The 55,949-nt window shown below is 67.6% G+C and carries 54 protein-coding genes (2 of these 54 cut by a window edge); 27 read left to right on the forward strand and 27 right to left on the reverse strand.

Annotated features, from left to right (window positions below):
• The 9 genes from bioB to aceK all read right to left on the reverse strand — a co-directional run.
• On the reverse strand, positions 1-250 hold the start of the coding sequence (bioB, locus tag DIE13_RS14130) for a biotin synthase BioB (RefSeq protein WP_124827778.1). Its footprint begins 770 nt before the window's first position; 250 of the gene's 1,020 nt are visible here — the first part of the coding sequence; its start codon is at positions 248-250; its stop codon lies beyond the left edge, outside the window.
• Positions 251-286: 36 nt separating this feature from the next.
• Positions 287-1,006, reverse strand: a complete 720-nt coding sequence (gene bioD, locus DIE13_RS14135) for a dethiobiotin synthase (RefSeq protein ID WP_124827779.1) — start codon at positions 1,004-1,006, stop codon at positions 287-289.
• Positions 1,003-2,214 (reverse strand): 8-amino-7-oxononanoate synthase, encoded by a 1,212-nt coding sequence (bioF, locus tag DIE13_RS14140; protein WP_124827780.1) that lies wholly within the window; start codon positions 2,212-2,214, stop codon positions 1,003-1,005. Before bioF ends, bioD begins: the two co-directional genes overlap by 4 nt.
• Positions 2,211-3,557: an adenosylmethionine--8-amino-7-oxononanoate transaminase gene (gene bioA / locus DIE13_RS14145; protein WP_124827781.1), complete on the reverse strand. Its 1,347-nt coding sequence runs from the start codon at positions 3,555-3,557 to the stop codon at positions 2,211-2,213. Before bioA ends, bioF begins: the two co-directional genes overlap by 4 nt.
• A 535-nt stretch (positions 3,558-4,092) precedes the next feature.
• A complete protein-coding gene (locus DIE13_RS14155) occupies positions 4,093-5,364 on the reverse strand; it encodes a dienelactone hydrolase family protein (protein WP_124827783.1) in 1,272 nt (423 codons plus the stop codon).
• A gap of 107 nt (positions 5,365-5,471) precedes the next feature.
• The gene (locus DIE13_RS14160; protein WP_124827784.1) at positions 5,472-5,909 is read right to left on the reverse strand and encodes a YchJ family protein; all 438 of its coding nucleotides are present in this window, start codon (positions 5,907-5,909) and stop codon (positions 5,472-5,474) included.
• 39 nt (positions 5,910-5,948) lie between these two features.
• A complete protein-coding gene (locus DIE13_RS14165; RefSeq protein WP_124827785.1) occupies positions 5,949-6,626 on the reverse strand; it encodes an SDR family oxidoreductase in 678 nt (225 codons plus the stop codon).
• A gap of 123 nt (positions 6,627-6,749) precedes the next feature.
• Entirely contained in the window at positions 6,750-7,517 is a 768-nt protein-coding gene (gene can / locus DIE13_RS14170) for a carbonate dehydratase (protein WP_124827786.1), read from the reverse strand.
• A 57-nt stretch (positions 7,518-7,574) separates the two neighbouring features.
• Positions 7,575-9,392 carry a bifunctional isocitrate dehydrogenase kinase/phosphatase gene (gene aceK / locus DIE13_RS14175; RefSeq protein WP_124827787.1) on the reverse strand — a complete coding sequence of 606 codons (1,818 nt, stop codon included), beginning with the start codon at positions 9,390-9,392 and terminating at the stop codon, positions 7,575-7,577.
• 315 nt (positions 9,393-9,707) lie between these two features.
• On the opposite strand from aceK, the gene DIE13_RS14185 reads away from it, so the two are divergent.
• Entirely contained in the window at positions 9,708-10,787 is a 1,080-nt protein-coding gene (locus DIE13_RS14185; protein ID WP_124827788.1) for an MBL fold metallo-hydrolase, read from the forward strand.
• Positions 10,788-10,802: 15 nt separating this feature from the next.
• On the opposite strand, the gene DIE13_RS14190 is transcribed toward DIE13_RS14185, so the two are convergent.
• The 6 genes from DIE13_RS14190 to argS all read right to left on the reverse strand — a co-directional run bounded on the left by DIE13_RS14190 (position 10,803) and on the right by argS (position 18,924).
• A complete protein-coding gene (locus tag DIE13_RS14190; protein ID WP_124827789.1) occupies positions 10,803-12,431 on the reverse strand; it encodes an ABC-F family ATP-binding cassette domain-containing protein in 1,629 nt (542 codons plus the stop codon).
• Between the two features lie 190 nt (positions 12,432-12,621).
• Positions 12,622-14,217 (reverse strand): ABC transporter substrate-binding protein, encoded by a 1,596-nt coding sequence (locus tag DIE13_RS14195; RefSeq protein WP_124827790.1) that lies wholly within the window; start codon positions 14,215-14,217, stop codon positions 12,622-12,624.
• Positions 14,218-14,654: 437 nt separating this feature from the next.
• Positions 14,655-15,428 (reverse strand): SDR family oxidoreductase, encoded by a 774-nt coding sequence (locus tag DIE13_RS14200; protein WP_124827791.1) that lies wholly within the window; start codon positions 15,426-15,428, stop codon positions 14,655-14,657.
• A gap of 19 nt (positions 15,429-15,447) precedes the next feature.
• A complete protein-coding gene (locus tag DIE13_RS14205; RefSeq protein ID WP_098550452.1) occupies positions 15,448-16,089 on the reverse strand; it encodes a thiol:disulfide interchange protein DsbA/DsbL in 642 nt (213 codons plus the stop codon).
• Between the two features lie 69 nt (positions 16,090-16,158).
• Complete coding sequence (locus DIE13_RS14210) at positions 16,159-17,046, reverse strand: SPOR domain-containing protein (protein ID WP_124827792.1); 888 nt, start codon at positions 17,044-17,046, stop codon at positions 16,159-16,161.
• A gap of 96 nt (positions 17,047-17,142) precedes the next feature.
• Positions 17,143-18,924: an arginine--tRNA ligase gene (gene argS / locus DIE13_RS14215; protein WP_124827793.1), complete on the reverse strand. Its 1,782-nt coding sequence runs from the start codon at positions 18,922-18,924 to the stop codon at positions 17,143-17,145.
• A gap of 201 nt (positions 18,925-19,125) precedes the next feature.
• Between argS and DIE13_RS14220 the strand changes: the two genes are divergently transcribed.
• A complete protein-coding gene (locus DIE13_RS14220; RefSeq protein ID WP_124827794.1) occupies positions 19,126-19,449 on the forward strand; it encodes a DUF1840 domain-containing protein in 324 nt (107 codons plus the stop codon).
• 105 nt (positions 19,450-19,554) lie between these two features.
• Here DIE13_RS14220 and metH read toward each other — a convergent pair whose 3' ends face one another.
• From metH to DIE13_RS14250, 5 genes are all read right to left on the reverse strand, one after another.
• Positions 19,555-22,272 carry a methionine synthase gene (metH, locus tag DIE13_RS14225; protein ID WP_175750972.1) on the reverse strand — a complete coding sequence of 906 codons (2,718 nt, stop codon included), beginning with the start codon at positions 22,270-22,272 and terminating at the stop codon, positions 19,555-19,557.
• A 46-nt stretch (positions 22,273-22,318) separates the two neighbouring features.
• Positions 22,319-23,386 (reverse strand): homocysteine S-methyltransferase family protein, encoded by a 1,068-nt coding sequence (locus tag DIE13_RS14230; protein WP_124827795.1) that lies wholly within the window; start codon positions 23,384-23,386, stop codon positions 22,319-22,321.
• A 290-nt stretch (positions 23,387-23,676) separates the two neighbouring features.
• Positions 23,677-23,934, reverse strand: coding sequence for a DUF3567 domain-containing protein (locus DIE13_RS14235; protein ID WP_009693455.1), 258 nt, complete (start codon positions 23,932-23,934; stop codon positions 23,677-23,679).
• Positions 23,935-24,177: 243 nt separating this feature from the next.
• Positions 24,178-25,443 (reverse strand): DUF3108 domain-containing protein, encoded by a 1,266-nt coding sequence (locus DIE13_RS14245; protein ID WP_124827797.1) that lies wholly within the window; start codon positions 25,441-25,443, stop codon positions 24,178-24,180.
• A gap of 140 nt (positions 25,444-25,583) precedes the next feature.
• The gene (locus DIE13_RS14250; protein WP_175770233.1) at positions 25,584-26,468 is read right to left on the reverse strand and encodes an IclR family transcriptional regulator; all 885 of its coding nucleotides are present in this window, start codon (positions 26,466-26,468) and stop codon (positions 25,584-25,586) included.
• A 126-nt stretch (positions 26,469-26,594) separates the two neighbouring features.
• Here DIE13_RS14250 and DIE13_RS14255 point away from each other — a divergent pair, with 126 nt between their 5' ends.
• The 6 genes from DIE13_RS14255 (at position 26,595) to rfaE2 (ending at position 32,646) form a co-directional block, all read left to right on the forward strand.
• Entirely contained in the window at positions 26,595-27,587 is a 993-nt protein-coding gene (locus tag DIE13_RS14255) for a fumarylacetoacetate hydrolase family protein (protein WP_124827799.1), read from the forward strand.
• A 127-nt stretch (positions 27,588-27,714) separates the two neighbouring features.
• Positions 27,715-28,542: an enoyl-CoA hydratase/isomerase family protein gene (locus DIE13_RS14260; protein ID WP_124827800.1), complete on the forward strand. Its 828-nt coding sequence runs from the start codon at positions 27,715-27,717 to the stop codon at positions 28,540-28,542.
• Positions 28,543-28,634: 92 nt separating this feature from the next.
• Positions 28,635-29,390, forward strand: a complete 756-nt coding sequence (locus DIE13_RS14265; protein ID WP_124827801.1) for a PhaM family polyhydroxyalkanoate granule multifunctional regulatory protein — start codon at positions 28,635-28,637, stop codon at positions 29,388-29,390.
• 24 nt (positions 29,391-29,414) lie between these two features.
• Positions 29,415-30,641 (forward strand): patatin-like phospholipase family protein, encoded by a 1,227-nt coding sequence (locus tag DIE13_RS14270; RefSeq protein WP_124827802.1) that lies wholly within the window; start codon positions 29,415-29,417, stop codon positions 30,639-30,641.
• A gap of 485 nt (positions 30,642-31,126) precedes the next feature.
• Positions 31,127-32,005, forward strand: coding sequence for a diiron oxygenase (locus DIE13_RS14280; RefSeq protein ID WP_124827803.1), 879 nt, complete (start codon positions 31,127-31,129; stop codon positions 32,003-32,005).
• Between the two features lie 155 nt (positions 32,006-32,160).
• Complete coding sequence (gene rfaE2, locus DIE13_RS14285; protein WP_096507457.1) at positions 32,161-32,646, forward strand: D-glycero-beta-D-manno-heptose 1-phosphate adenylyltransferase; 486 nt, start codon at positions 32,161-32,163, stop codon at positions 32,644-32,646.
• Between the two features lie 16 nt (positions 32,647-32,662).
• On the opposite strand, the gene DIE13_RS14290 is transcribed toward rfaE2, so the two are convergent.
• The 3 genes from DIE13_RS14290 to DIE13_RS14300 all read right to left on the reverse strand — a co-directional run bounded on the left by DIE13_RS14290 (position 32,663) and on the right by DIE13_RS14300 (position 34,858).
• Positions 32,663-32,905 carry a hypothetical protein gene (locus tag DIE13_RS14290; protein ID WP_124827804.1) on the reverse strand — a complete coding sequence of 81 codons (243 nt, stop codon included), beginning with the start codon at positions 32,903-32,905 and terminating at the stop codon, positions 32,663-32,665.
• 247 nt (positions 32,906-33,152) lie between these two features.
• The gene (locus DIE13_RS14295) at positions 33,153-33,941 is read right to left on the reverse strand and encodes a type III pantothenate kinase (RefSeq protein WP_124827805.1); all 789 of its coding nucleotides are present in this window, start codon (positions 33,939-33,941) and stop codon (positions 33,153-33,155) included.
• Positions 33,938-34,858 (reverse strand): biotin--[acetyl-CoA-carboxylase] ligase, encoded by a 921-nt coding sequence (locus DIE13_RS14300; RefSeq protein WP_124827806.1) that lies wholly within the window; start codon positions 34,856-34,858, stop codon positions 33,938-33,940. The genes DIE13_RS14295 and DIE13_RS14300 overlap by 4 nt, the downstream gene beginning before the upstream one ends.
• 491 nt (positions 34,859-35,349) lie before the next feature.
• On the opposite strand from DIE13_RS14300, the gene DIE13_RS14305 reads away from it, so the two are divergent.
• The 3 genes from DIE13_RS14305 (at position 35,350) to DIE13_RS32895 (ending at position 36,983) form a co-directional block, all read left to right on the forward strand.
• On the forward strand, positions 35,350-35,904 hold the full coding sequence (locus DIE13_RS14305; RefSeq protein ID WP_124827807.1) for a hypothetical protein: 555 nt from the start codon (positions 35,350-35,352) through the stop codon (positions 35,902-35,904).
• On the forward strand, positions 35,894-36,568 hold the full coding sequence (locus DIE13_RS14310; RefSeq protein ID WP_124827808.1) for a M35 family metallo-endopeptidase: 675 nt from the start codon (positions 35,894-35,896) through the stop codon (positions 36,566-36,568). Before DIE13_RS14305 ends, DIE13_RS14310 begins: the two co-directional genes overlap by 11 nt.
• A gap of 82 nt (positions 36,569-36,650) precedes the next feature.
• On the forward strand, positions 36,651-36,983 hold the full coding sequence (locus tag DIE13_RS32895) for an OmpA family protein (RefSeq protein ID WP_175750976.1): 333 nt from the start codon (positions 36,651-36,653) through the stop codon (positions 36,981-36,983).
• A gap of 59 nt (positions 36,984-37,042) precedes the next feature.
• Here DIE13_RS32895 and DIE13_RS14320 read toward each other — a convergent pair whose 3' ends face one another.
• Both DIE13_RS14320 and DIE13_RS14325 read right to left on the reverse strand, forming a co-directional pair.
• A complete protein-coding gene (locus DIE13_RS14320) occupies positions 37,043-37,888 on the reverse strand; it encodes a tetratricopeptide repeat protein (protein WP_124827810.1) in 846 nt (281 codons plus the stop codon).
• Positions 37,889-37,902: 14 nt separating this feature from the next.
• Positions 37,903-39,972 (reverse strand): bifunctional 2',3'-cyclic-nucleotide 2'-phosphodiesterase/3'-nucleotidase, encoded by a 2,070-nt coding sequence (locus DIE13_RS14325; RefSeq protein WP_124827811.1) that lies wholly within the window; start codon positions 39,970-39,972, stop codon positions 37,903-37,905.
• Positions 39,973-40,214: 242 nt separating this feature from the next.
• Here DIE13_RS14325 and DIE13_RS14330 point away from each other — a divergent pair, with 242 nt between their 5' ends.
• The 10 genes from DIE13_RS14330 (at position 40,215) to DIE13_RS14375 (ending at position 49,269) form a co-directional block, all read left to right on the forward strand.
• The gene (locus DIE13_RS14330) at positions 40,215-41,339 is read left to right on the forward strand and encodes an ABC transporter permease (protein ID WP_124827812.1); all 1,125 of its coding nucleotides are present in this window, start codon (positions 40,215-40,217) and stop codon (positions 41,337-41,339) included.
• Positions 41,336-42,265, forward strand: a complete 930-nt coding sequence (locus DIE13_RS14335; RefSeq protein WP_124827813.1) for an ABC transporter ATP-binding protein — start codon at positions 41,336-41,338, stop codon at positions 42,263-42,265. Before DIE13_RS14330 ends, DIE13_RS14335 begins: the two co-directional genes overlap by 4 nt.
• 24 nt (positions 42,266-42,289) lie before the next feature.
• Positions 42,290-43,219, forward strand: coding sequence for an MlaD family protein (locus tag DIE13_RS14340; RefSeq protein WP_124827814.1), 930 nt, complete (start codon positions 42,290-42,292; stop codon positions 43,217-43,219).
• A gap of 38 nt (positions 43,220-43,257) precedes the next feature.
• Entirely contained in the window at positions 43,258-43,881 is a 624-nt protein-coding gene (locus DIE13_RS14345) for an ABC-type transport auxiliary lipoprotein family protein (protein WP_124827815.1), read from the forward strand.
• A gap of 19 nt (positions 43,882-43,900) precedes the next feature.
• Positions 43,901-45,052, forward strand: a complete 1,152-nt coding sequence (locus DIE13_RS14350; protein WP_124827816.1) for a VanZ family protein — start codon at positions 43,901-43,903, stop codon at positions 45,050-45,052.
• A gap of 147 nt (positions 45,053-45,199) precedes the next feature.
• Positions 45,200-45,517 carry a (2Fe-2S) ferredoxin domain-containing protein gene (locus DIE13_RS14355; RefSeq protein ID WP_006485233.1) on the forward strand — a complete coding sequence of 106 codons (318 nt, stop codon included), beginning with the start codon at positions 45,200-45,202 and terminating at the stop codon, positions 45,515-45,517.
• A 13-nt stretch (positions 45,518-45,530) separates the two neighbouring features.
• Entirely contained in the window at positions 45,531-46,175 is a 645-nt protein-coding gene (locus DIE13_RS14360) for an alpha/beta hydrolase (RefSeq protein ID WP_124827817.1), read from the forward strand.
• 500 nt (positions 46,176-46,675) lie between these two features.
• Positions 46,676-47,986 (forward strand): D-alanyl-D-alanine carboxypeptidase family protein, encoded by a 1,311-nt coding sequence (locus DIE13_RS14365; RefSeq protein ID WP_124827818.1) that lies wholly within the window; start codon positions 46,676-46,678, stop codon positions 47,984-47,986.
• A 48-nt stretch (positions 47,987-48,034) separates the two neighbouring features.
• The gene (locus DIE13_RS14370; RefSeq protein WP_124827819.1) at positions 48,035-48,961 is read left to right on the forward strand and encodes a D-amino acid aminotransferase; all 927 of its coding nucleotides are present in this window, start codon (positions 48,035-48,037) and stop codon (positions 48,959-48,961) included.
• Positions 48,961-49,269, forward strand: coding sequence for a YbeD family protein (locus DIE13_RS14375; protein WP_011353335.1), 309 nt, complete (start codon positions 48,961-48,963; stop codon positions 49,267-49,269). The genes DIE13_RS14370 and DIE13_RS14375 overlap by 1 nt, the downstream gene beginning before the upstream one ends.
• Here DIE13_RS14375 and DIE13_RS14380 read toward each other — a convergent pair.
• Positions 49,253-50,239, reverse strand: coding sequence for a transcriptional regulator GcvA (locus DIE13_RS14380; protein WP_124827820.1), 987 nt, complete (start codon positions 50,237-50,239; stop codon positions 49,253-49,255). The genes DIE13_RS14375 and DIE13_RS14380 overlap by 17 nt on opposite strands.
• A 102-nt stretch (positions 50,240-50,341) precedes the next feature.
• On the opposite strand from DIE13_RS14380, the gene DIE13_RS14385 reads away from it, so the two are divergent.
• From DIE13_RS14385 to DIE13_RS14410, 6 genes are all read left to right on the forward strand, one after another.
• A complete protein-coding gene (locus tag DIE13_RS14385; RefSeq protein WP_124827821.1) occupies positions 50,342-50,668 on the forward strand; it encodes a DUF2917 domain-containing protein in 327 nt (108 codons plus the stop codon).
• Positions 50,669-50,751: 83 nt separating this feature from the next.
• Positions 50,752-51,507 carry a lipoyl(octanoyl) transferase LipB gene (lipB, locus tag DIE13_RS14390; RefSeq protein ID WP_124827822.1) on the forward strand — a complete coding sequence of 252 codons (756 nt, stop codon included), beginning with the start codon at positions 50,752-50,754 and terminating at the stop codon, positions 51,505-51,507.
• The gene (gene lipA / locus DIE13_RS14395) at positions 51,500-52,492 is read left to right on the forward strand and encodes a lipoyl synthase (RefSeq protein ID WP_124827823.1); all 993 of its coding nucleotides are present in this window, start codon (positions 51,500-51,502) and stop codon (positions 52,490-52,492) included. Before lipB ends, lipA begins: the two co-directional genes overlap by 8 nt.
• Positions 52,493-52,746: 254 nt before the next feature.
• Positions 52,747-53,763 carry a taurine ABC transporter substrate-binding protein gene (gene tauA / locus DIE13_RS14400; RefSeq protein ID WP_124827824.1) on the forward strand — a complete coding sequence of 339 codons (1,017 nt, stop codon included), beginning with the start codon at positions 52,747-52,749 and terminating at the stop codon, positions 53,761-53,763.
• Between the two features lie 48 nt (positions 53,764-53,811).
• A complete protein-coding gene (locus DIE13_RS14405) occupies positions 53,812-54,609 on the forward strand; it encodes a taurine ABC transporter ATP-binding protein (RefSeq protein ID WP_124827825.1) in 798 nt (265 codons plus the stop codon).
• A complete protein-coding gene (locus DIE13_RS14410) occupies positions 54,609-55,574 on the forward strand; it encodes an ABC transporter permease (RefSeq protein ID WP_124827826.1) in 966 nt (321 codons plus the stop codon). Before DIE13_RS14405 ends, DIE13_RS14410 begins: the two co-directional genes overlap by 1 nt.
• 128 nt (positions 55,575-55,702) lie before the next feature.
• On the opposite strand, the gene DIE13_RS14415 is transcribed toward DIE13_RS14410, so the two are convergent.
• A protein-coding gene (locus DIE13_RS14415) for a YadA family autotransporter adhesin (protein WP_124827827.1) crosses the window boundary here: on the reverse strand, positions 55,703-55,949 show its end. It continues 1,547 nt past the right edge of the window; 247 of the gene's 1,794 nt are visible here — the last part of the coding sequence; its start codon lies off the right edge, out of view; it ends in the stop codon at positions 55,703-55,705.

Below are 55,949 nucleotides of genomic sequence, written 5' to 3' on the forward strand. Positions count from 1 at the left end.
CGTGATGCGAAGACTGCGAGCAGTAGCCGCAGTCTTCCTCGCAGCCGCCCGTCTTGATCGACAGCAGGGTCGACAGCTGCACCGCGTTCGCGTCGAAGTGCTCGCGGTGCACCTGCTGCGCGCGGAACATCAGGTCGTTGAACGGCAGCTCGAACAGCGCGACGACGTCGGCGACGCGCCAGCGCTGCGGCGTCGGTGCGGCCACGGGGATCGCGTCGGGTTGCACGGCGGCGGTCTGGGCTTGGGTCATGGTGGTTTTCCTGTCGTGGATTCGGGGATGGGGGCGTCAATGTTGCGCGGTGCGCAGCGTATCGACGAGCGCGGCGATGTCGAGCATCGCCGCGGCGGATTCGGGGGCGGCCGGGCGCATGTGCGCGATGCGGCCCAGCAGCGGCGCGCGATGCTCGCGCGCGAGCCAGTCGCGGATCGTCGCGACGTTCTCGTCGGCATACGTCATGGCCGGATCGACGTGGTTCGCGACCCAGCCCGCAAGCGTGAGGCCGCGCTGGCGAATCGCGTCGGCGGTCAGCAGTGCGTGGCTGATGCAGCCTAGCCGCATGCCGACGACGAGCACGACGGGCAGGCCGAGCGCGACCGCGAGATCGGCCGTGTCCTGCGTGTCGTTGAGCGGCACGCGGAAGCCGCCGACGCCTTCGACGACGACGACGTCCGCACGCGTCAGCGCTTCGCGGTGGCTCGCGACGATCGTGTCGATGTCGAGCGTCACGCCTTCCTGCGCGGCGACGATGTGCGGGGCCGCGGGTGCCTTCAGCAGGAACGGCGTGCGCAGCTCGGGCGGCAGCACGACGTTCGCGGCCGCATCGAGCTGGTCCGCGTCTTCGTTGCGCCACACGCCGTCGCGCTCATACGCGCCGGCCGCGACGGGTTTCAGCGCGGCCGCGCGCAGCCCGTGGCGCGCGAAGCCGTGCAACATCGCGGCCGATACGAAGGTCTTGCCGATCTCGGTGTCGGTGCCGGTGACGAAAAGGGACAGGGGCGCGTTCATGCTGCCTGCTCGCTGGCTTCGGTGAGCGCGGCTTCGAGCCGCGCGAGATCGTCGAACGAATGCGCGGCCGACAGCGAGATGCGTAGCCGCGACGTGCCGGCCGGCACCGTCGGCGGCCGGATCGCGGGCACCCACAGGCCGTGCGCGTCGAGCGAGCGCATCGCGGCGAGCGTCGCGTCGTTGCTGCCGATCACGAGCGGCTGCACGGCGGTGTGCGAATCGACCGGCTGCCAGCGCGTCTTGTGCAGCAGCGCGCGCGTGCGCTCGATCAGCGCGGCCAGGTGCGTGCGCCGTGCGTCGCCTTCGTCGCTGCCGATCACCTTCAGGCTTGCCGATACGGCATGCGCGACGGCCGGCGGCGCGGCCGTCGTGAAGATGTAGCTGCGCGCGCGCTGGATCATCCATTCGATCACCGTCTCGTGCGCGACGACGAACGCCCCCGCGACGCCGGCGGCCTTGCCGAGCGTGCCAACGTACACGAGGTTCGGCGAGCGCAGTGCGGCGGCCGCGAGCGCGCCGCGCCCCTGCGGGCCGAGCACGCCGAAGCCGTGCGCGTCGTCGACGACGAGCCATGCGCCATGGCGCTCCGCCAGCGCGACGAGTTCGGCGAGCGGCGCGATGTCGCCGTCCATGCTGAACACGGTATCGCTGACGATCAGTTTCGTTTCCGCATCGGACGCTTCGAGCAGCGCGGCGAGCGCGGCCGTGTCCGCATGCGGGTAGACCTGCACGTTCGCACGCGACAGCCGGATCCCGTCGATCAGCGATGCGTGATTCAGCGCGTCGGAGAAGATCGTCGCGTGCTTCGCCGTCAGCGCGGTCATCGCGGCGAGGTTCGCCATGTAGCCGGTGCTGAAGTACAGCGCGCGCGGCGCATCGGAGAAGCCGCCCGCGAAGCCGGCGAGTTCGTCCTCGAGCGTCGCGTGCGCGCGCGAGTGCCCGCCGAGCAGATGCGAGCCGCCGCTGCCGGAGCCGTAGCGCTGCGCGCCTTCGGCGAACGCGGCGACGAGCGCCGGGTGCGCGGCGAGGCCGAGGTAGTCGTTGCTCGCGAAGCCGACGATGTCGCGGCCGTCGACGCGCATGTGCGCGTCGCATGCGGTGTCGGCGGTGCGGCGCACGCGGCGCAGCCCTTGCGCGTCGAGTTCGGCGAGGCCGCGCTGCAGCGTGTCGAGCAGCGGCGTGGTCGTTTCAGGCACCGATCGATTCATCGCACCCCCTCCGCGAGCGTCGCGTCGAGCGTGTCGCGCGTGCGTTGCGCAAGCCACGCGATGTCGTCGTCGCTCATCACATACGGCGGCATCAGGTACACGGTCGTGCCGATCGGGCGCAGCAGCAGTTCGCGTTCGAGCGCCCGTTCGAAGAAGCGCCGCGAGAAGCCGCGTGCCGCATCGCCGTCGAGCGCGACGTCGAATGCGAACAGCGTGCCGCGTTCGCGCAGGTGGCGCACCTGCGGGTGCGCGTCGAGCGGCGCGAGTGCCGCGCGCATCGCCGCCGACTTGCGCGTGTTGGCCGAGAGCACGTCGTCGCGCGCGAACAGGTCGAGCGTCGCGACCGCCGCGCGGCACGCGAGCGGGTTGCCGGTGTACGAATGCGAGTGCAGGAAGCCGCGCGTCGTGTCGTCGTCGTAGAACGCCGCGAACACGTCGTCGCGCGTGAGCACGAGCGACAGCGGCAGGTAACCGCCGCTGATGCCTTTCGATAGGCACAGGAAATCGGGCCAGACGCCGGCCTGCTCGCATGCGAAGAAGGTGCCGGAGCGGCCGCAGCCGACCGCGATCTCGTCGGCGATCAGGTGCACGCCGAATTCGTCGCACAGCGCGCGCAGTCCGCGCACGTACGACGGATCGTGCATCGCCATGCCGGCCGCGCACTGTACGAGCGGCTCGACGATCAGCGCGGCGATCCGGTCGGCGCGTTCCGCGAACAGGCGCCGCACGTCGTCGAGCGCGCGGCCCGCGACGTCGGCGGCCGTCTCGCCCGGCAGCGCGCCGCGCGCGTCGGGCGACGCGACCACGTGCGCATTGCGGATCAGCGGATCGTACGCATCCTTGAACAGCGCGACGTCGGTCACGCCGAGCGCGCCAATGGTCTCGCCGTGATAGCTGTTCGCGACGCACACGAATTCGCGCTTGTCCGCGCGGCCGCGGTTGCGCCACGCGTGGAAGCTCATCTTCAGCGCGATCTCGACGGCCGACGCGCCGTCCGACGCGAAGAACGCATGCCCGAGCGTGCGCGCGCTGAGCGCGTGCAGGCGCTCGGCGAGCTCGATCGCCGGCTCGTGCGTGCAGCCCGCGAGCATCGCGTGCTCGAGCGTGTCGAGCTGGTCCTTCAGCGCTGCGTTGATGTCCGGGTTCGCATGGCCGAACAGGTTCACCCACCACGAACTGATCGCGTCGAAGTAGCGGCGCCCGTCGCGGTCGTATAGCCATACGCCCGCGCCGCGCGCGACGGGGATGAGCGGCAGGCGCTCGTGGTGCTTCATCTGGGTGCAGGGATGCCAGACCGCGCGCAGGCTGCGCGCGACCCAGTCGTCGGTGGCTGGCGTACTCAAGGCAACTCCGGGGGTAAAACGGCGGCGGGTATCGAACGCGATACCGCGCGGCGACAGACGAAAACGCGCTGAGATTAGCGTGTTCCGCCGCCCGTTGCACTACTGGTTACAAACGCCGCAAAGCCTTGCCGGACGGGAGTTCGGCGCAGATCGGGGCCGCTCGGAACGGTACGCGCCAGATGCCCCGAAATGACCGCAGATGACGACGTTCGAGTGACACCCCCCGACAGAAAAAAATCGTGGGGCAGGCGGGCGCCCGGTCGTGAAAAAAAAGGGCGGGAAGTGAAAAAGGGCGCGAAGCCGGGCGGCATGCGTGCTGCGATGGACGCATGGTGTGCTGAATCGGGCGCCTCAGCCGTTCGGGAAAGGCGATGAGGCCGGCCCGCGCAAGTCGCCGCAGGAGGGGCGTGGGCGGTTCACGTGACACCGGGCGCGCGCGAACGTCGTCGCGGGTTGGACGCGAGCGTTCGCGAAACGGGGAAGGGGCGGCGGACGCTGAAAAGACGCGCACTGGCGGCGCGTCGCGCGTCCCGTATCAGCGCGAAGCCAGCGCGCGCGTATCGGCGTCGTGCTGTGGGTTGCCGGCGCCGTTGTCGGCCGTCTGCGTCGCGTTCCACACGACGCGCTCGTTGACCGCATACAGCCGGCATGCGCCCGCACCCTGCTTCGTGCAGTTGTCGAGCGCGAGCGCCATCGGGTCGTCGCCGCCTTCGGCCCACGACCAGGCGCCTTCGGCCGACACCGCGAACGCGCGGCTCGGATGCTGGCTCAGGAAGTGACGATAGCCTTCGCGGCCGGCCTCGTCGAGGAACGGCACCGCGTCGACGGCATCGATCGACGCGTAGCCGGTCGCATTCGGCTCGTGCGGGTTGGCGACCGCGTAGCGCACCGACGTCGGCAGGTTCAGCTCGGCGAGGAACGCATGCACGGCCGGCCACCACACGGGCACGCCGTCGCGATCGACGATCAGCCGGTGCGCATCGTCCTTGTAGCGGCCGTAATCGATGAATTGCGCCTGCGTGCCGTGCGACACGTACGCGTCGTGCATCTGCGCGACGAGCGCCGGCGTCCACACCGAATCGTTGTCGCCGTACAGCCACAGCGAACGCACGGCCGTATGCGCGCCGTACTGGTCGAACGCGTCGACGAGATTGCGCTGCCAGCCGTCGCAGAGATCCTGGCGCAGCCCGCCGGAGAAGTTGATGATGCCGCGCACGCCGGGCGCCGCTTCGGTGCCGTACGCGACCGACACGAGGCCGCCGTGCGACGTGCCCGCGACGACGATGCGCGACGGGTCGATGTACGACTGGCGAGACATGTAGCGGATCGTCGCGGCGACGTCGGCGGCCTGTGCGAGGCCGTTCTTCTCGACGTTGCAGCCTTCCTGCTGGTACGTGCCGCCCGAACCGGCGAAGCCCTGGCGGTTCGGCGCGATGACCGCATAGCCGCGGCGCACGAATTCGCGCGCGAACGCGACCGGACGGCTGCGCGGCTGCAGATGCAGATCGCCGGTGTTCTTGCCGTGGTTGAAGACGACGAGCGGGAACGGGCCGGGGCCGTTCGGCTTGAACAGCGTGGCCTCGAGCATCACGGAGCCCGACGCATCGGCCGGAATGCTGATGATCTGCTCGTTGAGGTTCGCGGCGACCTGCGGGAGACCCGAATCGCCGTAGTCGAAACGCTCGGCATGGGCGAGCGATCCGTTTGCCGCGGATGTGTCGCCATTTGCGTTCGGCAGCGTACCGGCCTGAGCGGCCGACAGCGCGCAGGCCGCCATCCATCCCACCAATACCTTGCTGAACGCCATTCGTAAGCCCTGCCATGCAACATGACCAATTCGAAGGTCATCGTAGCCCGACAAATTCGGGTTGTGCAATGCGGGAATTACCCGGCGTCTGACATGGCAACTATTTGTCAGCGTTCACTTACTTCACCGTCGACATAGCGCCAGAAACCGTGCTCGTCGCGCTCGAAACGGCTGGTTTCGTGAAGCCGGTATGCACGCCCGCCGATCTTGTAGCGGGCCACGAATTCGACCTCCGCGTGCCGTTCGTCGAGCGGCGCATGACGCTTGACGGCGAGACCGAGCCAGCGCGGGGCGTCGGGCGCATCGGGGTCGGCATCGAGATCGGCCGGGCAGGTGCGCGCGGCCCAGGTCGCGCGCAGGTAGTCGGTTGCGCCGAGCACGTACGCGCTGTACCGCGAACGCATCAATTCGAGCGCGGTGGGTGCGGCTTCGCCGCCGTCGATGAAGCGGCCGCAGCAGGCCGCATAACGCGGGGCCGGCGCTTTGCCGGCGGCAGCGGGGGACGCGCCGCCGCACGGGCACGCGTCAGGTCGGTTCGAAGTCATGCGAATCGTGAATTAACGACGCAGGGTTGTGAGTCCGGCTTACCAGCTCAGCTCGACGCCGTCGTACTGGAAGAATCGGCCGTTGGCCTGCGAGATGTCCGCGCCGGCTTCGGCGATCACGCGGCGCATGCCGGTGACGCTCGTTTCCGGATCGATCGCGGCCTGCGAGCCGCCCATGTCGGTGCGCACCCAGCCGGGATGCAGCGAGATGCACGCGGCGTGGCGCGTCTGCAGCGACGCGATGCGCAGCACGTCGTTCAGCGCGGCCTTGCTCGCGCGATACAGCCAGCCGGTCGTGCCGGTCGCCTCGGCGATGCTGCCCATCCGGCTCGACATGACCGCCAGCACGCCGCGCGCGTCCTCGACGAGCGGCAGCAGGATCGGCAGCAACTGCATCGGCCCGCGCACGTTCGTATGCATGACCGCGTCGAAATCCTCGGAGGCGATCGTTTCGACGCCTTCGGTGCGCGGCCCGTAGACGCCGGACACGACCACCGCCGCGTCGAGCCGTTCGCCGTCGAGCTTCCAGCCGAGCGCTGCGATCTGCTCGGGCTGAGCGATGTCGAGCGCATGCGCGTGCGCGCCGAGCTCGCGCAGCGCGGCGAGCGACGCGTCGTCGCGCGCGGTGGCGATCACGTTCCAGCCGTCGCGCCGGTATTGCCGGACGAATTCGCGCCCCAAGCCGCGCGATGCGCCGACGATCAGTACGGTTTTCATGTTCGCCGCTCCTTTTCGTTGCACCGCCGAGGCGGCGGTGCCGGTGTCAGATCAGTTCGTGCCCGCGGGGATCGCCGCGCCCGGGCATGCGGCCTTGACTGCCGGAAGCGGCGTCCGCGCCGCTTACTTCGCGTCGCCACACGGCTTCAGCGTATCGGCGACCGCCTGTGCGACGCCGTCGAGCCGTGCCGCGTCCGCGGCAACCATGTCGTTGTCGGGTGCATGCTGGCCGCGCGCGGTGAGCGCCGCGACGCAGCGCCGGTAGGTCGTATCGAGCGCTTCGAAGCTCGATACGGCCATCCCGAGGTTGCGCATGCGCCCGTCGTGCACGCCGTACACGAGCCCGTGCACGGTGAGCGACTGGCCGCGCGCCCACGCGTCGTTGACGATCGTCGTGCGGCACACGTTGACGACCTGTTCGATCGAGTTCAGCTCGATCAGGCGGCGATAGCGCGCTTCGCCGACCGGCCATTCGTCGAGCAGCGCCGCGTGACGCTCGCGCACGTCCTGCACGTGGTGCAGCCAGTTGTCGGCGAGGCCGACGCGCCGGTTGTGCAGCGCCGCGTTCACGCCCGAGCAGCCGTAGTGGCCGACGACCATGATGTGCTTCACGCGCAGGATGTCGACCGCGAACTGGATCACCGACAGGCAGTTCAGGTCGCTGTGCACGACGACGTTCGCAATGTTACGGTGAACGAACACTTCGCCCGGCGGCAGGCCGATGATCTGGTTCGCGGGCACGCGCGAATCCGAGCAGCCGATCCACAGATATTCCGGCGCTTGCTGGTCGGCCAGGCGCGCGAAGAAATCCGGATCCTCGGCGAGCTGGCGTTTGACCCAGGCGTCGTTGTTGTCGAACAGGTGTGAAAGCGGATTGTCTTGGGTATTCATCGGAGTGGATTCCGTTGGCGGAAATCGGGTCGATAACGGGTTCGAGGTGCTCGGGCGTCAGGCGGCGCGCTGCGCGTCGCCTTCCCCGTCATGGGCATCCGTCGCGTCGAAGCGTGCGGGATAGCGCACGCGAAAGCGCATCGACACGTCGTACGGGTAAAAGTCGGGCAGCTCGCCCTGCAGCAGCTTGTCCTTGCTTGCCTGCCACAGCGCGGGTTCGAAAAAGTCCGCGTGATGCTTCATGAACACCGAGCGCACGCGCGGGTCGCCCAGCAGGAACGGTCCGTAGGTTTCCGGAAAGATGTCGTGCGGGCCGACGGTATACCACGGTTCGCCGGACAGCTCGTCTTCTTCATTGCGCGGCGGCGGCACGCGCCGCACGTTGCAGTCGGTCAGGTATTCGATTTCGTCGTAGTCGTAGAACACGACGCGGCCGTGGCGCGTGACGCCGAAATTCTTGTACAGCATGTCGCCGGGGAAGATGTTGGCCTTCATCAATTCCTTCACCGCGTTGCCGTACTCCTTCACGCCGTGCTCGATGTCCGCATCGGTGCCGTTCTGCAGGAACAGGTTCAGCGGCGTCATCCGGCGTTCGATGTACAGGTGCCTGATCACGAGGTTGCCGTCCTCGTATTCGAGCAGCGACGGCACTTCCTTCTCCAGTTCGCGCACGAGCGCATGGTCGAGCCGCGCGATCGGCAGGGCGACGCTCGAATATTCGAGCGTGTCGGCCATCCGCCCGAGGCGGTCGTGGCGCTTCACGAGCTGGTACTTCTCCATGATCTGCGCGCGCGTCGTTTCCTTCGGGGGCGGGAAGTGATCCTTGATGATCTTGAACACGTACGGGAACGACGGCAGCGTGAACACGAGCATCACGAGGCCCTTGATCCCGGGCGCGATGATGAAGCGGTCGCTCGAGTGCGACAGATGGTGCAGCAGGTCGCGGTAGAACAGGTTCTTGCCCTGCTTCTGCAGCCCGACCGACGTGTAGATCTCGGCCTTCGGCTTGCCCGGCATGATCGTGCAGAGGAAATCCACATACGCGGACGGCACGCCCATGTCGACGAGGAAATACGAGTGCGAGAAGCTGAAGATGATCTGCAGCTGGTCGCGGCGCAGCAGCACGGTGTCGAGCGCGAGCACGCCCGGCCGCACGTGACGGATCGGCACCGCGAACGGCAGCACGCGATCGGCATTGATGATGCGGCCGACGATGTACGCGCTCTTGTTGCGGAAGAACAGCGACGACAGCACGTGGATCTGGAAATTCGGCGCTTCTTCGAACTGGCCGAATTCGTCGGTGATCGCCTGCATCACGCAGCCGATGTCGCGCGCGAGATCCTCGAACGGCGGCTCCAGCTGGAAGTTCGTGACGATGCGCTCGAGCGTGGCCGCGAGCCCGTCGGTGGCCGGGTAGTACGCGCGATAGGTCGGCTTCGCGGCCGGCTCGTCGTTCTCGAGATATTCGGTCGAGATCGCGGGCCGCACGAAGATGAAATCGTTGCTGAAATACGAGCGATGCAGGATCTTGCAGCACACCGAATTGAAGAACGTTTCCGCGCATTCGGGCTGCCGGTGCGACGTGAGCAGGCCGATGTAGTGCAGCTTGATCTGCTGCCACACCTCGTCGTCGATGTCTTCCGCGTCGTATTCGTCCTGCAGCACCTCGACGCATTCCTTCACGCGATCGTCGTACGACGTGATCCGCTCGCGCGCTAGCCGCTGCAGTCCGTGCCAGTCGGTGCGCTCGTATAGGGTCTTCGCTTCGACGGCAGCCTCCCGGAAGATCCGGTAGTGGCGGTCGAAGTATTCGAGCATCGTCTGGGCGACGTCGAAACCGATCTGCGACGACAGCAGCTTGGGGAAGTGATTCATTGCGTGCAGGCTCGTTCAAGAGGGGCTGTAAGCAGTCGCCATTTTAGCGCCCAAGTCGGCGATTCAATGACTTTCGCGGTGCGGTATCGAGCGTCGTCAATGTGCAGGTTATTCGCCGTTGAGTGCCGTTCGGTGCATCTTCGCGTAAAGATACGGGTACGGAACCGATTCTGGCACGAACTTTTTTTGCCCGGCGAGCGCGTGCCGGGCACGCGTTTCGCGCGACGGCGATAGAATCGACGCGATGCCCGCGGCGGCGCTTTCGCATCCGCATCGGCAACCGTACTGCAACGATAACGACGAGACGCCCCACCGATGAATGCCCTGGAACACCAACTCGACTATCCCTTCGCCGACACGCTGCCTGCCGCGGGCGACACGTTCGAGGTCGCGCCCGGCGTGCGCTGGCTGCGCATGCCGCTGCCGTTCTCGCTCGACCACATCAATCTCTGGCTGCTGCGCGACGAGATCGACGGGCAGGCCGGCTGGACCGTCGTCGACTGCGGGATCTCGTCGGACGCGATCCGCACGCACTGGGAACAGATCTTCGACCGGCATCTCGACGGGCTGCCGGTGCTGCGCGTGCTGGTCACGCACTGCCACCCCGATCACTTCGGTCTCGCGAACTGGCTGTGCGAGGGCGGCGACAAGGGCCGCTGGAATGTGCGGCTGTGGATGACGCTCGGCGAATACATGTTCGGCTGCCTGATGGCGGCCGGCAACGGCTCGAACGCGGGCGGCGCGGCCGCGGCCGATCACTTCGCGCGTCACGGGCTGACCGATTCCGCCGCGCTCGACAAGCTGCGCAGCCGCCGCAGCTACTACTCGGATCTCGTGCCGGCCGTGCCGCCGCGCTACCGGCGCCTGCGCGAAGGCGATACGGTGAAGATCGGCGCACGCACGTGGTGCGTCGTCACCGGCTACGGCCATTCGCCCGAGCATTGCGCACTCCACAGCGAAGCGGACGGCGTGCTGATCTCCGGCGACATGGTGCTGCCGCGCATCTCGACGAACGTGTCCGTGTTCGATCTCGAACCGGAGGCGAACCCGCTCGCGCTGTATCTGGAGTCGCTCGGCCGCTACGAGACGATGGCGCCCGACACGCTCGTGCTGCCGTCGCACGGCAAGCCGTTCCGCGGCGTGCGCACGCGCATCGCGCAACTGCGCGCCCACCACGACGCGCGGCTCGACGAAGTGCGGGCCGCGTGCGCGGAGAAGCCGGCGAGCGCGGCCGACATCGTGCCGATCATGTTCCGCCGCCGCGAGCTCGACATCCACCAGATGACGTTCGCGCTCGGCGAAGCGCTCGCCCACCTGAACCTGCTGTGGCTTACGGGCGAACTCGTGCGCGAGCAGGGCGACGACGGCGTGCTGCGTTTTCGCACCGCGCGCTGAGCGCGCGGCGTCACGTCACGCGACGGGTTCGTAACGCCACCCGTCGCGCTGCCATTGCATCGTGTGCGTCGGCTCGAGCGCCGCGAGAAACGCGGCGTCGTGCGACGCGGCCACGATTGCGCCGGGAAAGCCTGCCAGTGCGGCTTCGATCGCGCGCACCGATTCGAGATCGAGGTGATTGGTCGGCTCGTCTAGCAGCAGCATCTGCGCCGGCGTACCGCGCCACAACGCACACGCGAGCGCGGCCTTCAGCCGTTCGCCGCCGCTCAGGCGCTGCGCCGGCTGAGTCGCGCGGGCGCCGTCGAGCTGCAGCAGCGCGAGCCGGCTGCGCAGGTCGCCTTCGGCGAGCGACGTATCGAGGCGTCCCAACTGCTCGACGATCGAGCGCTCGGGATCGAGCAGCGCGAGTCGCTGGTCGAGATACGCGGCGCTCACGTGCGTCGTGCAGGTGCCCGAACGCGGCGCGAGTTCGCCGGCGAGCATCCGCAGCAGCGTCGATTTTCCGCAGCCGTTCGGGCCCGTCAGCGCGATGCGAACCGGGCCGCTGGCCGACCACGTGATCGCGTCTGCGCACCACGGCAATTGCGCTCGATCGAGCGTGAACAGCCGACGGCGTGCGCTGACCTCGGTGCCAGGCAACGACACGAGCACCGGCGCATCGGCTTCGACGCGCGCGGCGGCCTCCTGTACGCGTTCGTCGAGCGTCGCCTTGAAGTCGTTCTGATGACGCCGGACCTGACCCATGATGTTGCGCGCCGCACCCTTGCGGCTCTGACGTGCGCCCGATGACAGGTTGGCCGTCTTCGCATCGCGCAGCGAACCGGCCGCGTGGCGCTGGATCGTGTCGTGCTCCCGTTCTAGCCGGCGCCTCACGCGTCCGCGCTCCGTACGGGCATGCTCGAGCGCGGCCTGCGCGGCACCCTGTTCCGCGTCGCGCTGCGCACGATACAGCGCGTAGTTGCCGCCATACGCGCGCGCGCCGTGCGGCGTCAGCTCGACGATGCGCCGCACGTGCGCGAGCAGCGCGCGGTCATGGCTGACGATGACGACGCCGCCGCGCCAGCCGTCGAGCGCTGCGCGCAGCCACGCACGGCCCGGTGCGTCGAGATGGTTGGTCGGTTCGTCGAGCACCAGCAGCCCGGCGTCCGACAGCAGCGCACCGATCAGCGCGACGCGCGCGCGCTGGCCGCCGCTCAGCGTCCGAGCGCGCGTATCGGCACGCACGTCCGGCAGGCCGGCTGCGTCGAGCGCCGCGCGCAGCCGCTCGGCCAGATCCCAGCGCGCGCCGATCAGGTCGAAGTCGGGCGCGTCCGCGTGGCCGTCCGCGACGCGGGCGAGGGCGGCGAGCGGTGCATCGAGCGCGGCGATTTCGGCGACGGTTCGCGTGTCGTTCGGCGCGTCGTCGTGCTGCTGCGCGACGCAGGCGACCAGCGTGTGCCGTTCGATCGTGCCCGCGTGCGGTGTGCGCCGGCCCGCGATCAATTGCGCGAGCAGGCTCTTGCCGACGCCGTTGCGCCCGACGATGCCCGTCGGCGTGCGGTCGATGGCGAGGTCGAGCGAATCGAACAGCGTGAAGCCGTCGTCGAAGCGGAAGGAAACGTGATGAAACGCGACGAGCGCGCCAGCCGGCGTGGCAGCAGCCATAAGCACCTCCGAAAATGCATGAAACCCTTCGCGCGGCGTGCTTGGCACGGCGGCGAAAACATTTTTGGGAAGGCTTAGTTGTTCACTTTGACTGGCGTCCGGTATGAGGAATGAGCGCGCAGTGTAGCAAGCGCGGCGCGCGAGCCGCAAGCGAACGGCGATGCCGCCGTCGCTTGCGCGCCACGCGTGGTTACTGCACGGAGACCGTCGTGAAGTTCTGGCGGCCGAACGGGCTGACGTGATAGCCGCTCACGTTCGAGCGCGTGAGCGCCGCCGCCGTCGGGTAGCCGAGCGGAATCCACAGGGCCTGGTCGTGGATGATCTTTTGCGCCGTTTCGTACAGCTTCGCGCGCTTCGCCTGATCGGCCGTCGACTTGCCGTCGGCGATCAGCTTGTCGAGCTGCGCATCGCAGAAGCGCGCGAAGTTGATGCCCGATTTCACCGCATTGCAGCTGAACAGCGGCGACAGGTAGTTGTCCGGATCGCCATTGTCGCCGGCCCAGCCCATGAACAGCATGTCATGCTGGCCGAGCTTCGCCTGCTTGATCAGTTCGCCCCACTCGATCACCTTCACTTCGGCCTTCACGCCGATCTTCGCGAGGTCGGCCTGCAGCAGTTCCGCGCCGGCCTTCGGGTTCGGGTTCAGCACGCTGCCGGTCGGACGCGTCCAGATCGTCGTCGAGAAGCCGTTCGGGAAGCCTGCCTGCGCGAGCAGCTGCCTTGCCTTCGCGGGATCGTACGAATACGGCGCGATGTCCTTCGCGTAGCTCCACGTGTTCGGCGGATACGGGTTGTTCGCGGGCGTCGCCGTGTTGTCGAACACGACCTTCAGGTAGGTCGTGCGATCGAATGCGAGGTTCAGCGCTTCGCGCACTTTCTCGTTGTCGAGCGGCTTCTTCTGCGTGTTCAGCGCGACGAACGCGGTCATGAACGCGGGCGTCTGCACGACCTTCAGCGCGCTTTCGCCCTTCGCGGCGAGCACGTCCTGCGGTTTCGGCGACAGCGCGATCTGGCATTCGCCGGCCTTCACCTTCTGCATGCGCACCGACGCGTCGGGCGTGATCGCGTAGATCAGCCGGTCGACCTTCGGCTTGGCGCCCCAGTAGGTCGGGTTCACGTCGTAACGGATCAGCGCGTCCTTCGTGTAGCTCTTGAGCACGAACGGGCCCGTGCCGATCGGTTTCGCGTTCAAGTCGGCCTGCTTGCCGGCCTTCAGCAGCTGGTCGGCGTATTCGGACGAGTAGATCGATGCGAAGCCCATCGTCAGGATCGGCACGAACGTCGCGTTCGGCTCGTTCAGCACGAACTTCACCGTGTTGTCGTCGACCTTCGTGACCGACTTCACCAGCTTCACGAGGCCCATCGACTGCGCGTGCGGGAAGCCGCTCGCGCCGGCGACCTTGTGCCACGGGTTCGAATCGTCGAGCATCCGCGAGAACGTGAACACCACGTCGTCCGCGTTCAGCGGGCGGCTCGGCTTGAAGTAGTCGGTGGTCTGGAAGGCAACGTTCGGGCGCAGGTGGAACGTGTACGTCAGGCCGTCGGCGCTGGCGTCCCATTTGTCGGCGAGCGCGGGCACGACCTTCTTCGCGGCTTCGTCGTACGACACGAGCGTGTTGAAGATCACGTCGGCCGATGCGTTGGTCGTGACGAGCGAGTTGTACTGCACGACGTCGAAGCCGTCCGGGCTCGATTCCGTGCAGACGGTGAGCGGCTTCGCGGCGGCGAGGCCGGGAGTGGCGAGAGCGGCGGCGACCGCGGCCGCGGCGAACAACTTGACGTGCATAGGATCTCCCACGTGGCTTGTGTTTTTTGCTGGGTGACGGGATGCGGGCGCGGCCGGAAGCGAGCGGGGCCGGCGCGGCTGGCGAATAGCATACCGTCAAAGCGCGCGACGCGTGGAAAAAGGCGTCGGAACGCGGTGAATTGACCGAGAAACGGCTGCGTTCGCGGCGGAATGCGTGCTGGGGCGGCGGGATGGCGGTGGATGCGGGCGCGGCGGGGCGGTGAGCGCCGGCCGATGGGCCAACGCGGTAGACATCAGTGGAGACAGGCGGGATCGACGCGGGGCCGGCGAAAATCGCCGCGATCGCCGCATCATCGCGCGACGATTGCGTACGGCCGGAAGGCGGCAGCGCGCTGCGTAGGCATGGCACGACGGCGCGGCCGAGTCCGGCCCGGTGCCGACAACGGCGCACCGGATGCCCGGTGCGCTTGGCGCGTTCAGTGTGCGCCGGCCTTCGGCTTGCGCGGTGCCTTCTCGAACAGGCGGTCGTAGAGCCAGCGCGGCAGCACGTGCAGCACCTTCGCGACGACGCCCATCTGCCACGGAATCACGCGAAACGCATGCTGCCGTGCGATCGCACGCGCGGCGCGGGCGGCGAAGCGGTCGGCGTCCATCAGGAACGGCATCCGGTACGGGTTGTGCGCGGTCATCGGCGTGCGGATGTAGCCGGGCGCGATCGTCACGACGCCGACGCCGGCCGGGCGCAGCTCGACGCGCAGCGCCTCGAGATACTTGATCGCGGCCGATTTCGACGCGCTGTACGCGCCGGAGCCGGGCAGGCCGCGCACGCCGGCGACACTTGCGACGCCGACCAGCGTGCCGTGCCGCGCGGCCGTCATCGGGCCGACGAACGGCTCGAACGTCGCGACCATTCCGTAGTAGTTGATGTCCATCACGTCGCGGAACGCGGCGAGATCGCCCTGGCCCGTGACGGCGCCCTGGCTGATGCCCGCGTTCGCGATCACGACGTCGGGGCAGCCGTGCGCGGCGCTGAACGACGCGGCAGCCGTGGCGAGCGCATCGGCGTCGCGCACGTCGGCGGAATAGACGGAGATGGACAGCGTCGGGAAGCGCCGCGCGAATGCATCGAGTGCATCGGTGCGGCGCGCGACGAGGGCGAGTGTGGCGCCCTGGCGGGCGTATTCCTCGGCCATCGCGAGGCCGAGGCCGCTCGACGCGCCGGTGATGAAGACCTTCAGCGGAGTAGTCATGCCGGCGCGCGGGCGGGGATCAGAGCTTCTTGTCCTGAACCTGCTTCACGAGATAGTCGAGCACTTGTGCGGTGCCCGGGATGCTGTTCGTGTAAGCCGGGCCCGTCTTGTACTTGCCCTGGACGACGACCGTCGGCACGCCGTCGATCGCGTAGTTCTTCAGCAGTTCGGCCGATTGCTTCACCTCGCCCTGCACGCTGAACGAGTTGTAGGCGTCCATGAACTGCTTCTTGTCGACGCCTTGCGTTGCGAGGAAGTCGGCCTGCGCCTGCGGCGTCAGCAGGTAGTTCTTCTGCTTGTGGATCGCGTTGAAGATCGCCGGCGTGACCTTCTCCGAGATGCCGAGCGCGGACACCGCGTAGTACAGCTTCGAGTGCGGGATGAAATCGTCGCGGAATGCCACCGGCACACGCTTGAAGTCGATGTTGTTGCCCTGCTTCTTCACCCAGGCCTCGATCGTCGGCTCGAATTCGTAGCAGTGCGGGCAGCCGTACCAGAAGAACTCGATCACCTCGACCTTGCCAGCCGGCGCGGACACCGGCTGCGGCGACTTCATCACCTCGAAGTCCTTGCCGGAAACGGGGGCGGCGGGCGAAGCCTGGGCGAAGCCGGCAGCGGCCAGGCCCAGGGACAGAAGAAGCGTGCTAAGCAGTTTTTTCATGTTGTGAACGTCGAATCAGTTGCTCGGGTTACGGAACGTAACGGGTTCTGCGCGGGCGCGGCCGGCTGCTTACTGCTTCGTGAAGCGGATCACCGCCGTGTCGACACCTGCGTCGGACAGGCGCTGACGGGCCGAGTTCATATCCTCGAATTTCGAGAACGGGCCGACGCGCACGCGGAAATAGGTCACGCCGCTGACATCGCGCTTCGACACCTTCGACTCGAAACCCTGGAAGCCCAGGCGCGCACGCTGCTGCTCGGCGTCGCCTTCCGTTTTATACGCGCCGACCTGCAGGAAGTAGCCTGTGTTCGCGTCGGCCGCGGTCGGCGGCTTCGCTGCGGCGGCGGCCGTCGTGGACGACGTCGGCTTCGCCGTGTTGGCGGCTTGTTGCTGTTTCTGCGCAGCGGCCTGTTGCGCCTGCTTCTGCGCCGCGAAGCGTGCGAGATCGTCCTCGCCGCCTTGCTGCTGCTGTTGTTGCTGCGCCTGCTGCGTCTTCTTCGGCGGCGGCGTGTTGTCGGCCGGCTTCGGCGCGACGGCGACGCCGTTACCCGACGACGCATTGTTCGACGCGCTCGTGCTGTTCGAGCCGCTGGAGCCGTTCGAGTTGCCCGACGGCGGCACTTCGACGATCTGCGGTTCGGGCAGCAGGCCGCCCTGGGTCTGGTTCGCGGCCTGGCCGGGCGCGGTGTTCGGCGGCGCGGGCTGCGCGGCCTGCGGCACCGGCTGGCCGGGCGTCTTGCCCTGCAGTGCGCGGTTCGGGTCGAACTGCTGCGGCTGGCTCGCGCCGTTGTCGGCCGGCGGCGGCGCGACCTTCGACACGAACGGCGACGGCGAACGCGTGATATAGAGCGCCACGACCACTGCGATTGCGAGGCCGACGATCAGGCCCAGCACGATTCCAAGAAATGTCCCTCCGGCTTGTTTCGATTGCTTCGAAGTTCGGCGTGGTTGTGCCATTGCTTGAGTCACCTGCAAAAAGAATCGTGAAAAGGCCGCGGCAGGCGCGCCGGCGGCGGGCGCTGCTGCGGCCATTCGCTGCCCGGTTCGGGCCGCTTACATCTTGGCGGGCGCGGACACGCCGAGCACCGCCAGACCATTCTCGAGCACTTGCCGCGTCGCGGCGAGGAGCGCTGCGCGCGCATTGCGCGGCGCTTCGTCGTCGACGAGCACGCGCTCCGCATTGTAGAACGAGTGGAATTCGCCAGCGAGATCGCGCAGATAGAACGCGACGGCGTGCGGTGCCAGTTCGTTTGCCGCGTGCGTAAGCATGTCCGGATATTCAGCGAGCTTCTGCATCAGCGACACGGCCTGCGGGCTCGTGAGCTGCGACAGGTCGGCGCCCGGCAGCTGCGAGGCTTCGACGTTGTAGCGCGACTTCAGTTCGTTGAGCACCGAGCAGATCCGCGCATGCGCGTACTGGACGTAGTAGACCGGGTTTTCGTCGTTCTGTTTCAGCGCGAGGTCGATGTCGAAGACGAACTCGGTATCGGCCTTGCGCGAAATCAGGAAGAAGCGCACCGCGTCGCGGCCGCGCGTGATGGTCGCCTCGTCGATCAGGTCCGGCGCCGCTTCCTGGCCCGGCACCGCGCCGCCCGACCATTCGATCAGGTCGCGCACCGTCACGTAGCTGCCTGCCCGCTTCGACAGTTTCACTTCCTGGCCGTCGCGCATCACGGTGACCATCTTGTGCAGCACGTAGTCGGGATAGCCCTTCGGGATGCCGACGTGCAGCCCCTGCAGGCCGGCGCGCACGCGCGCGATCGTGCCGTGGTGGTCCGAACCCTGGATGTTGATCACCTTCGTAAAGCCGCGTTCCCATTTCGTCACGTGGTACGCGACGTCCGGCACGAAGTACGTGTACGTGCCGTCGGACTTGCGCATCACGCGATCCTTGTCGTCGCCTTCGTCGGTCGTGCGCAGCCACAGCGCGCCGTCCTGCTCGTAGGTCATGCCGGCCTTGACCAGCGCGTCGACCGTCTTCTCGACGCGGCCTTCGCTGTACAGCGACGACTCGAGATAGTACTGGTCGAACTTCACGCCGAACGCCTGCAGATCCATGTCCTGCTCGTGACGCAGGTACGCGACCGCGAACTTGCGGATCGCGTCGAGATCCTCGATGTCGCCCGCGCCGGTGACCGGCTCGCCATCCTTCGCGGCGACCGTCTCGCGGTTCAGGTAGTCGCGCGCGATGTCGGCGATGTATTCGCCGTTGTACGCGGCTTCCGGCCAGCCCGCGTCGCCGGGCTTCAGGCCGCGCGCGCGCGCCTGCGTCGAGATCGCGAGGTTGCCGATCTGCACGCCCGCGTCGTTATAGTAGAACTCGCGGTGCACCGCGTAGCCCTGGCTCGCGATCACGTTCGCGAGCACGTCGCCGAGCGCCGCCTGGCGGCCGTGGCCGACGTGCAGCGGGCCGGTCGGGTTGGCCGACACGAATTCGAGCAACACTTGTTTGCCTTTTTCGCGGTCCGACGTGCCGAACGCGCGGCCCTGGTCGAACACGGCGGCGATCACCGCCTGCTTCGAGGCAGCCGTCAGGCGCAGGTTGATGAAGCCGGGGCCGGCGATTTCGGCGGCCTCGACGAGCCCTTGCGCGGCCGGCTGGGCCGTGAGCGCGGCGACGATCCGTTCGGCGAGCTGGCGCGGGTTCGTGCCGAGCGGCTTGGCGAGCTGCATCGCGACGTTGCACGCGACGTCGCCGTGCGCGGCGGCCTTCGGGCGCTCCAGCGTGATGGTCGGGGCGACGAACGCCGTGTCGGCGCCTTTCAGCGCGTGAGCGACCTGCGTGACGCTATCCGCGAGCAGGGCTTCGAGGGTCTGTTTGTGTGCTGGCAGCATGCTGGTAGAAGGCTTCGTTGGTGGCGGCCGGAAACGCCGGCCTGCCGGCGCGCTTTTCGGGCGCGCGTTTCAGGGATCGCAGAATTTTAACAGGTGCTAATATGCCGATCAGGCGCCCCGCGTCCGCGGAGGCCGGACGCCGGCCTGCCGGCGTTCCCCAACCGCGCCGCGCGGGCACAACAAGATGAAAAGGGAATTGTCATGATTACGTTCAAGAGCAAGGCGGCACAGGATCTCGATGTGCTGAAGGATTTTGCCGTGTACGTGCTGAGCCTCGTCGGCAAGCAGCTGGGCGAACGCGGCGTCATTACGCACGACGAACTGGACGGCGCGATCGCGAAGCTGGAAGGGGCGGTCGCCCAGGCCAGGCAGGAGCGTGCCGAGCACGCCGGCCATTTCCACGAGGACGATGCCGACCACGCGCACCACGAAGTGCCGCCGAACCTGGCGCAGCGCGTCGCGCCGTTCCTGATGATGCTGCGCGAAGCGAAGGCCGGCCAGGCGGACGTGCACTGGGGCTTCTGAGCCCCGCTGCGCGCGGGACGCAGGTTCGCACCGCAGCAAAAAGCCCGCTATCGAGCGGGCTTTTTGCTTTTTGTCCGATCAAACCGGCGGCTGCCCGGGGATCGATCAGAGCTGCGGCGCGAGTGCGCGGCGCGCGTCGTCCTGCGACAGCGCCATGCGCTGCGCGTAGTCGTCGAGCTGATCCTGCCCGATTTTTCCGACCGAGAAATACCGGCTGTCCGGGTGTGCCAGATAGAAGCCCGACACGCTCGCGGCCGGCAGCATCGCCAGCGAATCGGTCACGCTCATCCCGATCTCCTCGGCATGCAGCGCGGCGAACATGTCGCGTTTCACGAGGTGGTCGGGGCAGGCCGGGTAGCCCGGCGCCGGGCGGATGCCCACGTACTTTTCCGCGATCAGCGCATCGTTGTCGAGCGTCTCGCCGCTCGCGTAGCCCCACAGCTCGCGGCGCACGCGCGCATGCATCGCTTCGGCGAACGCTTCCGCGAAGCGGTCCGCGAGCGCTTTCAGCATGATCGCGCTGTAGTCGTCGTGGTCGGCTTCGAACTGCTTCTCCTTCACGTCGACGCCGAGGCCGGCCGTCACCGCGAACATCCCGATGTAGTCGGCCACACCCGACTCCTTCGGAGCGATGAAGTCGGCGAGCGAGCGGTTCGGGCGCATTACGCCGTCGACCACCGGGCGCACGCTCTGCTGGCGCAGGTTGCGCCACGTGAGCAGCACTTCCGAGCGCGACTCGTCGGTATAGATCTCGATGTCGTCGTCGTTGACCGTGTTGGCCGGCAGCAGCGAGATCACGCCGTTCGCGGTCAGCCAGCGGCCCTGGATCAGGCGCGCGAGCATCGACTTCGCGTCGGAGAACACGCGCCGCGCCGATTCGCCGACGATCTCGTCGTTCAGTATCGCCGGGTACGGGCCGGCGAGATCCCAGGTCTGGAAGAACGGACCCCAGTCGATGTAGTTCGCGAGCTCGTTCAGGTCGTAGTTCCTGAACACGCGGCGGCCGATGAACTTCGGCTTGACCGGCGTGTAGCCGGCCCAGTCCACCTTGGTCTTGTTCGCGCGCGCGTCGGCGAGCGTGACCATCGGCTGCTGCTTGCGGTTCGCGTGCTGGTCGCGGATGCGTTCGTAGTCGGACTTCAGTTCGTCGAGATACTTCGCCGCACCTTCGTCCGACAGCAGGTTCGACGCAACCGATACCGAGCGCGATGCGTCGGGCACGTAGACGACCGGGCCTTCGTAGTGCGGCGCGATCTTCACGGCCGTGTGCACGCGCGAGGTCGTCGCGCCGCCGATCAGCAGCGGGATCTTCTTCACGCGGAAGTAGTCGTCGCGCTGCATTTCGGAAGCGACGTACGCCATTTCCTCGAGGCTCGGCGTGATGAGGCCCGACAGGCCGATGATATCCGCGCCTTCGACCTTCGCCTTCGCGAGGATCTCGTTGCACGGGACCATCACGCCCATGTTGACCACTTCGAAGTTGTTGCACTGGAGCACGACCGACACGATGTTCTTGCCGATGTCGTGCACGTCGCCCTTCACGGTCGCGATGACGATCTTGCCCTTCGCGCGTACGTCGCCGCCCGCTTCCGCGAGCAGCCGCTTTTCTTCCTCGATGAACGGGATCAGGTGCGCGACGGCCTGCTTCATCACGCGCGCCGACTTCACGACCTGCGGCAGGAACATCTTGCCCTGGCCGAACAGATCGCCGACGATGTTCATCCCGTCCATCAGCGGGCCTTCGATCACGTTGATCGGGCGGCCGCCGGCCGCGGCGATCTTCGCGCGCACCTCTTCCGTATCCTCGACGATGAAGTTCGTGATGCCGTGCACGAGCGCGTGCGAGAGCCGCTTCTCGACCGGCTGGTTGCGCCACTCGAGGTTCTCTTCCTTCTTCGCGCCGCCCGCCTTGAACTTGTCGGCGATTTCGAGGAGCCGGTCGGTGGAGTCGTCGCGGCGGTTCAGGATCACGTCCTCGACGCGCTCGCGCAGCTCCGCGTCGAGATCGGCGTACACGCCGAGCTGGCCCGCGTTGACGATGCCCATGTCCATCCCCGCCTGGATCGCGTGGTACAGGAACACGGTGTGGATCGCCTCGCGCACCGGGTCGTTGCCGCGGAACGAGAACGACACGTTCGACACGCCGCCGCTCACCTTCGCGTACGGCAGGTTCTGCTTGATCCAGCGGGTCGCCTCGATGAAGTCGACCGCGTAGTTGTTGTGTTCCTCGATGCCGGTTGCGACCGCGAAGATGTTCGGGTCGAAGATGATGTCTTCCGGCGGGAAGCCGACTTCGTTCACGAGGAAGTCGTACGAGCGCTTGCAGATCTCGGTCTTGCGTTCGTAGGTATCGGCCTGGCCCGTTTCGTCGAACGCCATCACGACCGCTGCCGCGCCGTAGCGGCGGATCAGGTTCGCGTGGTGGCGGAACGCTTCCTCGCCTTCCTTCAGCGAGATCGAGTTCACGATCGCCTTGCCCTGCACGCATTTGAGGCCGGCCTCGATCACGTCCCACTTCGACGAGTCGATCATGATCGGCACGCGCGCGATGTCCGGCTCCGACGCGATCAGATTCAGGAAGCGCACCATCGCCGCCTTCGAATCGAGCATCGCCTCGTCCATGTTGATGTCGATTACCTGCGCGCCGTTCTCGACCTGCTGGCGTGCGACGGCGAGCGCCTCATCGAACTGGCCGTTGAGGATCATCCGCGCGAACGCCTTCGAGCCGGTGACGTTGGTGCGTTCGCCGACGTTGATGAAAAGCGTCCCGGATGTGACGTTGAACGGCTCGAGGCCGGCAAGGCGCATCGTGTGATCGGTCATGGCGGTGCGAATTCGTATGAGGTAGGGCGGGCGTTGAGGCGGTCGGTCAGGCGGCGTCGCTATACTGGCTCGGCCAGCGGCGCGGTTTCACGTCGGCGAGCGCCTTTGCGATCTCGGCGATGTGCTCGGGCGTCGTGCCGCAGCAGCCGCCGGCGAGGTTCACGAGCCCGGCTTGCGCGAATTCCTTCAGCAGGCCCGACGTGACGTCCGGCGTCTCGTCGAAGCCGGTTTCGGCCATCGGGTTCGGCAGGCCCGCGTTCGGATAGCACGACACGTAGGTGTCGCACAGCTTCGCAAGCTCGGCGATGTACGGGCGCATCAGCGCCGCGCCGAGCGCGCAGTTCAGGCCGAACGTGAGCGGCTTCGCGTGACGCAGCGAATTCCAGAACGCCTCGACCGTCTGGCCCGACAGGATGCGGCCCGACGCATCGGTGACGGTGCCCGAGATCATGATCGGCAGGCGTTCGCCGGTGTCCTCGAACAGTTCGTCGAGCGCGAACAGCGCGGCCTTCGCGTTCAGCGTGTCGAAGATCGTCTCGACCAGGAACAGGTCGACACCGCCGTCGAGCAGCGCCTTCGCTTGCTGGTAGTACGACGTGCGCAACTCGTCGAACGTGACGTTGCGCGCGCCCGGGTCGTTGACGTCCGGCGAGATGCTCGCCGTCTTCGGTGTTGGCCCGATCGCGCCCGCGACGAAGCGCGGCTTGTCCGGGGTCGTGTATTTCGCGGCCGATTCGCGCGCGAGCTTCGCCGATTCGATGTTCATCTCGACGACGAGGTCTTCCATCTCGTAGTCGGCCTGCGCGACCGTCGTCGCGCCGAACGTGTTGGTTTCGACGATGTCCGCGCCGGCCGCGAAGTACTGGTCGTGGATCTCGCGGATGATCTGCGGCTGCGTGAGCGACAGCAGTTCGTTGTTGCCCTTGATGTCGCGCGGGAAGTCCTTGAAGCGCTCGCCGCGATACGCGGCCTCGTCGAGCTTGTAGCGCTGGATCATCGTGCCCATCGCGCCGTCGAGGATCAGGATGCGCGATTTCAGCAGCGCAGGCAGTTCGGCGCCGCGCGTGTAGTGCGCGTCGAGCGGGGCGGAAGCGGCGAGAGGGGTCGCAGACATGGGGGAGACCGGCGAAGACGGGAAAACCGTCATTGTAGCCGGTGCGCCGGGCCGCCGTCCGGCCTCGCGCGGCGTGGCACGCGGGTTGCGCATGCGGTCGACGCGGATGCGGCGGCACGGCACATGCGCACGAGCGTTGTCCTTGCGACGAGGCCGCGGCGTCGCCGCGTGCCGCCGCACCAAACGAAAACCCCCGCCGGCGAACCGGACGGGGGCTTGGATCGGAGTGCTCGCGGCACCGCGCCAGCGGCGCGGTGAATGGCCCGGCGCCGTGCCGGGCCGCTCAGGGTTCAGTGCAGGACGACCGGCATCATCATCAGGCTGTCGAACTGTCCGAGGAATTCGTCCACTTCGTCGAGCGACGGTTCCTCTTCGATCAGCTGTTTCACGTGTGCGCGGAATCGCTCGGCAAGTTCGCCGTCGATGAAGATCTCGCGCTGCGCGTTCTTGTCGACGATTTCGTATCCGCCGGCATTCATCAGATGGTGACCGGCCTGCGGCGCAAATTCGACGACGCAGTAGTTGGGGCTGTTGTAGATCATTTGCATGGCGGCACTCCTCTTCGCAGTGGCATCTGGCCTTGTTGTCCCGTAGATGGGGCAGGCCTTGCCGGTTTCAAGGGGCTTGCGCTGCACACCCCGGTCTCCCGTTTGCGTGGGGTGTATCGGTTAGAAGCCGATGTCTATCAAACGTTTCTTATTGTCGTCCGGTGTACTGAAATAGTTGTTAAAGAGTGTCATCGGCCATTTCCGTCAGCACTTTAATCGGTCGAAATTGCCGATTTGTCGCATTCACGGCCCGGCCGTCGACGACGCAGGCGTTGCAGCCGGTGGCGCGGGCGGTTGCTCGGCGGCCGACGGCGCGGGTTGAGCCTCGGGTTGCGCCGGTTGCGCGGCCGACGCCGGCGCACTCGCAGATCCGCTCGTTGCGTCGCTGTCGACTCCACCTCCAGAGGGTACACCCGGCGGCGCCAGCGTGCCGTGCCACAGCAGCTCGATTTGCGCGCCGTTCGGCTCCGTTTGCACGAGCCGCGCGGGCAGCCAGCCGAGCGACGGCGCGAGCCACATGTCGATGCGGCGCGTGTCGCCGTCGCGGCGCGGCAGGCGCATGAAGTGTCGGGCCCTGACGATACCGGTCTGGGTCTGCACGTCCTCGTCGCCGATCACGGCGATCGGCCAGGTTTCGCCGCTGTTGTTGTCGATCACGAAGAACTGCTGCGTGACGCCCGGCTTGTATGCGGAGGGATTGCCGCGCACGAGCCCCGACAACTGCATCAGCATGCTGAAGCGATCCTGCACGCCGTCGGGCAGCGGTGCGTTGTTTGGCGTGCGCGTGAAGACGACCTGATGGATTTCCCGGTTGAAGATCGCGATGTCCTCGGGACGCCGGCCGCGCTTTTCTACGTAACGGTCGGGCGCGATGCCGAATGCGTCGATCCGGCCTTCGCTGCGATACGTGAACGGGCCGACGAACGGCACCGGCATCGACACCGCCAGATCGTAGACTCGTCCGTCGGTGCGCCAGTGGATCGTGCCGATCATGTTCTGCATCCCGTTGTAGAACGTGTCGTACTGCAGGTCGCCCGATGGCGGCACGGAGAACTTCACGCCGCTCGTGGCGGGCCCCGGCGTCGCGGCGCCGCTCGCAGCGCCAGCCGACGCCGCCTGCGCGCCCGACGCGCCTGCCGTGTCGCTCGCGGCGGAGGTGGCGGAGGCGGCGGCCGGCGGCGGTTCGCCGTGCGCGGCCGTTTGGGTCGACGTGAGGACGGGTTCCCGCGCCGGTGCGGGTTTCGGTGCGGCGGACGGGCGCTTAGCCGGCGCAGCTTCGGCTGGATGCGCTGCCGGCTTCGGCGCCGGCTGGCGCTCGATCGGCTGCGGCTTCAGCAGTTCGATCTGTACCGGCACGTCGGCGGGCGCGGGCGGCGAGAACGATGCGCGATTGCGCGTCAGCCACAATGCTGCGAGCGCGTGCAGCACCAGCACGACGACGAGCGCGACGCCCGCGCGCAGCCAGTGGCGGGGCAGGGCGTGACGAGGACGGGTGGCGGCTGGCGGCATCGGCGCATCGGAACAGGGTTGGGGCGGTCGTGGCGCACCGCGCGCTGCGCGGTACACGAATCGGACCGCCGGATGCCCCGCGCGTTCGCGGCGCATCGCGCGGATTTCACGCGGGTGTCGGGTGTTGCGCGCGTCGCGGGTCAGGCGTCGCGCGCGTCCGGACTATAGCCGAGTTCGTACGACAGTTTCTGCGCGCATGCGCGTAGCGCCGTGTCCATCTCGCCGCCCCATGCGATGTCGAACGAGCCTTCCTGGCCGAGCGCGACGACGGCGAGCGCGAGTTCGCCGACCGCGTCGAACACGGGCATGCAGAACGCGTGGATGGTGGGCAGCAGCATCCCTTCGACGCGCGCGGCCTGATGCGCGCGTACGTCGGCGAGCACCGCATCGACTTCGGCGAGCGTGCGCGGGCCGCCGTGATGCGGCGAGCGGCGGGTATCGGCGAGCTCGCGCTCGAGCATCGCGGCGGTCTTGCTGCGCGGCAGGTACGCGGCGAACAGCAGGCCGGTCGCGGAGCCGAGCAGCGGCATCACGTCGCCGAGCTTGAGCGATGCCTTCGCGGGGTGGCTCGATTCCATCCAGTGCACGATCGTCGGCCCCTGGTTGCCCCACACCGCGATGCCGACCGTCTGGTCGAGGCGGTCGCGCAACTCGGTCAGCGCGATTCGCGCGAGCTTCACGCCGTCGACGCGCGCGAGCCGTGCAAGCCCCATCTGCAGCGCGAAGCCGCCGAGCTCGTAGCGGCCCGAGACGGGATCCTGCGACACGACACCGAGCCGCGAGAAGCTCACCAGATAGCGGTGCGCCTTCGCGGGGCTCATGCCCGCTCGCTGCGCGAGGTCGCGCAGCATCATCGCGCGCGGCTCGCTCGTCAGCACGTCGAGCAGGCGAAAGCCGACCTCGATCGACTGGATGCCGGAGCGGACCTTTTCGCCGCCTTCGCCGCCTTCGCCGCCGTCGCCGGAGCCGGCGTCGTCGGTATCGGAATCGGCGAGATCGTCGTCGGGAAGCGGGCTGGCGGGCATGGGCAACGGGGCGCGAAAATGCGGCAAGGGTCGGGACGGAAACGGCATGCACGATCGTGGCGCGCCGCAGGGATTCACCATCGTAAAATAGATTCCCTCCATCGTCACTACAACGGCAGATACCCCATGAAACTTGCATCGCTGAAGGACGGCACGCGCGACGGCCAACTGATCGTCGTGTCGCGCGACCTGCACACCGCGGCGATCGCCGATGCGATCGCGCCGACGCTGCAGCGCGTCCTCGACGACTGGGCGTTCTACGCGCCGCAACTGCGCGATCTGTACGACGCGCTGAATCACGGCCGCGCGCGCAACGCGTTTGCGTTCGACGCGGCGAACTGCATGGCGCCGTTGCCGCGCGCGTTCCAGTGGGCCGACGGCTCCGCGTACGTGAACCACGTCGAACTCGTGCGCCGCGCGCGCGGCGCCGACATGCCGCCGGAGTTCTGGACCGATCCGCTGATGTACCAGGGCGGCAGCGACGACTTCCTCGGCGCGCGCGACGACATCGTGTGCCCGTCCGAGGAGTGGGGCATCGATTTCGAGGCCGAGGTCGCGGTGATTACCGGCGACGTGCGGATGAGCGCGTCGCCCGACGAAGCACTGAAGGCCGTGCGGCTCGTCACGCTCGTGAACGACGTGTCGTTGCGCAACCTGATTCCGGCCGAACTCGCGAAGGGCTTCGGCTTCTTCCAGAGCAAGCCCGCCACCGCGTTCGCGCCGGTCGCGGTCACGCCCGACGAGCTCGGAGAGGAATGGCGCGAAGGCCGCGTGCACCGGCCGATGATCGTCCACTGGAACGGCAGGAAGGTCGGCCAGCCCGACGCGGGCACCGACATGGTGTTCCACTTCGGCCAGTTGATCGCGCACGCGGCGAAGACGCGCAACCTGCGGGCCGGCTCGATCGTCGGCTCGGGCACGGTGTCGAACAAGGATGCGAAGCGCGGCTACTGCTGCATCGCCGAGAAGCGCTGCCTCGAGACGATCGAGCACGGCGCGCCGCAGACCGAATTCATGCGCTACGGCGACACCGTGCGCATCGAGATGTTCGATGCGGCCGGCAAGTCGATCTTCGGCGCGATCGAGCAGTCGGTCGCGCCGCCCGACGGCGCGGCCTGATGCCCATGCGAAGCCCGGCTTCGGCCCGCGCGCCGGGTTTCGCCCGATGTTTGCCCGCGCGGGCTTGGCTACACTCGATTCAGACGTTTCAAACGTTCGACGCATTTCAGGAACCCGGGAGCTGCGCATGGCCGATCTCGCCGCATACGGCGGTTACGAAGCACTGAAAGTGACGCGCCGCGATCATGGCGTGCTCGACATCGTGATGAGCGGGGAGGGCGCGAACCGCAGCGGCCTCGCGACCGCGAACGAGCGCATGCATCGCGAGCTCGCCGATATCTGGCGCGACGTCGATCGCGATCCCGACACGCGCGTCGCGGTGATCCGCGGCGAGGGCAAGGGCTTTTCGGCGGGCGGTGATCTCGCGCTCGTCGAGGCGATGGCGAACGACTTCGACGTGCGCGCCCGCGTGTGGCGCGAAGCGCGCGACCTCGTCTACAACGTGATCAACTGCAGCAAGCCGATCGTGTCGGCGATGCACGGGCCGGCCGTCGGCGCGGGCCTCGTCGCGGGTCTGCTCGCCGACATCTCGATCGCCGCGAAGGATGCGCGCATCATCGACGGCCACACGCGGCTCGGCGTCGCGGCTGGCGATCATGCCGCGATCGTGTGGCCGCTGTTGTGCGGGATGGCTAAGGCGAAGTACTACCTGCTGCTGTGCGAGCCGGTGAGCGGCGAGGAGGCCGAGCGCATCGGCCTCGTGTCGCTCGCGGTCGAGCCGGCCGACCTGCTGCCGAAGGCATACGAAGTCGCCGAGCGGCTCGCGCACGGTTCGCAGCCGGCGATCCGCTGGACCAAGTACGCGTTGAACAACTGGCTGCGCTCGGCCGGGCCGACGTTCGATACGTCGCTCGCGCTCGAATTCATGGGCTTCTCCGGGCCCGACGTGCAGGAGGGCATCCGCTCGCTGCGCGAACGGCGTCCACCCGACTTCCGAGGCGACGCACCGTTCTGACGTGCCGTTCTGGTGCGCGCTATGATCGAACCAGAGACGGTTGCGCGCCGCGCGCCGGCCGCCTTGCTCCCCCAGCCAAACAGGATGCCCGTATGACCACCGATGCTTCCGGTTCCAATCCTTTCGCCGGTTTTGCCGGTTTCAAGCCTGCCGACATGCTCGACCGGATGTGGGACATGATGCGGATGTCGCCGTTCGGCGGCGGAATGGCGTCGTTTCCCGGCGCGGCATCGGGGTTGCCGCCGTCGCTGTCGAGCATGTCCGACATGATGGCGCCGCTCACGAGCGTCGAGGAGCTCGACAAGCGGATCACCGATCTGCGCGCGGTCGAGCAATGGCTCAAGCTCAATCTCGGGATGCTGCAGTCGGCGATCCAGGCGCTCGAGGTGCAGCGTGCGACGCTCGCGACGCTGCGCGCGTTCGGCGCATTCGCACAAAGTTCGATGTCGGCGGCCGAAGAGGCCGCCGTCGCGGCCGCGCAGGCGGCGTCCGCGCCGCGCGCCGACGCACCGTCCGCGCCGGATGCTGCTGCGGGCGCCGCGGACGCGCCGCCCGCAGGCGATGCCGCGCAGCAGGCGTTCGATCCGTCCGGCTGGTGGAACCTGCTGCAAGCGCAGTTCAACCAGCTCGCGAGCCTCGCGATGACGCAGCCGGGCGCGCAGCCCGCCGCGCCTGGCGAAGCGCCGCCGGCCTCGGCGCAGGCCGAGCAGCCTGCACCGGCAGCGGCAGCGGCTGCGGCTGCGCCGCGCAAGCCCGCGGCGAAGCGCGCGAAGCCGGCCGGCTCGGCCGCGGCGCGCGCGGCGGCCGCTTCGTCGCCGGCAACCCGTCCGCCGAAACGCTCGACGTGACGCGAACCCGGTAGCTGGTCGATCATGCGGCTCGCGCTCGTTCTGATGGGAGGCGGCGCACGCGCCGCCTACCAGGTCGGCGTGCTGAAGGCGCTGGCGGAGATCGCGCGCGAGGCCGATCCGCACCGGCATACGCTGCCGTTCGCGGTCGTGTGCGGTTCGTCGGCCGGTGCGATCAACGCGACGTCGATCGCGAGCCACGCGGACGATTTTTCGCACGGCGTGCGCCGTCTGCTCGAATTCTGGGAGCCGCTGCGTGCCGAATACGTGTATCGCACCGACTGGCTCGGCATCGCGATGGCGGGCGCGCGCTGGCTGGCGGCGATGTCCTTCGGCTGGGCGGCGCGCCGCTCGCCGCGCGGACTGCTCGACAACGCGCCGCTCGCGCACCTGCTGCAGCGCGAGCTGAGCTTTCACCGGATCGAGCAGATGCTCGAGGGCCGCCTGCTCCATGCGCTCGCGGTCACCGCGCTCAGCTATTCGAGCGGGCGGCACCTGACGTTCTACCAGGCCGCGGAGCCGATCCAGGCGTGGCGGCGCGCGCAGCGCACCGCACGGCTCGTCGACCTGTCGGCGTCGCACCTGCTTGCGTCGTCGGCCATTCCATTCGTATTCCCGGCCGTGCCGCTCGTGCTCGACGGGCAGGTCGAGTACTTCGGCGACGGATCGATCCGCCAGATCGCGCCGCTGTCGCCGGCGATCCACTTCGGCGCGGACCGGATCCTCGTGATCGGCGCGGCTGATCCGCGTCCCGAGATTCCCGCCGCGAACGGCTCGGGGCGGGTGCGCGGCTATCCGACGCTTGCGCAGATCGGCCAGCAGGTGCTCGCCAGCGTGTTTCTCGACTCGATCGGCTCGGACATCGAGCGGATCGAGCACATCAACCGGATGATCGAGCACCTGCCGCAACAGGTCGAGGTGGACAGCGGCTGGCGGCATGTCGATGTACTCGCGATCGCGCCGTCCGAGCGCATCGAGCTGATCGCCGCGAAACACCTGAAGCAGATGCCGGCGACGATGCGTGGGCTGCTCGGCGCGGTCGGCGGCAGCCAGCCGACCGGCGCGTCGTTCGCGAGCTACCTGCTGTTCGAGGAGGCCTTCACGCGCGAGCTGATCGAGCTCGGCTACCGCGACGGGCGTGCGCAGCGCGAGACGCTGGCCGGCTGGATTGCGCATGCCGACGGCAGCAGCGCGACGGCGGCCGGCATGCCGTCGGAAGACGGTCGCGCGGCCGGCGAAATGCGGGTCTGACGCGCATCGAATGCACCCATGGGACGCGATGCTTACAGATGGGTTGCATTTTCGCGACGGTTGCCCGCGACCGATCGCCGCACCACGGTTGGCGGCGTGCGGCCGGGCTGGAGTCTCGGAACGGTCATGTGCGCATGCTATTATGGCCGCCGCCGTATATACCATATCGAGCAGCCCGCCGGTCCGGCTGCCGCACGGGAACCCGCCCGGGAACCGCGTGGCGCAGGGGACGGGCTCGCCAATGAGCCGGCTTGCGCCGGCCCCCACATCAGGCACGCGCAACCGGTTCCGTTCGAGTGGAGCGGGGCTGCGGCGTGTCACGAGGCGGCAGCGCGGCCGCCCGGCTGCCGAACGCGGAATCCGCGTCCGGAGGGCGAATTCACGCGTAAAATTAGAGTCTTGGCTGCAAAAAAGCGCGCACGCGCCCACGCGGCAACAGTCACGTTTAGAGAAGTCGCATTGCGCAGAACAGGGGTGGGACCATCATGAACACCATGCTTTATCCGGAACTTTACAGGTCGCTCGAAGCTGTCCGCTGGGACATGGAGAAGGACATTCCGTGGGACAAGTTCGACGCTTCACTGCTCACCGACGAGCAGGCGAAGACGATCAAGATGAACGCGATCACCGAATGGTCGGCGCTGCCCGCGACGGAGATGTTCCTGCGCGACAACCAGCATGACAGCGACTTTTCCGCGTTCATGAGCGTCTGGTTCTTCGAAGAGCAGAAGCACTCGCTCGTGCTGATGGAATACCTGCGCCGCTTCCGCCCGGAAATGGTGCCGACCGAGGAAGAACTGCACGCGGTGCGCTTCGAGTTCGATCCGGCGCCGCCGCTCGAGACGCTGATGCTGCACTTCTGCGGCGAAATCCGCCTGAACCACTGGTATCGCTGCGCGGCCGACTGGCACACCGAGCCGGTCATCAAGCAGATCTACGAAACGATCTCGCGCGACGAAGCACGTCACGGCGGCGCGTACCTGCGCTACATGAAGAAGGCGCTGAACAACTGCGGCGACGTCGCGCGCGCGGCGTTCGCGAAGATCGGCGTGCTGATGGCGTCGGCGCGTCGCACCGAGAAGCCGCTGCACCCGACCAACCTGCACGTGAACCAGGCGCTGTTTCCGCGCGACACCGTGCAGTCGCGCCTGCCGGATCCGGAATGGCTCGAGCGCTGGCTCGACGAGCAGATCCGCTTCGACGGCGAGTGGGAAAAGAAGGTCGTAGAACGGATCCTGCACAACCTGTCGATCCTGTTCGAGCGCACGTTCGCGACCGCGCAGGAGCTGAACCGCTACCGCAAGGAAGTCACGAGCCGCCTGCAGTCCGAAAGCGGCCCGTCGTCGGCCGCGCAACCGGCCTGAGGCCGACAGGCATCGCTCCCGGCGTGAAGCCGCGCCGGGAGGGATCGCCGCGCCGCATCCATGCATGAAGCCCGCCCGGTCATCCGGCGGGCTTTTTATCTGGCGCCGCCGTGTTTCGTCACGACGCGCATCGCTTACTCCACCCGACCTCCGTCATGCCCGCTACCTTCGAACGCAAGCTGATCACCCGCGACGCCCTCGTTGCCCTGCGCGCGTCGCTGACTTCGCCCGTCGTGTTCACGAACGGCGTGTTCGACATCCTGCACCGTGGTCACGTCACGTATCTCGCTGACGCCCGGGCGCTCGGTGCGTGCCTGATCGTCGGCGTGAACAGCGATGCGTCGGTGCGCATGCTCGGCAAGGGCGATGACCGTCCGATCAACCGCGAGGAAGACCGGATGGCGCTGCTCGCAGCGCTGGAAAGCGTCGACTGGGTCGTGAAGTTCGAGGAGAAGACGCCCGTGTCGCTGATCGATGCCGTTCGTCCGGACATTCTCGTGAAGGGCGGCGACTACGACATGGACGCGCTGCCGGAATCGGCGCTGGTGCGCGGCTGGGGCGGGCGGGCGCTTGCGATTCCGTTCGAGCACGACCGCTCGACCACGGCGCTGCTGAAGAAGGTGCGCGCGCAGCAGTCCTGACGCGGGTTTCGCGCCGTCAGGGCGCGGAGGCCGCGAGCGGCTCGGCCGTGACGGCCGGCGCGGCGATCGGGCCGCCGATCACGGGTTGATCGCTCGCCTGCGCGAGTGGCGTCGCGCGCAACGCGTCGGGCTGTACCTGCCGGGACAGCACGCCCGGTTCGCGTGGGCCCGCTGCCGGCAGCGGCCAGAACACGCCGCGCACCAGCACGAACGCGAACAGGTTGGCGAGAAAGAGAACAGCGATCAGCCAGCGCAGCATCGTCGACGCTCCTCGTCGTTGGTCAGTCGTTCCACCATTCAGTCCAGTCGGGCCGGCCGTTTGGCCGGCTTTTTCATTGCGGCCGATGGATCCGTTTGCGGCGGCCCGGCCGCGTATGCGTGCTGCCGTCGGCATCCGTCTGCATGTGGGGGCAGGTCACGATGCGTGCAGGCCCGCCGTTACTGTCGCGAAACCCGCGGCACGGGCTTTCGGCCGTGCCGCCGGCGCCATTGCCAGCCCCTTTCCGTCAATCCTGCGCCGCCGCTTCCGCGGCAATCAGCGCGAGTCCCGACAGGATCAGCGCATCGTGCCGCGTATGCGGCAGCGGCAGCGCACGCGCGACGTCGTCGGCCGCGCCGCCGGCCAGCACGAGCCGAACCGGCGCCCGCCATGCATCGGCGAGATCGCGCCACGCGCGCTCGATCAGCCCCGCCTGCGCATACAGGCAGCCGGCCGACAGCGAGCGCGGCGTATCGACCTGGAATGGTTCGGCCTGCGCGCCCGCGAGCAGGCCGCTCGCGATGTCGGTGGTCAGCGTCGGCAACTGCGCGGTGTGCGTGCCGAGCGCGCGCATCATCAGCGCCCAGCCCGGCGCGATCAGCCCGCCGGTGAAGCGGCCGTCCGCACGCAGTGCCTCGAGCGTCGTCGCGGTGCCGAACGTCGCAATCAGCACGTGTTCGTCCGGGAACGCCGCGCGCGCGCCGATCAGGCCGGCCCAGCGGTCGCTGCCGAGCTGTTCGGGCGTCGTATAGCCGTTCGTCACGCCGCACTGCACGGGACGCGAGCGTACCGTCGTGCGCGGCAGGCCCGGCCAGCGTGCGTCGAGCAACGCGTCCAGTCGCGCGGCCACGTCGGCGCCCGCGACGTTCGAGATCCAGGCGCCGCGCGGACGCGGCAGGCTCGACCAGTCGGGATCGGTGCCGCCGTCACGCGTATGGCCGAACGCGCCCGTGTCGACGAGCGTGCGCTGCGCGTCGGCGAGCGCCCACTTGATCCGGCTGTTGCCGGCGTCGATCAGCAGATGCGGTTCGCTCATTGTGTTTCGCGCAGCGACACGTCGCCGGCCGCGATCGCCTGCATGCCGTCCGGCGTGTCGAGCAGCAACTGGCCGGTTGCGTCGATGCCCGTCGCGATGCCGCGCACGCGTTCGACGCCCTGTTCGAGCAGCACGACTTCACGCCCCGCGTACGCGTGCAGCGCGTGCCAGCGCGGCAGGAACGGTGCGAGCCCGTCGGTCCCGAACTGCGCGAGCGCCGGCGTCAGTGCGTTCAGTGCGGCGGCGAGCGTGTCGGTGAGGTTTGCCGATGCGCACGCGGCCGACAGCGCGGCCGGCGGCAGCCCGCTCGCGAGCGTCGCTTCGCGCGCGCGCAGCGCGTCGACCTGCGCGGCGACGGCTTCCGCGCCGCGCACGTTGATGCCGAAGCCGATCACGACGGCGGTCGCGTCGGCGGTGGTCCAGACGGTTTCGATCAGGATCCCGGCGAGCTTGCCGACGATGCGCGGCGTGCCGTCGTCGGTCGCCGTCAGCAGCAGGTCGTTCGGCCATTTGAGCGCGACGCGCGTGCGGGCGTCGAGCGGCAGCGCCGAGAGCCCTTCCGCGAGCGCGACGCCGATCGCGATGCTCAGGCCGCCGAGCGCGTCGACGGCGCGCGGCACGATGCAGCCGACCGAGCACAGCAGCGCGTTGCCGGGCTGCGCGAACCACGGACGGCCTTGCCGGCCGCGGCCGGCCGTCTGCTCGAACGCCACGCGCACGAGCGGTGCGGGCAGCGCGTTCGCGGTGCGCGGCAGTGCCTTGAGGCGGGTTGCGACGTCGGCGTTGGTCGAGCCGGTGGCGGCGACGATGTCGAGCGGCCACGCGCGAGGCGCGGCGTCCAGGTGCGCCTCGAGCCGGTTGCGCGCGATGTGCGCGTCGCCGGAATCGGGCGTGTCGGAGGAGGTGGGGGCGTTCATGGCGCCTATTGTAGCGACAGGGGGGCCGGGGCGCGTCGGTAAGCGGGCGGTGGTCGAACTGTTTGAAGCATGAGCGGAGATCGGTGTAACGCACCAAGCGCGAATGTGCCGTTGCTCCTCTGGGCGGGCATGCATCCTGACGAAGGTGTATAGACACACGTAAAACAGTACCTTTTGCGTTTTTGGAATGCCTATTGGGAAACCATAATCGGCCGACGTCGACTGATTAGGATTTCGAATTCGTCTGATTGATTCTCCTATTCCAATCGCGCATTTTGGAACAGCGAGTGTTTCGCCAATCAATGATGAAAGGAAATTCAGATGAGTCATAGCGGGCACGCGTTACCAAGGATTGCTTTGGCGGTCGTCTGTCGGCGTATGCCGCGAGGAGACGGAGGCATTACCGGCAGGTCGACAGCCGCCGGATTTGCAGCGAGGGGCGCTGTCGTTGACGAAAACCGGCGGAGCGCGATGGGTCGAGGTGGCGCAGCATGATCCGCTATTTCCTCGCCAGAGGCGATCGGGGTGGCAGTGCCACGATTACGGAGGGGTTGGAGTCCGTCACGTGTTCCAATCCACCGCCACGCGTGCAGATCGCCACGCTCTACATGAAAACCTATTGCTCGGCCTGTAAGCAGGAAGGGTTTGTCTCGCCGAAAGGCCCGAGGTTGCCTGGCAGAGCGCCAAATGGCCAGCCATGGGCGTTGAGCGGAGATGTCAATGCATGCGGGTGCAATCCGCCGCCTGTCTTCCATGCCGAGCGAGGTATGAGGATGTTTGTCGGCCACACGTCTGCGGTTGAGTCGAAAGAACCAGGAAATGGAATTTCGCACCGGCCAATTGCTGATGCTGAATACGACGAGCAGTATGTATTGAAAAACGCGAAGACCGGGCGGCCTTTGGCCCGTGTGTCATACCGAATACATACCAGTTCCGGCGAGCTCTTCAGTGGCACGACCGATAGTATGGGGCATACACAGCGCGTTGCTACGCGCTGCGCGGAGAAGCTGAGAATCGAGATAGTCGAGAAGAACGATGCCGCATGATGACTACGAGTACGTGACTGTACACGACTCAGCAGTGGCAAACACCGTGCATGGCTCGAAGGTGGAGCTTTTACTGGCCGTCGACGAACCACCAATCTGTGAAAACATGACCGATGCGGAATTTCGTACGAGAGTCCTGACTTTGCGCGACGACGCCGTGAAAATAATCACGCAGCGAATTGACGAGCTTGATGCCTGGAAAGGGCCCGCACGGGCAAGAGTCAGGGAGTGGTTTGGGATAGCCGACGAGCCTATTCGAAGTGTGCTGACGAATGGATTGGCCGCCCTGGTTACGGTCATGAATGGATTGGCGGCAAGGAATTTCGTTCGCTCCGATCCCGAACTTGATAGGGTGCTGGGATGTACGCCGAATACCAAGAATCTAGCTGGAGAGGTTGCGCACGTTTGCGGCCCCGATACTGCAACGCATACGATATCGACTACCCCCAAGTTCTGTGAGCTGCCAGACGCGAGTGCAGGCACATTTTCCTCGATGCAACTTACCATTGTTCACGAATGCGCTCATTTTCTTGATACGTTCGGAGCGCTTGACTACAAGAACACCTATGGACAATTCCTCAGCAAGCGGCTCGCTAAGGAAAATCCAGCAATGGCAATTAGAAATGCAGACAATATTTCGGGGTATATCCTGTGCGTTGATTAGTCTTGTGGCGCTGTGTGCTTCAAGTGCTGCGTTTGCTTGCAGTTTTGCATTGCAATATTCGAGTAAGCTCGAGCACGGCGCCGTGACCATTTCGAATGTCGACAGGGTGGCCCTAGCCAGCTTGTTGATTACTGTTCGGAACAGTGCCGCGAACAACGGTCCCGTCGTGATCTACGGATATTCCGATGAGCATGAGCGTGATGCAATTGCGATCGCCCGTAACCGGGCGATCGCTGTTCAGGCGTATCTGCTCGATCTCGGTGTTTCGAAAGATCGAATTCATGTCGAATCTAAAATATGGCGAAGTAACTCCGTTATCCCGCCGGGCGAGCGCAACCAAGTGGAGATTGAGTTCATTCCGGCGTGTTCATCGGATGGTTGTGATAACCCATGCGAACTGTCCGAAACTCGCTAGCACGCCTGCGCGCGGTTCGTGCCGCCGCCGCGCATTCCCCCCGCGCTGCCGAAGCACCGTCACGGCGCCACCACCGGATGCTTCAACGCATGCGCGGTCTCGATCCACTGCGCGTGGAATTCGTCCGCATCGGGCTTGAGCCCCAGTTCGCCGTTGCGATACGCCATCGCGAGCGTCTGCACGGCTTCCGGCAACTCGTGTTCCGCCGCACGGCGATACAGCGCGAGCGCGCGTGCTTCGTCGCGCGGCACGCCGCTGCCGTCGCGGTACGCGTTCGCGAGCATGAAGTCCGCGGCCGGGATGTCCGCACGCGATGCGAGCTCGAACCAGTGCGCGGCCTGCACGGGATCGGCGGCGGTGCCGTAGCCGCTGCGATAGATCAGCCCGAGGTAATACGCGGCCGCCGCATCACCATGCCCGGCCGCTTCGCCGAGCAGCGCGCGGGCGCGTGCATAGTCCTTCGGGAGGTCGCCGCTGCCGAGCAGCAGCGCCTTGCCGAGCGCGAGCTGCGCCCGCCGCACGGCAGGCGTATCTGCCTTCCCGTCGTCCTGCGCGGCGGTTTCGAGCCAGCCACGCCCTTCGTCGCGCAGCCCCGGCTCGTGCGCATCGACGAGTGCGATGCCGAGCGCCGCCTGCGCGTCGCCAGACCCGCGGCGCGCGAGGGTGCGCAACTGCGCAAGCGCGTGCGGCTCGACGGCCTGCGTGACCATTGCCTGCCACTCGTCGAGTTGCGCGGTGCTCGGCGCGGGGCCGGTCGCGCGCCAGCCGGTCGCCACGGCAGCGACCGCGACGGTCACGGCGGTTGCCGCGAGCAGCGCGGCCGGCGGGAGTTTCGCGCGCAGCAGGCGCCGCGCGGCAGCCGCGAAGCCGGCTTCGGCCGGCCGCATCGTCCGGATCGGTTGCATCACGGGTCTCATGGTCATCGCGTCAGGTCGAGCTCGTAGACGGCGAGGTTCTTGCCGGAGCCGTCGTCGGCCGCGACCTGCGTGAGGCCGGTGAGGCCCGCTGCCGTCGCGTCGCCGAGCCGATTCGGCGCGGACGTGAAGCGCACGTGCGCAACCGAGCTCGCGAGCTTCGTGAAGCGCCAGCTGCGCTGCGCGCCGTCCGCCGCGCGCGTGATCGCGCCGCGCTTCTTGATGAACGCGATCAGCACGTCGCGGTTCGCGTCGGGCGACGCGAAGATCGTCTTGCTGCCGTCGAGGCCCGGGAAGTTGCCGCCGCCGCTCGCGCGGTAGTTGTTGGTCGCGACGATGAATTGCGCGTTCGCGTCGATCGGCGCGCCCTTGTACGTCAGGTTCCTGATCCGGCTGCCGACGGGCTGCGTGACGTCGATCTCGTATGCGAGATCCGCGGACGTGAACATGTCGAAGTTGTAGCCGGGGAAGCTGCTGACGAGCGGCTGCACGGTCGCCTTGGTCGGGTCGATCGTGTTGAAGCGCTTCGCGGCCGTCTCGAGCCAGTTCTTCACGTCGGCGCCGTTCACCTTCACCGCGTACACGGTGTTCGGATACAGGTACAGGTCGGCCGCGTTGTTGATCGCGAGCGCGCCGGGCGCGACGTCGGTGTAGTCGCTGCCGCCGCCGAAGCCGCTTTTGAACGGCGCGCTGACCGACAGCACCGGCAGCGACGCGTACTGGGGCAGGTTCGCCTGCACGTAGGTCTTCACGTAGTCGGCCTGCGCCTCGTTGACGATCTGGATCGCGCCCGGATCGCCGACGTCCGCGAAATACGAGTTCATCCGGTAGTCGGTCGAGCCGATCGGCGTCTTCACGTAGTCGATGGTCGCCTGGTGTTCGGCGGCGATCGCGGCGGACACCGACGGATCGGCGGCGACGTAGCTCTTGTCGGCGTTCTGGATCGGCCGCGCCTCGACGGTCGTTTGCGACCTGTCGACGCTCCATGCCTTGCCGTCGAATTTCAGGCCGAGCTTGATCACGCCGAGATGCTTGCCCCAGTAGTTTGCCATCACGGTCGGCACGCCGTTGACGGTGCCCTTTACCTTGTCGACGCCCGGCAGGTTGAACTGCGCGACCGTGCTGCTCGCGTCCGGGAACACCTGGTGCGAATGGCCGATCAGCATCGCGTCGATGCCGGGCACCTTCGACAGCCACCAGCTGCCGTTTTCCATCGTCGGCGAATACGCGGAGTCGTCGAGGCCGCCGTGCGAGATCGCGACGACGAGATCGGCGCCCTTCGCGCGCATCTCCGGAATGTACTTCTCGGCTGCTTCCTTCAGGCCGGTCGTGTAGACCTTGCCGTCGAGCCAGCGCTTGTCCCAGTTCATGATCGCCGGCGGCGTGAAGCCGATGATGCCGATCTTCACCGGCGCGCTGACCGTCGTGCCGTCCGGCGCGACGGCCGTCACCGTGCGCGTCAGGATCGTGTACGGCGTGAACAGCGGCGCGTTGGTCTTCGCGCTGATCACGTTCGCGAGCACCTGCGGGAAGTTCGGGCCTGCGCACTTCTTCTGCTGCGCGGGGGCCGGCAGCCCGTCGACGTCGAACGTGTTGCCCGTCACCTGCGACAGGTACGGCAGCCCGTAGTTGAACTCGTGGTTGCCGATCCCGCCGCCGTCGAACTTCGCGGCGTTCATCACCTTGTAGATCGCGAGCGTCTGGTCGCAGCCGACCGGCTTCACGAGCGCCTGGTAGTCGGACAGCGCGGTGCCCTGGATCGTGTCGCCGTTGTCGAGCAGCAGCGTGTTCGGGTACTGCGCGCGCGCCTGTGCGATCAGCGTCGACACGCGTTCGAAACCGAGCGAGTTGTCCGCGGCGAGCTTGAAATAGTCGTACGACAGCACGTTGGTGTGCAGGTCGGTCGTTTCGAGCAGCGCGAGCGTGGCGGTGGTGCCGGCGGGCGCCTGGGCCGGGGGCTGCGACGACGACGGCGAGGTGACGTCGTCGCCGCCGCAACCGGCGAGGGCGAAGGCGAGGCTGGCGAGTGCGGCGGCGCCGGTCGCTCGGTGGCGGGAAAGCGGGGGGAGACGCATCGATTGTCCTGTTCGGTGTTCTGTTCTGTGAATCGCGATGATTCGCGAGGCGCGCAGCGAGATGGCGGCGCGGGCGCCGACGGCCTGATGTGCGGCGCGTGAGAGTATCGAAAGGAAACGTGACGGAAGAATGAAAGGTGGACGCGCGGCCGGCGCGGCGGGCGTCGACGGAAATCCTCACGTCGCGGCGCCGGGCGGTTCGCTACAATGGCCGCTGTCATCCTTTTGCAAACAACCCGCCTTTGGACTTCGAGACTCCTCCCGGCCTGTCGGTCGACGCCGGCGGTCAGGGCCAGACGGTGCGCCTGTACGGCCAATGGACTGCGCTCGCGCTCGCGCGCAATCGCGGCGCGGTTGCGCGCCGCGTCGCGGGCATCGCGTCCGGGCGCGTGAGCGAATGGGATCTGTCCGGTATCGAACGGCTCGACCACGTCGGCGGTCAGGCGCTTTGGCGCGTATGGGGCCGCAAGCTGCCGGACGGTGTCGCGCTGAGCGCGACACAGCGCACGATCTTCGAGCGCATCGAACGCCTCGACAGCCAGCGCGAGGCGCCCGAGCGCATCGTGCGTGTCGATCCCGTCACGCGCCTCGGCCAGACGATCTTCTCGTTCGGCGAACACCTGCAGGGCGGCATCGCGATGTTCGGCCTCGTGATCCTCGACGCGCTGTCGGTGCTGCGCCGCCCGCAGACGATGCCGTGGAAGGAAACGTCGGCGAACATCTACAGCGCCGGCGCGCAGGCGCTGCCGATCACCGCGCTGGTCGCGTTCCTGATCGGCATCGTGCTCAGCTACCTGTCCGCGCAGCAGTTGCAGATGTTCGGCGCGAACCGCTACATCGTGAACATCCTCGGGCTGTCGGTGATCCGCGAGCTTGGGCCCGTGCTGTCGGCGATCCTCGTGGCGGGCCGCTCCGGGTCGGCGATCACCGCGCAGATCGGTGTGATGCGCGTGACCGAGGAGCTCGACGCGATGCGCGTGATGGGCATCCCGCACGGGCTGCGGCTGATCCTGCCGCGCGTGCTCGCGCTAGGTGTCGCGATGCCACTGCTCGTGATGTGGACCAACATCATCGCGCTGACGGGCGGCGCGCTCGCCGCGAAGGTGGTGCTCGGCATCGACGTCAATTACTTCGTGCGCTCGCTGCCGGGCGTCGTGCCGATCGCGAACCTGTACATCGGCGTCGGCAAGGGCGTCGTGTTCGGCATGCTGATCGCGCTGGTTGCGTGCCATTTCGGTTTCCGGATCAAGGCGAACTCGCAGAGCCTCGGCCAGGGGACGACGACGTCGGTCGTCACGTCGATCACGGTCGTGATCCTTGCCGACGCGGTGTTCGCGATCCTGTTCCAGAACGTGGGGCTCGGATGAACGCGTCGAAAGAAACGGCGGCCGATGCCGCTCCGACCGATGCCGTGGGCGTCGGCGCCGGATCGGCCGGCACGCCGCCGGCCGCCGCGGTGCACGGCGAGGACCTCGTGATCGAGGTGCGCAACCTGACCAAGCGCTACGGGCGCAACATCGTTCACCAGAAGCTCGATTTCGATGTGCGGCGCGGCGAGATCGTGGCGGTCGTCGGCGGCTCCGGCTCGGGCAAGACGACGCTGGTGCGGCAGATTCTCGGCCTCGAGCGGCCGACGTCGGGCACGATCAAGGTGTTCGGCGAAGACACGTCGACGATCGACGACGCAAGCGCGCGGATGATGCGCACGCGCTCCGGGATGCTGTTCCAGCAGGGCGCGCTGTTCTCGTCGATGACGGTGTTCGACAACGTCGCACAGCCGTTGCGCGAGCTCGGCCGCGTGCCGCCCGACCTGCTGCACGACATCGTGATGCTGAAGCTCGAGATGGTCGGGCTGCCGTGCAAGCACGCGTCGAAGATGCCGGCCGCGCTGTCGGGCGGGATGATCAAGCGGGTCGGCATCGCGCGCGCGATCGCGCTCGAGCCCGAGCTGCTGTTCCTCGACGAGCCGACTGCCGGGCTCGACCCGCAGGCCTCCGACGAATTCGTCGAGCTGATCGCGACGCTGCACCGCACGCTCGGGCTGACGGTCGTGATGGTGACCCACGATCTCGACACGATGGTCGCGCTGTCGACCCGCGTGGCGGTGCTGGCCGACCGCAAGGTGCTGGTCGCCGCGCCGGTCGAGGAGGTCGCGAACGTCGACCATCCGTTCATCCACGAATATTTCCTGGGGCTGCGCGGGCGCCGCGCACTGCAGGCGCTGCCGCCCGAGCGGCGCGCGAAGCTGCCGAAGGCGGCCCTCGAACCGGCGCTGTCCAGCGTCGAGCTGTAACAGGCAAGGACAAGGAACCCCCTGATGGAAAACAAATCACATGCGTTCTGGGCCGGCCTGTTCACGATCGCGCTGACGCTGGCGATCGCGGGCACCGTGTTCTGGTTCAACGTCGACCGCACCGTGCGCGTGCCGTACGACCTGCTCGCGCGCACCAATGTGACGGGCCTGTTCCCCGATGCGGCCGTGCGCTTTCGCGGCCTCGACGTCGGCAAGGTGCAGTCGATCGGCTTCGATCGTACGCATCCGGGGCAGATCCGGATCCGGATCATGGTCGACCACGACGCACCGATCACGCAGTCGACCTACGGCAGTCTCGGCTTCCAGGGCGTGACGGGCATCGCGTTCGTGCAGCTCGAGGATACGGGGCGCGACCTTTCTCCGTTGCCGTCGTCGCCGAAGGCGATCGCGCAGATCCCGATGCGGCCGAGCCTGTTCGACCAGATCCAGGAGCGCGGCGACGTGCTGCTGCGGCAGCTCGAGCAGGCCGCGAAAAGCGCGAATGCGCTGATGTCGCCGGAGATGCGCGAACAGCTGCGCGCGACGGCCGAAAGCCTGCAGCATGCGGCGGACGGCGCGGCGACGCTGTCGAAGCAGCTTGCGCCGGCGGTGGCCGCGCTGCCGGAGACGATGCACGAAGTGAATCGCACGATGGCGTCGGCCAACACGCTGCTGCAGCCGAACGGGCCGCTCGTGTCGAACCTGAACAAGGCCGGCACGGCCGCGGAGCAGGTCGGCATCACGCTGAACGATCTGAACGCGCGCGTGCAGTACGACACGCTGCCGCGCTTCAACGCGCTGGCGGGCAGCGTCGGCGACGCGTCGCGGCAATTGAAGGACGTTGCCGGTGAACTTGGCCGCAACCCGAGCAGTCTGTTGTTCGGTTCGCCCGGCTCCGCGCCCGGGCCCGGCGAAGCGGGCTTCGTCTGGCCGAGTGCGACGGCCGGGCAGTAACGCCCATCGAAACCGGAAACATCATGCAGGATCACGCCATGCCACGAATTCTTGATCGCGCGCTGCGGCCGGCCGCAGCCGCGCTCGCGGTGCTGACGCTCGCGCTCGCCGCCGGCTGTGCCGGCAACAGTGTCGCGCTGTCGAACGTTCGCTACGACCTCGGGCCGGCCGCGCCGGTCGTGACGGCCGGCACCGGCCCCGCGCTGAAGGTGCTCGACGTCGCCGCGCCCGATGCGCTCGACTCCGACAAGTTCGTCTACCGCCTCGCGTATGCGGATGCGCAGCGCATGGCCGTCTATCGCGACAGCCGCTGGACCGCGCCGCCCGCGCAGTTGCTCACGCAGCGGCTGCGTGGTGCGCTGTCGTCGCGCGGCGCGGTGCTCGAAGGCTCCGACGGCATACGCGCGCCGACGCTGAAGGTCGACCTGAACGAATTCGAGCAGGTGTTCGACGGGCAGTCGCAGAGTCACGGCGCGGTCACCGCGCGCGCGACGCTGATGCAGGACGGCAAGGTGCTCGGCCAGCGCACGTTCATCGCGCGCGCGCCGTCGAGCACGCCCGATGCGGCTGGCGGCGCGCGTGCGCTCGCGGCTGCGAGCGACGAGCTCGTGTCGCAGATCGCCGCCTGGGTCGGCGTGCAGGCGTACGCGGGCACGCCGTGACGCGCGACGCGCGCTCGAGATGAACGCGCCGGACACGCATCGCGCGTCGTCGCTGGCGCGCCAGGCGTTCGCCGCCTACGCGGCGCTCGTCGTCTATGCGTCGCTGTATCCGTTCGAGGGCTGGGTGTCGCTCGGCATCGGGCCGTTCGACTACCTTTTCGCACCGATGCAACGCTACGTGACCGCGTTCGACGTGGTCACCAACGTGCTCGGCTACATGCCGTTCGGCGCACTCGGCGTGTTCGCGCTGCATCCGCGCTGGCGCGGGGTGGCCGCGACGCTGATCGTCAGCGTGCTGGGCGTGCTGCTGTCGGGATCGATGGAAGCGCTGCAGACCTACTTGCCGACGCGCGTCGCGTCGAATCTCGATCTCGCGGCCAACGCGCTCGGCGCGCTGCTCGGCGCGGCGCTCGCGGCACCCGCCACCGGTGCGCTGCTCGATCGTGGCGCACTGCGCCGGCTGCGTTTCGCGTGGTTCGAAACCGACGGCTCGACGCCGCTGCTACTTGCCGGGATGTGGCCGTTCGCGATCCTCTTTCCGTCACCGTTCCTGTTCGGCATCGGCGACTGGCCGGCCGCGCTGTGGGAGCGCGCCGACGGGTCGATGCAGGACGCGTTGCTCGCGTGGCTGCCGGCCGCGTGGCAGGTGAGCCAGTGGCCCGAGCGCGTCGACGGCTGGCTGTCCGATTCCGCATGGGAGGCCGCGCTCGGCGGCCTGATGTTGTTCGCCGTGCTGGCGATCGCGTCGCTCGCGATGCGCGCCGCCGCGCCGCGCGTGCGGCTGCTGATCGCGTTCGTCGTCGCCACGCTCGTGCTGAAGGCGGCCGCGACGTTCATGCAGTCGACCACCGGCCTCGTCGTCGTGTGGGCGACGCCCGGCGCGCGACTCGGCATCGAGCTCGGCTTCGCGGCGGCGCTGATCGCGTTGCGCGTGCCGGCCACGTGGCGCGCGCTGCTCGCGGCGCTCGCGCTGCTGGCCGGCGTGACGCTCGTCAACCTGCTGCCGGTCAATCCTTTCTTCGATTTCACGCTGTCGGGCTGGCGGCAGGGCCGCTACGTGCACTTCAACAGCATCGCGCGCTGGCTCGCGTGGATGTGGCCCTATGCGGCGCTGATCTGGCTCGGCCTGCGCGTCGAGCGCGCGTGGATGCCCGCGGCGGTGCGGCGCTGATGCGGCGATTCCGGCGGGGCGGCCGCGGCTCGATCGCGGGCAGCGGCGCGCGCCGCTCGTTATAATCGTCCGCATCCTCGATTGCACGGCACCGCGGCAATCGCCCCTCTCTTCGCCCGGCACCGCGCCGGGCCGCACGTCACCATCATGGATTCCTACTACCAGCACCACGTTTTCTTCTGCCTGAACCAGCGCGATCCGGGCGCCGAGCGTCCGAGCTGCGCGCAATGCGACGCGCAGACCATGCAGGAATACGCGAAAAAGCGCGTGAAGGAACTCGGCCTCGCGGGGCCCGGCAAGGTCCGCATCAACAAGGCCGGCTGCCTCGACCGTTGCGAGGAAGGGCCCGTGATGGTCGTGTATCCGGAAGGCACGTGGTACACGTATGTCGATCAGGCCGACATCGACGAGATCGTCGAATCGCACCTGCGCGACGGCAAGGTCGTCGACCGCCTGAAGATCTGAGCGGGCCGGCCGAATGAACGTTCATACGCAGAAGTCGCTGATCGCCGGCCCGGTCGGGCAGATCGAAATCGCGGTCGACGTGCCGGACGCCGTGCGCGAAGGCACCGCCGCGCCGCGCGGCATCGCGCTCGTCGCGCATCCGCATCCGCTGTTCGGCGGCACGATGGACAACAAGGTCGCACAAACGCTTGCGCGCACGCTCGTCCAGCTCGGCTACGTGGTGTACCGGTCGAACTTCCGCGGCGTCGGCGCGACCGAAGGCGTGCACGACAACGGCATCGGCGAAGCGGACGACCTGCTCGCGGTGCTCACGCACATGCGCGCGCAGCCGGCCTATGCGGACCTGCCGCTCGTGCTCGCGGGCTTCTCGTTCGGCACCTTCGTGCTGTCCCACGTCGCGAAGCGGGTGCGCGACGCGGGCGAGGCGATCGAGCGGATGGTGTTCGTCGGCACGGCCGCGAGCCGCTGGCAGGTCGCCGACGTGCCCGAGAACACGCTCGTGATCCACGGCGAAACCGACGACACGGTGCCGATCGCGTCGGTGTACGACTGGGCGCGGCCGCAGGAGCTGCCGGTCGTCGTGATTCCCGGCGCCGAGCATTTCTTCCATCGCAAGCTGCACGTGCTCAAGCGCATCATCGTCGACGCGTGGCGTTGATCCGCTGACCGGGCGTGCGGTGCCGATGTCGCCCGCCCGTCGTGCCGCGCGTTGCCAGGCGGAAACACGTCGAGGCAGCAGGGCGCACCGGGGCTCTAGGCGGTCGCACCGGTTCTCCGCCGCGCGGCGCAACCCGACTTGCGCACTGCCTGCGCACGCCTTTCGCGCGGCTTCGATCGCAATCGCCGGCCATGAAGCCGCGCTATCCTCTGGAAGCCGATGCGCGGCCACCCGGCGCACGGTTCGCGAAAGTGCTGTTCGCGGCCACGTATAATGGCCGCATTTCGCGTCGCCCGCGGCCCGGCTGGGCCCATGCGGCGCTCGTTTCGCCGCCTGTCCGCCCGCTCGCGACGGCCGCGAACCGAACGCGTCCGCACGAGTCCAACCGGCGCGTTTCGTGTCGCTCGACGAAGTCGGGTGAATCGCCGAAACGCCTGCCGCCTTGCCGTTCAACCCTGCGCGTTTCGCGCCGCACTTTCTGCCATCAGCCTGAATCGATCATGCGTCTGTCACCCCAAGGCCTCAAGTCCCTCGCTTCTTCCATCGCCTTCGGCACCGCCGCGCGTAACGTCGCGCTGGGCGTGATGCTGCCCGTCGCGCTCGCGTCGACGATCGTCGTCGCAGAGGCGAAGCCGGCCGCCAAGGCCCGGGCCGCGCATGCGGCGCCCGCCGCCGAGCAGTTCACCGGCGCGCCCGCGACCTTCATGCCCGGCGCGGTGCCGCCGCCGGGCGTAAACGCGCGCTCGTGGGTGCTCGTCGATGCGACGAGCAACACGGTGCTCGCGTCGGGCAACGCCGACGAACGCGTCGAACCCGCTTCGCTGACAAAGCTGATGACGGCCTACCTGGTGTTCGAGGCGCTCGACAAGAAGAAGATCTCGATGGAGCAGATCGTCACGCCGAGCGATGCGGTGCGCCGCGTCGGCCGCGACGAGTCGCGCATGTTCATCGAGGCGAACAAGCCGGTGTCGGTGCACGACCTGGTGTACGGGATGATCATCCAGTCGGGCAACGACGCCGCTATCGCGCTGGCCGAACTGGTCGGCGGCAGCGAAGGGCAGTTCGTCACGATGATGAACGACGAGGCGCAGCGCCTCGGCATGAAGGGCACGCACTTCGCCGACGTGAACGGCATGCCCGACCCGAACCACTACACGACGGCCGGCGACCTCGCGAAGCTGTCCGCGCACCTGATCCGTGATTTTCCGCAGTACTACAGCATCTTCTCGGAGAAGGAGTTCAAGTACAACAACATCCGCCAGGGCAACCGCAACCGGCTGCTGTGGCTGGATCCGACGGTCGACGGTCTGAAGACGGGCCACACGCAGGCGGCTGGCTACTGCCTGATCGCGTCGGCGAAGCGCGCGATCCCGGGTGTCGACGGCCAGCGCCGCCTCGTGTCGGTGATGATGGGCGAGCAGAAGGAAGGCGAGCGCACGCAGGACAGCATGAAGATGCTGAACTACGGCTATAGCGCGTTCGATGCGGTGCGCCTGTTCAAGGGCGGCCAGGCGATGTCGACGCCGCGCATCTACAAGGGCAAGGAAAACACCGTGCAGGTCGGCGTGAAGAGCGACCAGTGGGCGACCGTGCCGCGCGGCCTCGGCGACAAGGTCAAGACCGAAGTCGACGTGAACGCGCCGCTGATCGCGCCGCTCGCACAAGGCCAGCAGGTCGGCACCGTGAAGATCGTCGCCGACGGCAAGACGCTGTCGGAGTTCCCGGTCGTCGCGCTGCAGGCCGTGCCGGAAGCGGGTATCTTCGGACGTATCTGGGACTCGATCCTGCTGATGTTCAGCAAGAAGAAGTAAGCACGACGGGCCTTTGTTTTTACGACTTCATCCCCATCTGGTATAGCCATGAGCCAAGCCGAATTCGAACCGATCGTCTACCTCAGCGTGTCGTCGCAGGAGGAGCTGGTGCCGCTGTCGCAAGCCCGTGTCCCGGTGCTCGACCGCGGGTTCATCTTCGGCGATGGCGTGTATGAAGTCGTGCCCGTTTATGCGCATGACGGCGCGCACGTGCCGTTCCGGATCGAACAGCATCTGGACCGGCTCGCGCGCAGCCTGAAGAAAATCGGCATCGACAACCCGCACGACGCGGCCGGCTGGCGCGCGTTGATCGAGCGCGTGCTCGCCGCGAACGCGGAAGGCCTCGTCGACAGCAACGCGCTCGTCTACCTGCAGGTGACGCGCGGTGTCGCGAAGCGCGGCCACGCGTTCCCGCCGAATGCGGTGCCGACGGTGTTCGCGATGACGAGCCCGCTGCGCCTGCCGCCGGACGAAGAGCGCGCGCAGGGCGTGCGTTGCGTGACGGCCGAGGATCGTCGCTGGCTGCATTGCGACATCAAGTCGATTTCGTTGCTCGGCAACGTGCTGATGGCGCAGCATGCGGCAGAGCACGACGCGTTCGAGACGCTGCAACTGCGCGACGGCAACCTGACCGAAGGTTCGTCGTCGAACGTGTGGATCGTGAAGAACGGCGAGCTGATGGCACCGCCGCGCAGCAACAAGATCCTCGAAGGGATCCGCTATGCGCTGGTCGAGCAGTTGGCCGACGAGTGCGGGATTCCGTTTGTCGCGCGAGAGATCAGCGAGGTCGAGCTGCGCTCGGCCGACGAAATCATGATCACGTCGGCCACGAAGGAAATTCTGCCCGTTACGTCGCTCGACGATCTGCCCGTAAAGGGCGGCAAGCCGGGCCCCGTATTCGCGGCGTTGTACGACGCGTACCAGCGCGCGAAAGCGCGCGAGTTTGAACAGTTTGACCTAACCCGGAGAAAGTGATGAGCGAACCGACCAAAACCATCGAGGTCACCGGCGCGATCGATACCCGGAAGGAGTCGCTGCTGGAGTTCCCGTGCGATTTCCCGATCAAGATCATGGGCAAGGCGCACCCGGAATTCAAGGACACGATCTTCAAGGTCGTGGCCGTTCACGACAACGAGATCGACGTCGAGAAGATCGAAGAGCGCGCCTCGAGCGGCGGTAACTACACCGGCCTCACGATCACCGTGCGCGCGACGAGCCAGGAACAGCTCGACAACATCTACCGCGCACTGACCGGCCATCCGATGGTCAAAGTCGTGCTCTGAGTCCCTTCCATCCTCCTTCCTGCGCGCACTCGGCGGGGGTCTTCCCCGCCGCGCGCCGCACGTCCAGCTCGTCGCACAGCAGCTTGAACTTGGCGACTTCCTCGAGAATCCACGTCCTGAACGCCTGCACGCGCGGCGTGTTCAGAAGCGGCGGCGGACACACGAAAAAATAATGCCACGGGCTCGGCCCGTCGATGTCGAACAGGCGCACGAGGCGTCCGTCGAGCAGGTCGTGCACCGCGAGCGAGCGGCGCACCAGCGCGATGCCCTGGCCGTCGATCGCGGCCAGCAGCAGGTTCGACGAATCCTGGTACAGAATCCCGCGTTTCGGCTCGGTCAGCGTGTCGAGCCCCGCCGCGTCGAACCACGGCCGCCACAGCTCGTCGTCCGAGCGCAACAGGTTGTAGTGCACGAGATCGGCCGGCGTTTGCGGCAGCTTGCCGCCGTTCAGCGTCGGCGAGCATGCCGGAAAGAACACTTCGTCGAACAGCGGCTCGACGTGCAGCCCCGGATAGGTACCGAAGCCGAAGCGGATCGCGAGATCGACGTCGTCGCGCGCGAAATCGGTCAGCGTGTTGGTCGACTGCAGTTCGACGTCGATTTCCGGATGCCGCTCGATGAACGTGCCGATGCGCGGTGTGACGAAGCGCGCGGCGAACGACGACAGCATCGACACCACCAGCCGCCGGTCGCGATCGCTCGCGCGCACTTCGCGTGTTGCGTCGGACAGCATCATCAGCGCGGTGCGTACCTGCTGCGCGTAGCGCATGCCGGCGCCGGTCAGGCATAGCCGCTTGCCGTTGCGCGCGAACAGCTGCACGCCCAGCTCCTCCTCGAGCGCGCGCACCTGGTGGCTGACCGCGCCGTGCGTGACGAACAGTTCGTCGGCGGCGCGGGAGAAATTCTCGTGACGGGCAGCGGCTTCAAACGCGCGAATCGCATTCAGCGCAGGGAGCTGGCGGAGGTCCATTTGCTAATTTTCCTCACATCGACGTGAAAATTGGTCGTTTGGTCGGGCGCCTTTAAATGACTACGATTGTAGCCATCGAAGCACTTATTGGCGGAGTCGATCATGCAAGAAATTTCCTCAAGCATCACGTTCGAAATCCCGGCAGGCGAAACCGTACCGATGCGGGTGCAACGCAGCACGCGCCTGACGGTTCGAGGCGGACCCGTCTGGGCGACGCGCAGCAACGACGTCGAAGACTACTTCCTGGTCGACGGCGAGACGCTCAAGCTGCGCCGCGGCGAGCGCTTGTGGCTCAGCGCGGAAAGCGGGCAGGGCGCGCACGTCGCGTTCTCGGTGTCGCGGCCGCCCGCGGAAGTCGCGCTCGGCGGGCTCGCGCGACTGCGCAATCGCGTGCGCGCGCTGCTTCACGACGGCTGGCGCACCGTCTGACGGACCTTTCGTCCGACGGATACGCACGATCCGTCCCTTTCCAGGGCCGGCGAGACCCATGGGTTTTCGGTAAACTACCGCCCATGTCCGTCTCGCCGGTTTCCATTGTGCCCAAGCCTGTTGCCGTTTCCGAATCGCCCGCCGGGTCCCCGGTTCAGCCCGGGTCGCCGGTCACCGTGCGCTGGCGGGGCAGCGAGGCCTACGAGGCGAGTTTCGACGCGATGCGCGCGTTCACCGACACGCGCACGGCCGATACCGGCGACGAGATCTGGGTTGTCGAGCATCCGCCCGTCTACACGCTCGGCCAGGCCGGCGACCCGGCCCACCTGCTGGTGGCCGACAGCGGCGTGCCGCTCGTGAAGGTCGACCGCGGCGGACAAATCACCTACCACGGCCCCGGCCAGATCGTCGTCTACCTGCTGCTGGACCTGCGCCGGCGCAAGCTGATGGTGCGCACGCTCGTGACGAAGATCGAGGAGGCCGTGATCGAAACCCTTGCGGCGTATAATCTCGCTTCGGTCCGCAAGGCGGGCGCGCCGGGAATCTACCTGGCATCCGGCGTGCACGAAGGCGCGAAAATCGCGGCCCTGGGCCTGAAGATCCGTAACGGTTGCAGCTATCACGGGCTGAGCCTGAACGTGAAGATGGACCTGCGCCCGTTTCTCGCGATCAACCCGTGCGGCTATGCCGGACTGGAAACCGTCGACATGGCGAGCCTCGAGGTTGCCGCCGACTGGAACGACGTCGCCCACACGCTGGTGGGTCGTCTGATTGCCAACCTCGATGGCGAATCCGCGGCCGCCGACAAGCCGCAGGCACTGGAACATTCGAATGACTGACGTTACCGCTTCCCCCGCACCGGCCGACTCGGCCGCGACCCCGGCCTACGATCCGACCGCCAAACAGAAGGCGCAGGCGAAGACGGCGCGCATCCCGATCAAGGTGATTCCGATCGAGAAGCTGAAGAAGCCGGAGTGGATCCGCGTGAAGGCGGCCACCGGCAGCTCGCGCTTCAACGAGATCAAGACGATCCTGCGCGAGCACAACCTGCATACCGTGTGCGAGGAAGCGAGCTGCCCGAACATCGGCGAATGCTTCGGCAAGGGCACCGCGACGTTCATGATCATGGGCGACAAGTGTACGCGCCGCTGCCCGTTCTGCGACGTGGGCCACGGGCGTCCCGATCCGCTCGACGCCGACGAACCGAAGAACCTCGCGCGCACGATCGCGGCGCTGAAGCTGAAGTATGTGGTGATCACGAGCGTCGATCGCGACGACCTGCGCGACGGTGGCGCGGCGCACTTCGTCGAGTGCATCCGCGAAGTGCGCGAGCAGTCGCCGGAAACGCGCATTGAAATCCTGACGCCGGACTTCCGCGGCCGTCTCGACCGCGCGATCTCGATCCTGAACGCGGCGCCGCCCGACGTGATGAACCACAACCTCGAAACGGTGCCGCGCCTGTACAAGGAAGCGCGCCCGGGTTCGGACTACGCGCACTCGCTGAAGCTGCTGAAGGACTTCAAGGCGCAGCATCCGGACGTCGCGACGAAGTCGGGGCTGATGGTCGGCCTCGGCGAGACCGAAGAGGAAATCCTGCAGGTGATGCGCGACCTGCGCGCGCACGACGTCGACATGCTGACGATCGGCCAGTACCTGCAGCCGTCGGAGCACCACCTGCCGGTGCGTGCATACGTGCATCCGGATACGTTCAGGATGTACGAGGAAGAGGCTTACAAGATGGGCTTCACGCACGCTGCCGTGGGCGCGATGGTGCGCTCGAGCTATCACGCCGATCTGCAGGCGCATGGGGCCGGGGTGGTCTGAGCGCCGCATTCGCCTCCATCTGCAGATGTCCCGCAGTCAAAAAGCCCGCAGCTTGCGGGCTTTTTCGTTGGCGCGGCCGCTGCCCGCGTCTTCGCACGACAATCGCCATCCGACCGAACGCACGATCCAATAAAGCATGAAAAGCAAAGCTGTAACGCCATCGATAGCTTCGCAGGATAAGTTCGCTCCCGTCGCGCGCAAAGCTCGTAAAGTCGGCTCTCCCGCAGCAATGCCAGCATTCGAAGGAGAGCCGCATGTCCCGTTTCAGCTTCATCCGCCGCGCCGTCGTCGCGCTGACCACCTTTGCCACGCTCGGCGCGGCGCACGCCGAATCGCGCGAGGTCGTGATCGCGTACCAGGACATGGTCGTGCCGTGGCGCTACGCGCAGGCGAGCGGTGAAGTCGAAAAGGCGACCGGCTACAAGGTCACGTTCCGCAAGCTCGACAGCGGCGCCGACGTGATCCGCGCGCTCGCGTCGGGCTCCGTGCAGCTCGGTGAAGCCGGCTCCAGCCCGATCGCGGCAGGCCTGTCGCAGGGGCTCGACATCTCGCTGTTCTGGGTGCTCGACAACATCAACGACGCCGAGGCGCTCGTCGCGCGCAACGGCTCGGGCGTGACCAGCGTCGCCGCGCTGAAGGGCAAGAAGATCGGCGTGCCGTTCGTGTCGACGTCGCATTTCCATACGCTCGTCGCGCTGCAGGCCGCGGGCGTCAATCCGAACGACGTGAAGATCGTCAACCTGCGTCCGCCCGAAGTCGCGGCTGCATGGGCGCGCGGCGATATCGACGCGACCTACATCTGGGATCCGGTGCTCGCGAAGGTCAAGCAGTCGGGCACGGTGCTGACGACGTCGGGCCAGGTCGCGAAGGAAAGCGGCAAGGCGACCTTCGACGGCTTCGTCGTGAGCCGCAAGTTCGCGCGCGAGAACCCGGAGTTCGTCGCGCGCTTCGTGAAGGTGCTTGCATCGGCCGACGCCGATTACCGTGCGCACGCGGCTGCGTGGAAGGTCGGCTCGCCGCAGGTCGCGGCGGTCGCGAAGGTGTCTGGCGCGAACGCGCAGGACGTGCCGGCGGGCCTCGCGCTTTACGCATTCCCGACGCTGGCCGAGCAGGCGTCGCCGACGTGGCTCGGCGGCGGCGCGCAGTCGGGCGCCGCGAAGTCGCTCGCGGCCACCGCGGCGTTCCTGAAATCGCAGGGCACGATCCAGACGGTGCTCGCCGATTACTCGGTCGGCGTCGATCCGCAGTTCGTGCAGAAGGCCGCGCGCTAAGCACGGCCATTCGGATAACTCGGGAAACTCATCGCGGAGCCCACGATCATGAGCACGCTGGAAGTCCGTCAGGTATCGGTCTCCTATCCGGGCGAGCGCGGCCGGCCGACGACGCAGGCGCTCGCGCGCGTCGACCTGCGCATCGAGTCCGGTGAATTCGTCGTCGCGCTCGGCGCGTCCGGGTGCGGGAAGACGACGCTGCTGAACTGCATGGCCGGTTTCGTCGCGCCGACGACGGGCGACGTGCGCGTCGACGGCGTGCCGGTCACGGGCCCCGGTGCCGATCGCGGTGTCGTGTTCCAGAAATACGCGCTGCTGCCGTGGCTCGACGTGCTCGAGAACGTTGCGCTCGGGCTGCGCTTCGCGCGCGTGTCGAAGGCCGAACGCGATGCACGGGCGCGCGAGATGCTCGCGCTCGTCGGGCTCGAGCGCCATGCGCATGCGCGCGTGTACGAACTGTCCGGCGGGATGCAGCAGCGCGTCGGCATCGCGCGGGCGCTCGCGAGCGATCCGCGCGTGCTGCTGATGGACGAGCCGATGGGCGCGCTCGACGCGATGACGCGCGGCACGATGCAGGCGCTCGTGCTCGACGTGTGGGCGCGCACCGGCAAGACGGTGTTCTTCATCACGCACGACGTCGAGGAGGCGCTGTTCCTCGCGACGCGTCTCGTCGTGATGACGCCCGGGCCAGGGCGTATCGCGGAGACGTTCGAGCTGCCGTTCGCGCGGCGCTACGTCGAATCGCGCGATGCACGCGCGGTGAAGTCGTCGCCGGATTTCATCGCGTGGCGCGAGCGGCTGATCGCGTATCTGCATCGCGACGAGCCGGTCGGGGAGACGGCGTGATGCGCGAGTTCGCGCGGCAGGGCACGTCCGTCGGGCGCGGCCGGATCAGTACTTTGCACAGGCAGGACGACATGAGCACGCAGGATTCCTGGGCGGCCGATCGAGCGGCCACCGGGTTCGGAGAAAACGAGCGCGGCACGCAGCGGCGCGATGCAACGCTCCCGGCGCGTGCGTCGCATCGCTACCGGTTGCCGGGGCAGGGGAAGACGGCGGCCTTGAGCGCGGCGACGGTCGCGGCGCTGGCCGTGCTGTGGTGGGTCGCGACGCATCGGCAGTGGCTGCCGCCGCTGTTCCTGCCCGCGCCGGAAGCGGTGTGGACGGCGTTCGTCGACGCGTGGCACGGCCGCATTCAGGGCGGCCTGCCGTTGTCGGAGCATCTGCTGTGGAGCGCCGCGCGCGTGTTCGGCGCGTTCGCGCTCGCGACCGCGATCGGCGTGCCGGCCGGTATCTTGATGGGCGTGAGCCGCATCGCGCGCGGTGTGCTCGATCCGCTGCTGGAGTTCTACCGCCCGCTGCCGCCGCTCGCGTACCTGCCGCTCGTCGTGATCTGGTTCGGCATCGACGAAACGGCGAAGCTGGTCGTGATCTTCCTCGCGTGCTTCGCGCCGATCGCGATGGCGGCGCGCGCCGGCGTGCGCGCGGCGACGGTCGAGCAGATCAATGCCGCGTATTCGCTCGGCGGCAGCTTCGCGCAGATCGTGCGCCACGTCGTGCTGCCGGCCGCGCTGCCGGAAATCCTCACCGGGCTGCGGATCGCGATCGGCTTCGGCTGGACGACGCTCGTCGCGGCCGAGATGGTCGCCGCGACGGCCGGGCTCGGGCAGATGGTGCTCAATGCATCGAGCTTCCTGCGCACCGACATCGTCGTGATGGGGATCCTGATCATTGGCGCGATCGCGTGGCTGTTCGATCTCGCGATGCGCTGGGTCGAGCGGCGGGTTGTGCCGTGGAAGGGGCGAGGATAGGTCGCGGGCCGTAACGGGGCGTGGCGAAGGTCAGTCGCTCCGCGCAGCAAACGGAAAAGGGGCCTGGCTTCGCACCGAGCGAAGCCAGGCCCCTGATCGCGTGATATCGACGGCCGTGTCGCGCTGGCTTACCAGCGATAACCTGCGCCGGCGCCGATCGCGACCGTGCCGCGCGTATTGGTGGAGCCGGATGCCTTGACCACCCAGCGCCCGTTGCGCGTGGCGGTGGACAGGCCGAATGCGACGGCCGACTGCCCGCTATACGTGCCGCCGGCGATCGAGACCATGCTTTCACCCGCCAGCGACGCTTGCGGCAGGTTCGCGATTGCGAGGGCGGACGCGATGCCGCCGCTGGCGTCACGGCGATAGTGGTCG

The sequence above is a fragment of the Burkholderia sp. Bp9016 genome (assembly GCF_003857765.1).
Taxonomy (GTDB): Bacteria; Pseudomonadota; Gammaproteobacteria; order Burkholderiales; family Burkholderiaceae; genus Burkholderia.

Bases quoted from the DNA above. Each gene is read 5' to 3' on its own strand.
- bioD (WP_124827779.1), bottom strand. From the start codon at position 1,006: ATGAACGCGCCCCTGTCCCTTTTCGTCACCGGCACCGACACCGAGATC.
- bioF (WP_124827780.1), bottom strand. From the start codon at position 2,214: ATGAATCGATCGGTGCCTGAAACGACCACGCCGCTGCTCGACACGCTG.
- DIE13_RS14155 (WP_124827783.1), bottom strand. From the start codon at position 5,364: ATGGCGTTCAGCAAGGTATTGGTGGGATGGATGGCGGCCTGCGCGCTG.
- DIE13_RS14160 (WP_124827784.1), bottom strand. From the start codon at position 5,909: ATGACTTCGAACCGACCTGACGCGTGCCCGTGCGGCGGCGCGTCCCCC.
- DIE13_RS14165 (WP_124827785.1), bottom strand. From the start codon at position 6,626: ATGAAAACCGTACTGATCGTCGGCGCATCGCGCGGCTTGGGGCGCGAA.
- can (WP_124827786.1), bottom strand. From the start codon at position 7,517: ATGAATACCCAAGACAATCCGCTTTCACACCTGTTCGACAACAACGAC.
- aceK (WP_124827787.1), bottom strand. From the start codon at position 9,392: ATGAATCACTTCCCCAAGCTGCTGTCGTCGCAGATCGGTTTCGACGTC.
- DIE13_RS14185 (WP_124827788.1), top strand. From the start codon at position 9,708: ATGAATGCCCTGGAACACCAACTCGACTATCCCTTCGCCGACACGCTG.
- DIE13_RS14190 (WP_124827789.1), bottom strand. From the start codon at position 12,431: ATGGCTGCTGCCACGCCGGCTGGCGCGCTCGTCGCGTTTCATCACGTT.
- DIE13_RS14195 (WP_124827790.1), bottom strand. From the start codon at position 14,217: ATGCACGTCAAGTTGTTCGCCGCGGCCGCGGTCGCCGCCGCTCTCGCC.
- DIE13_RS14200 (WP_124827791.1), bottom strand. From the start codon at position 15,428: ATGACTACTCCGCTGAAGGTCTTCATCACCGGCGCGTCGAGCGGCCTC.
- DIE13_RS14205 (WP_098550452.1), bottom strand. From the start codon at position 16,089: ATGAAAAAACTGCTTAGCACGCTTCTTCTGTCCCTGGGCCTGGCCGCT.
- DIE13_RS14210 (WP_124827792.1), bottom strand. From the start codon at position 17,046: ATGGCACAACCACGCCGAACTTCGAAGCAATCGAAACAAGCCGGAGGG.
- argS (WP_124827793.1), bottom strand. From the start codon at position 18,924: ATGCTGCCAGCACACAAACAGACCCTCGAAGCCCTGCTCGCGGATAGC.
- DIE13_RS14220 (WP_124827794.1), top strand. From the start codon at position 19,126: ATGATTACGTTCAAGAGCAAGGCGGCACAGGATCTCGATGTGCTGAAG.
- metH (WP_175750972.1), bottom strand. From the start codon at position 22,272: ATGACCGATCACACGATGCGCCTTGCCGGCCTCGAGCCGTTCAACGTC.
- DIE13_RS14230 (WP_124827795.1), bottom strand. From the start codon at position 23,386: ATGTCTGCGACCCCTCTCGCCGCTTCCGCCCCGCTCGACGCGCACTAC.
- DIE13_RS14235 (WP_009693455.1), bottom strand. From the start codon at position 23,934: ATGCAAATGATCTACAACAGCCCCAACTACTGCGTCGTCGAATTTGCG.
- DIE13_RS14245 (WP_124827797.1), bottom strand. From the start codon at position 25,443: ATGCCGCCAGCCGCCACCCGTCCTCGTCACGCCCTGCCCCGCCACTGG.
- DIE13_RS14250 (WP_175770233.1), bottom strand. From the start codon at position 26,468: ATGCCCGCCAGCCCGCTTCCCGACGACGATCTCGCCGATTCCGATACC.
- DIE13_RS14255 (WP_124827799.1), top strand. From the start codon at position 26,595: ATGAAACTTGCATCGCTGAAGGACGGCACGCGCGACGGCCAACTGATC.
- DIE13_RS14260 (WP_124827800.1), top strand. From the start codon at position 27,715: ATGGCCGATCTCGCCGCATACGGCGGTTACGAAGCACTGAAAGTGACG.
- DIE13_RS14265 (WP_124827801.1), top strand. From the start codon at position 28,635: ATGACCACCGATGCTTCCGGTTCCAATCCTTTCGCCGGTTTTGCCGGT.
- DIE13_RS14270 (WP_124827802.1), top strand. From the start codon at position 29,415: ATGCGGCTCGCGCTCGTTCTGATGGGAGGCGGCGCACGCGCCGCCTAC.
- DIE13_RS14280 (WP_124827803.1), top strand. From the start codon at position 31,127: ATGAACACCATGCTTTATCCGGAACTTTACAGGTCGCTCGAAGCTGTC.
- rfaE2 (WP_096507457.1), top strand. From the start codon at position 32,161: ATGCCCGCTACCTTCGAACGCAAGCTGATCACCCGCGACGCCCTCGTT.
- DIE13_RS14290 (WP_124827804.1), bottom strand. From the start codon at position 32,905: ATGCTGCGCTGGCTGATCGCTGTTCTCTTTCTCGCCAACCTGTTCGCG.
- DIE13_RS14295 (WP_124827805.1), bottom strand. From the start codon at position 33,941: ATGAGCGAACCGCATCTGCTGATCGACGCCGGCAACAGCCGGATCAAG.
- DIE13_RS14300 (WP_124827806.1), bottom strand. From the start codon at position 34,858: ATGAACGCCCCCACCTCCTCCGACACGCCCGATTCCGGCGACGCGCAC.
- DIE13_RS14305 (WP_124827807.1), top strand. From the start codon at position 35,350: ATGATCCGCTATTTCCTCGCCAGAGGCGATCGGGGTGGCAGTGCCACG.
- DIE13_RS14310 (WP_124827808.1), top strand. From the start codon at position 35,894: ATGCCGCATGATGACTACGAGTACGTGACTGTACACGACTCAGCAGTG.
- DIE13_RS14320 (WP_124827810.1), bottom strand. From the start codon at position 37,888: ATGCAACCGATCCGGACGATGCGGCCGGCCGAAGCCGGCTTCGCGGCT.
- DIE13_RS14325 (WP_124827811.1), bottom strand. From the start codon at position 39,972: ATGCGTCTCCCCCCGCTTTCCCGCCACCGAGCGACCGGCGCCGCCGCA.
- DIE13_RS14335 (WP_124827813.1), top strand. From the start codon at position 41,336: ATGAACGCGTCGAAAGAAACGGCGGCCGATGCCGCTCCGACCGATGCC.
- DIE13_RS14340 (WP_124827814.1), top strand. From the start codon at position 42,290: ATGGAAAACAAATCACATGCGTTCTGGGCCGGCCTGTTCACGATCGCG.
- DIE13_RS14345 (WP_124827815.1), top strand. From the start codon at position 43,258: ATGCCACGAATTCTTGATCGCGCGCTGCGGCCGGCCGCAGCCGCGCTC.
- DIE13_RS14350 (WP_124827816.1), top strand. From the start codon at position 43,901: ATGAACGCGCCGGACACGCATCGCGCGTCGTCGCTGGCGCGCCAGGCG.
- DIE13_RS14355 (WP_006485233.1), top strand. From the start codon at position 45,200: ATGGATTCCTACTACCAGCACCACGTTTTCTTCTGCCTGAACCAGCGC.
- DIE13_RS14360 (WP_124827817.1), top strand. From the start codon at position 45,531: ATGAACGTTCATACGCAGAAGTCGCTGATCGCCGGCCCGGTCGGGCAG.
- DIE13_RS14365 (WP_124827818.1), top strand. From the start codon at position 46,676: ATGCGTCTGTCACCCCAAGGCCTCAAGTCCCTCGCTTCTTCCATCGCC.
- DIE13_RS14370 (WP_124827819.1), top strand. From the start codon at position 48,035: ATGAGCCAAGCCGAATTCGAACCGATCGTCTACCTCAGCGTGTCGTCG.
- DIE13_RS14375 (WP_011353335.1), top strand. From the start codon at position 48,961: ATGAGCGAACCGACCAAAACCATCGAGGTCACCGGCGCGATCGATACC.
- DIE13_RS14380 (WP_124827820.1), bottom strand. From the start codon at position 50,239: ATGGACCTCCGCCAGCTCCCTGCGCTGAATGCGATTCGCGCGTTTGAA.
- DIE13_RS14385 (WP_124827821.1), top strand. From the start codon at position 50,342: ATGCAAGAAATTTCCTCAAGCATCACGTTCGAAATCCCGGCAGGCGAA.
- lipB (WP_124827822.1), top strand. From the start codon at position 50,752: ATGTCCGTCTCGCCGGTTTCCATTGTGCCCAAGCCTGTTGCCGTTTCC.
- lipA (WP_124827823.1), top strand. From the start codon at position 51,500: ATGACTGACGTTACCGCTTCCCCCGCACCGGCCGACTCGGCCGCGACC.
- tauA (WP_124827824.1), top strand. From the start codon at position 52,747: ATGTCCCGTTTCAGCTTCATCCGCCGCGCCGTCGTCGCGCTGACCACC.
- DIE13_RS14405 (WP_124827825.1), top strand. From the start codon at position 53,812: ATGAGCACGCTGGAAGTCCGTCAGGTATCGGTCTCCTATCCGGGCGAG.
- DIE13_RS14410 (WP_124827826.1), top strand. From the start codon at position 54,609: ATGCGCGAGTTCGCGCGGCAGGGCACGTCCGTCGGGCGCGGCCGGATC.